The sequence below is a fragment of the Arthrobacter sp. yr096 genome (genome assembly GCF_900108925.1).
In the GTDB taxonomy this organism is placed as follows: Bacteria; Actinomycetota; Actinomycetes; order Actinomycetales; family Micrococcaceae; genus Arthrobacter.
Window position 1 is genome coordinate 114385 of record NZ_FNYI01000005.1, and the last position, 55413, is coordinate 169797.

Annotated in this window: 56 protein-coding genes (2 of these 56 cut by a window edge); 17 read left to right on the forward strand and 39 right to left on the reverse strand. The window is 64.0% G+C overall.

Annotation, left to right across the window (positions count from 1 at the left end; genetic code table 11):
• Nucleotides 1-1008, reverse strand: partial view of an aminodeoxychorismate synthase component I gene (pabB, locus tag BMY91_RS13825; protein ID WP_090822866.1) — the beginning only. 1050 nt of this gene lie to the left of the window's left edge; the window shows 1008 of its 2058 coding nt (coding positions 1-1008); the start codon lies at nt 1006-1008; its stop codon lies off the left edge, out of view.
• Entirely contained in the window at nt 1005-1565 is a 561-nt protein-coding gene (locus BMY91_RS13830) for a low molecular weight protein-tyrosine-phosphatase (RefSeq protein WP_090822868.1), read from the reverse strand. Before BMY91_RS13830 ends, pabB begins: the two co-directional genes overlap by 4 nt.
• A gap of 242 nt (nt 1566-1807) precedes the next feature.
• On the opposite strand from BMY91_RS13830, the gene BMY91_RS13835 reads away from it, so the two are divergent.
• Nucleotides 1808-3304 carry a M60 family metallopeptidase gene (locus BMY91_RS13835; RefSeq protein WP_090822870.1) on the forward strand — a complete coding sequence of 499 codons (1497 nt, stop codon included), beginning with the start codon at nt 1808-1810 and terminating at the stop codon, nt 3302-3304.
• A 4-nt stretch (nt 3305-3308) separates the two neighbouring features.
• On the opposite strand, the gene BMY91_RS13840 is transcribed toward BMY91_RS13835, so the two are convergent.
• Nucleotides 3309-3917, reverse strand: a complete 609-nt coding sequence (locus BMY91_RS13840) for a TetR/AcrR family transcriptional regulator (RefSeq protein WP_090822872.1) — start codon at nt 3915-3917, stop codon at nt 3309-3311.
• 99 nt (nt 3918-4016) lie between these two features.
• Between BMY91_RS13840 and BMY91_RS13845 the strand changes: the two genes are divergently transcribed.
• Nucleotides 4017-4331, forward strand: a complete 315-nt coding sequence (locus BMY91_RS13845) for a putative antibiotic biosynthesis monooxygenase (protein WP_090822874.1) — start codon at nt 4017-4019, stop codon at nt 4329-4331.
• A 79-nt stretch (nt 4332-4410) separates the two neighbouring features.
• Here the strand turns inward: BMY91_RS13845 and BMY91_RS13850 are convergent, their stop codons facing one another.
• From BMY91_RS13850 to BMY91_RS13860, 3 genes are read right to left on the reverse strand one after another with little or no spacing between them, the layout of a single operon-like run.
• Nucleotides 4411-5367: a ribokinase gene (locus BMY91_RS13850; protein ID WP_090822876.1), complete on the reverse strand. Its 957-nt coding sequence runs from the start codon at nt 5365-5367 to the stop codon at nt 4411-4413.
• The gene (locus BMY91_RS13855) at nt 5364-6806 is read right to left on the reverse strand and encodes a uridine transporter UriT (protein ID WP_090822878.1); all 1443 of its coding nucleotides are present in this window, start codon (nt 6804-6806) and stop codon (nt 5364-5366) included. Before BMY91_RS13855 ends, BMY91_RS13850 begins: the two co-directional genes overlap by 4 nt.
• On the reverse strand, nt 6806-7843 hold the full coding sequence (locus BMY91_RS13860) for a uridine-preferring nucleoside hydrolase UriH (RefSeq protein ID WP_090823472.1): 1038 nt from the start codon (nt 7841-7843) through the stop codon (nt 6806-6808). The genes BMY91_RS13855 and BMY91_RS13860 overlap by 1 nt, the downstream gene beginning before the upstream one ends.
• A gap of 200 nt (nt 7844-8043) precedes the next feature.
• Here BMY91_RS13860 and BMY91_RS13865 point away from each other — a divergent pair, with 200 nt between their 5' ends.
• Complete coding sequence (locus tag BMY91_RS13865) at nt 8044-9081, forward strand: LacI family DNA-binding transcriptional regulator (RefSeq protein WP_090822879.1); 1038 nt, start codon at nt 8044-8046, stop codon at nt 9079-9081.
• A gap of 10 nt (nt 9082-9091) precedes the next feature.
• Here BMY91_RS13865 and BMY91_RS13870 read toward each other — a convergent pair whose 3' ends face one another.
• Together BMY91_RS13870 and BMY91_RS13875 are read right to left on the reverse strand one after the other, a co-directional pair.
• On the reverse strand, nt 9092-9445 hold the full coding sequence (locus BMY91_RS13870; protein WP_090822881.1) for a hypothetical protein: 354 nt from the start codon (nt 9443-9445) through the stop codon (nt 9092-9094).
• A gap of 43 nt (nt 9446-9488) precedes the next feature.
• Nucleotides 9489-10112, reverse strand: a complete 624-nt coding sequence (locus BMY91_RS13875) for a LysE family transporter (RefSeq protein WP_024818313.1) — start codon at nt 10110-10112, stop codon at nt 9489-9491.
• 188 nt (nt 10113-10300) lie between these two features.
• Between BMY91_RS13875 and BMY91_RS13880 the strand changes: the two genes are divergently transcribed.
• Nucleotides 10301-11356 (forward strand): DNA polymerase IV, encoded by a 1056-nt coding sequence (locus BMY91_RS13880; protein WP_090823474.1) that lies wholly within the window; start codon nt 10301-10303, stop codon nt 11354-11356.
• 39 nt (nt 11357-11395) lie between these two features.
• On the opposite strand, the gene BMY91_RS13885 is transcribed toward BMY91_RS13880, so the two are convergent.
• The 5 genes from BMY91_RS13885 to BMY91_RS13905 form a co-directional block, all read right to left on the reverse strand.
• The gene (locus BMY91_RS13885; protein ID WP_090822883.1) at nt 11396-12379 is read right to left on the reverse strand and encodes an aldo/keto reductase; all 984 of its coding nucleotides are present in this window, start codon (nt 12377-12379) and stop codon (nt 11396-11398) included.
• Nucleotides 12380-12397: 18 nt separating this feature from the next.
• Nucleotides 12398-13615 (reverse strand): RNA polymerase sigma factor, encoded by a 1218-nt coding sequence (locus tag BMY91_RS13890; RefSeq protein WP_177179930.1) that lies wholly within the window; start codon nt 13613-13615, stop codon nt 12398-12400.
• Nucleotides 13616-13975: a YciI family protein gene (locus tag BMY91_RS13895; protein ID WP_026543372.1), complete on the reverse strand. Its 360-nt coding sequence runs from the start codon at nt 13973-13975 to the stop codon at nt 13616-13618. It lies immediately after the preceding gene.
• A 123-nt stretch (nt 13976-14098) separates the two neighbouring features.
• A complete protein-coding gene (locus BMY91_RS13900) occupies nt 14099-14914 on the reverse strand; it encodes a methyltransferase domain-containing protein (RefSeq protein WP_090822886.1) in 816 nt (271 codons plus the stop codon).
• A gap of 44 nt (nt 14915-14958) precedes the next feature.
• Nucleotides 14959-15498 carry a MarR family winged helix-turn-helix transcriptional regulator gene (locus BMY91_RS13905; protein ID WP_090822887.1) on the reverse strand — a complete coding sequence of 180 codons (540 nt, stop codon included), beginning with the start codon at nt 15496-15498 and terminating at the stop codon, nt 14959-14961.
• Between the two features lie 165 nt (nt 15499-15663).
• On the opposite strand from BMY91_RS13905, the gene BMY91_RS13910 reads away from it, so the two are divergent.
• Complete coding sequence (locus BMY91_RS13910; RefSeq protein WP_090822888.1) at nt 15664-17838, forward strand: MMPL family transporter; 2175 nt, start codon at nt 15664-15666, stop codon at nt 17836-17838.
• 3 nt (nt 17839-17841) lie between these two features.
• Here BMY91_RS13910 and BMY91_RS13915 read toward each other — a convergent pair whose 3' ends face one another.
• The 3 genes from BMY91_RS13915 to BMY91_RS13925 are packed head-to-tail and all read right to left on the reverse strand — an operon-like array spanning nt 17842 to nt 20302.
• Nucleotides 17842-19392 (reverse strand): PEP-utilizing enzyme, encoded by a 1551-nt coding sequence (locus tag BMY91_RS13915; protein WP_090822890.1) that lies wholly within the window; start codon nt 19390-19392, stop codon nt 17842-17844.
• Nucleotides 19393-19400: 8 nt separating this feature from the next.
• The gene (locus tag BMY91_RS13920; protein WP_090823476.1) at nt 19401-19886 is read right to left on the reverse strand and encodes a GNAT family N-acetyltransferase; all 486 of its coding nucleotides are present in this window, start codon (nt 19884-19886) and stop codon (nt 19401-19403) included.
• 59 nt (nt 19887-19945) lie between these two features.
• Nucleotides 19946-20302 (reverse strand): ArsR/SmtB family transcription factor, encoded by a 357-nt coding sequence (locus BMY91_RS13925; protein ID WP_090822892.1) that lies wholly within the window; start codon nt 20300-20302, stop codon nt 19946-19948.
• Between the two features lie 108 nt (nt 20303-20410).
• Between BMY91_RS13925 and arsB the strand changes: the two genes are divergently transcribed.
• The 5 genes from arsB to BMY91_RS13950 all read left to right on the forward strand — a co-directional run bounded on the left by arsB (nt 20411) and on the right by BMY91_RS13950 (nt 25720).
• Nucleotides 20411-21511: an ACR3 family arsenite efflux transporter gene (arsB, locus tag BMY91_RS13930; RefSeq protein ID WP_371261051.1), complete on the forward strand. Its 1101-nt coding sequence runs from the start codon at nt 20411-20413 to the stop codon at nt 21509-21511.
• A gap of 15 nt (nt 21512-21526) precedes the next feature.
• Complete coding sequence (locus BMY91_RS13935; protein ID WP_090822897.1) at nt 21527-21949, forward strand: arsenate reductase ArsC; 423 nt, start codon at nt 21527-21529, stop codon at nt 21947-21949.
• Nucleotides 21950-21972: 23 nt separating this feature from the next.
• Nucleotides 21973-22950: a thioredoxin-disulfide reductase gene (gene trxB, locus BMY91_RS13940; RefSeq protein WP_090822899.1), complete on the forward strand. Its 978-nt coding sequence runs from the start codon at nt 21973-21975 to the stop codon at nt 22948-22950.
• Nucleotides 22951-22999: 49 nt separating this feature from the next.
• A complete protein-coding gene (locus BMY91_RS13945; protein WP_090822901.1) occupies nt 23000-24355 on the forward strand; it encodes an FAD-dependent oxidoreductase in 1356 nt (451 codons plus the stop codon).
• A gap of 114 nt (nt 24356-24469) precedes the next feature.
• The gene (locus tag BMY91_RS13950; RefSeq protein WP_090823478.1) at nt 24470-25720 is read left to right on the forward strand and encodes an Nramp family divalent metal transporter; all 1251 of its coding nucleotides are present in this window, start codon (nt 24470-24472) and stop codon (nt 25718-25720) included.
• A gap of 21 nt (nt 25721-25741) precedes the next feature.
• Here the strand turns inward: BMY91_RS13950 and BMY91_RS13955 are convergent, their stop codons facing one another.
• From BMY91_RS13955 to BMY91_RS13970, 4 genes are all read right to left on the reverse strand, one after another.
• A complete protein-coding gene (locus BMY91_RS13955; protein WP_090822903.1) occupies nt 25742-26431 on the reverse strand; it encodes a DsbA family protein in 690 nt (229 codons plus the stop codon).
• Nucleotides 26432-26492: 61 nt separating this feature from the next.
• Entirely contained in the window at nt 26493-27173 is a 681-nt protein-coding gene (locus tag BMY91_RS13960; protein WP_090822905.1) for a cation diffusion facilitator family transporter, read from the reverse strand.
• Nucleotides 27170-27496: an ArsR/SmtB family transcription factor gene (locus tag BMY91_RS13965; protein ID WP_090822907.1), complete on the reverse strand. Its 327-nt coding sequence runs from the start codon at nt 27494-27496 to the stop codon at nt 27170-27172. The genes BMY91_RS13960 and BMY91_RS13965 overlap by 4 nt, the downstream gene beginning before the upstream one ends.
• A gap of 79 nt (nt 27497-27575) precedes the next feature.
• Complete coding sequence (locus BMY91_RS13970; RefSeq protein ID WP_090822909.1) at nt 27576-28433, reverse strand: prephenate dehydratase; 858 nt, start codon at nt 28431-28433, stop codon at nt 27576-27578.
• Nucleotides 28434-28543: 110 nt separating this feature from the next.
• Between BMY91_RS13970 and BMY91_RS13975 the strand changes: the two genes are divergently transcribed.
• Nucleotides 28544-29056 carry a hypothetical protein gene (locus tag BMY91_RS13975; RefSeq protein WP_143054074.1) on the forward strand — a complete coding sequence of 171 codons (513 nt, stop codon included), beginning with the start codon at nt 28544-28546 and terminating at the stop codon, nt 29054-29056.
• A 63-nt stretch (nt 29057-29119) separates the two neighbouring features.
• Here the strand turns inward: BMY91_RS13975 and BMY91_RS13980 are convergent, their stop codons facing one another.
• Nucleotides 29120-30532 (reverse strand): aldehyde dehydrogenase family protein, encoded by a 1413-nt coding sequence (locus BMY91_RS13980; RefSeq protein ID WP_090822913.1) that lies wholly within the window; start codon nt 30530-30532, stop codon nt 29120-29122.
• 161 nt (nt 30533-30693) lie between these two features.
• On the opposite strand from BMY91_RS13980, the gene BMY91_RS13985 reads away from it, so the two are divergent.
• Complete coding sequence (locus tag BMY91_RS13985; protein ID WP_090823480.1) at nt 30694-31335, forward strand: LysE family translocator; 642 nt, start codon at nt 30694-30696, stop codon at nt 31333-31335.
• Here the strand turns inward: BMY91_RS13985 and BMY91_RS13990 are convergent, their stop codons facing one another.
• On the reverse strand, nt 31336-31926 hold the full coding sequence (locus BMY91_RS13990; protein WP_090822915.1) for a TetR/AcrR family transcriptional regulator: 591 nt from the start codon (nt 31924-31926) through the stop codon (nt 31336-31338).
• A gap of 123 nt (nt 31927-32049) precedes the next feature.
• Between BMY91_RS13990 and BMY91_RS13995 the strand changes: the two genes are divergently transcribed.
• From BMY91_RS13995 to BMY91_RS14005, 3 genes are all read left to right on the forward strand, one after another.
• Nucleotides 32050-34062, forward strand: coding sequence for a primary-amine oxidase (locus tag BMY91_RS13995; RefSeq protein ID WP_090822917.1), 2013 nt, complete (start codon nt 32050-32052; stop codon nt 34060-34062).
• 19 nt (nt 34063-34081) lie between these two features.
• Entirely contained in the window at nt 34082-34519 is a 438-nt protein-coding gene (locus BMY91_RS14000) for a hypothetical protein (protein WP_090822919.1), read from the forward strand.
• A gap of 141 nt (nt 34520-34660) precedes the next feature.
• Entirely contained in the window at nt 34661-35473 is an 813-nt protein-coding gene (locus BMY91_RS14005; protein WP_090822921.1) for a hypothetical protein, read from the forward strand.
• Nucleotides 35474-35566: 93 nt separating this feature from the next.
• Here BMY91_RS14005 and BMY91_RS14010 read toward each other — a convergent pair whose 3' ends face one another.
• The 15 genes from BMY91_RS14010 to BMY91_RS14085 all read right to left on the reverse strand — a co-directional run bounded on the left by BMY91_RS14010 (nt 35567) and on the right by BMY91_RS14085 (nt 50693).
• On the reverse strand, nt 35567-36457 hold the full coding sequence (locus BMY91_RS14010; protein ID WP_090822923.1) for a sigma-70 family RNA polymerase sigma factor: 891 nt from the start codon (nt 36455-36457) through the stop codon (nt 35567-35569).
• A 17-nt stretch (nt 36458-36474) separates the two neighbouring features.
• Nucleotides 36475-36933 carry a carboxymuconolactone decarboxylase family protein gene (locus BMY91_RS14015; protein WP_090822926.1) on the reverse strand — a complete coding sequence of 153 codons (459 nt, stop codon included), beginning with the start codon at nt 36931-36933 and terminating at the stop codon, nt 36475-36477.
• Nucleotides 36934-37000: 67 nt separating this feature from the next.
• Nucleotides 37001-38233 (reverse strand): pyridoxal phosphate-dependent aminotransferase, encoded by a 1233-nt coding sequence (locus BMY91_RS14020; RefSeq protein WP_090822927.1) that lies wholly within the window; start codon nt 38231-38233, stop codon nt 37001-37003.
• Nucleotides 38234-38276: 43 nt separating this feature from the next.
• Nucleotides 38277-39212, reverse strand: a complete 936-nt coding sequence (locus BMY91_RS14025) for a PASTA domain-containing protein (RefSeq protein ID WP_090822929.1) — start codon at nt 39210-39212, stop codon at nt 38277-38279.
• Between the two features lie 111 nt (nt 39213-39323).
• Nucleotides 39324-39800, reverse strand: a complete 477-nt coding sequence (locus tag BMY91_RS14030) for a hypothetical protein (RefSeq protein WP_090822931.1) — start codon at nt 39798-39800, stop codon at nt 39324-39326.
• Nucleotides 39801-39811: 11 nt separating this feature from the next.
• On the reverse strand, nt 39812-40348 hold the full coding sequence (locus tag BMY91_RS14035) for a phage tail protein (protein ID WP_090822933.1): 537 nt from the start codon (nt 40346-40348) through the stop codon (nt 39812-39814).
• Nucleotides 40341-42968, reverse strand: a complete 2628-nt coding sequence (locus BMY91_RS14040) for a baseplate J/gp47 family protein (RefSeq protein WP_090822936.1) — start codon at nt 42966-42968, stop codon at nt 40341-40343. The genes BMY91_RS14035 and BMY91_RS14040 overlap by 8 nt, the downstream gene beginning before the upstream one ends.
• Nucleotides 42965-43399: a GPW/gp25 family protein gene (locus tag BMY91_RS14045; RefSeq protein ID WP_090822938.1), complete on the reverse strand. Its 435-nt coding sequence runs from the start codon at nt 43397-43399 to the stop codon at nt 42965-42967. Before BMY91_RS14045 ends, BMY91_RS14040 begins: the two co-directional genes overlap by 4 nt.
• A 13-nt stretch (nt 43400-43412) precedes the next feature.
• Nucleotides 43413-43751, reverse strand: a complete 339-nt coding sequence (locus BMY91_RS14050) for a hypothetical protein (RefSeq protein WP_090822940.1) — start codon at nt 43749-43751, stop codon at nt 43413-43415.
• 2 nt (nt 43752-43753) lie between these two features.
• Entirely contained in the window at nt 43754-45274 is a 1521-nt protein-coding gene (locus BMY91_RS14055; protein WP_090822942.1) for a phage baseplate assembly protein V, read from the reverse strand.
• Between the two features lie 10 nt (nt 45275-45284).
• Entirely contained in the window at nt 45285-46043 is a 759-nt protein-coding gene (locus BMY91_RS14060) for a CIS tube protein (RefSeq protein WP_090822944.1), read from the reverse strand.
• A gap of 1193 nt (nt 46044-47236) precedes the next feature.
• Nucleotides 47237-47716 carry a phage tail protein gene (locus tag BMY91_RS14070; protein ID WP_090822948.1) on the reverse strand — a complete coding sequence of 160 codons (480 nt, stop codon included), beginning with the start codon at nt 47714-47716 and terminating at the stop codon, nt 47237-47239.
• A 1-nt stretch (nt 47717) separates the two neighbouring features.
• On the reverse strand, nt 47718-48908 hold the full coding sequence (locus BMY91_RS14075) for a phage tail sheath family protein (RefSeq protein WP_090822950.1): 1191 nt from the start codon (nt 48906-48908) through the stop codon (nt 47718-47720).
• Nucleotides 48909-48943: 35 nt separating this feature from the next.
• Nucleotides 48944-49606 carry a hypothetical protein gene (locus BMY91_RS14080; RefSeq protein WP_090822952.1) on the reverse strand — a complete coding sequence of 221 codons (663 nt, stop codon included), beginning with the start codon at nt 49604-49606 and terminating at the stop codon, nt 48944-48946.
• Nucleotides 49607-49709: 103 nt separating this feature from the next.
• A complete protein-coding gene (locus tag BMY91_RS14085) occupies nt 49710-50693 on the reverse strand; it encodes an AraC-like ligand-binding domain-containing protein (protein ID WP_218143851.1) in 984 nt (327 codons plus the stop codon).
• Between the two features lie 202 nt (nt 50694-50895).
• On the opposite strand from BMY91_RS14085, the gene BMY91_RS14090 reads away from it, so the two are divergent.
• Nucleotides 50896-52422, forward strand: coding sequence for a GMC family oxidoreductase (locus BMY91_RS14090; RefSeq protein WP_090822954.1), 1527 nt, complete (start codon nt 50896-50898; stop codon nt 52420-52422).
• A gap of 58 nt (nt 52423-52480) precedes the next feature.
• On the opposite strand, the gene BMY91_RS14095 is transcribed toward BMY91_RS14090, so the two are convergent.
• A complete protein-coding gene (locus tag BMY91_RS14095) occupies nt 52481-54076 on the reverse strand; it encodes an alkaline phosphatase D family protein (protein ID WP_090822956.1) in 1596 nt (531 codons plus the stop codon).
• 133 nt (nt 54077-54209) lie between these two features.
• Between BMY91_RS14095 and BMY91_RS14100 the strand changes: the two genes are divergently transcribed.
• Complete coding sequence (locus BMY91_RS14100) at nt 54210-54620, forward strand: hypothetical protein (RefSeq protein WP_256212744.1); 411 nt, start codon at nt 54210-54212, stop codon at nt 54618-54620.
• On the opposite strand, the gene BMY91_RS14105 is transcribed toward BMY91_RS14100, so the two are convergent.
• On the reverse strand, nt 54602-55413 hold the final stretch of the coding sequence (locus BMY91_RS14105; RefSeq protein WP_090822958.1) for an HAD-IC family P-type ATPase. 1621 nt of this gene lie beyond the right edge of the window; only the last 812 of its 2433 coding nucleotides appear in the window; its start codon lies off the right edge, out of view; it ends in the stop codon at nt 54602-54604. The two genes, BMY91_RS14100 and BMY91_RS14105, sit on opposite strands and share 19 nt — an antisense overlap.

Genomic DNA, 55413 nt, shown 5'->3' on the forward strand with positions numbered 1-55413 from the left:
ATCCGGGGTGTCGGAGCGGACGTCATTGCCGCCGGTCTCCCGTTTGAGTTCGTACCCCAGGTATCCGAGCCAGCCGAGCGTGAACTGGCAATCGTAGCCTCGGGGCGCGCGGACCGCCCGCCGGCCCCAGACGGAGTCAAGCCAGCGGAAAAACGGTCCGGACGTGCTCACGGTGGCGGATCCGGCCGTGACCTGAGTAGCCCCGGACCGGTGGAAGGCGGACTGCCCGTACGTGCCGCCGTCGTCCGCCAGGATGCTGAAGCGGCTGCGGGCGGCAGCTTGGGATCTGCCGGCCACGGCCGAGGCGTTGGAGGAATCGAGCCACACGGCGTTCGACGAGCGGCCGTACAGGGCATCAAAAAGGTGGGCAGCGTCCGGCGCCGCGTCCAGGCGCTCGGCACGCAATTGGAGGCCACGCCGCGCGCTGAGCTCCGGTGACAGGATCGCCGCGAGCGAGGGCAGATACATGAGGGCCTGCAGGACGTGGTCCGGGGCGCTGCCGTCTGCACGGTTCTGCACACGGACGTCTGCGGCGCTGATCACCGAATCCGCCTCAAGCCACTGGTCCTCTTGGGCAGCCCAGCTGTCCCAGTACGGTTCGTAGGTGCTCCCGTCACGAGTGAGAGCACGACGACGGCGATCGTCGCCGGGGGATTCGACCCACACCACGGCGTCCAGCATGGGACGGGCGGCCTCCGCCGCAGCGCCTACACCTTCAACAATGACGATTTCGGCCGGCAACGTGACGTTCAGGCCGCCGTCGTAGTGCTTCTCCCAATCCCAACTGATCCACTCGGCGGCTTGGCCGGTGCTGAGCGGAGCCAGGACGGTAGCGACGTAGCGCTCAATCCCCGGCATGAGGCCGTTCCAGCCAGGGTAGATGTCTTCCAGATGGAACAGCGAAACCTTGTGGTGCTGCCGCAACCGGGCTGCCAGTTCAACAGCCAGGGTGGTCTTGCCTGCGCCGGACCTGCCGTCAACAGCGATGATCACGGGTGCAGGGGTCATGACATAGAGGTTACCTGCTGGGGCTCGTGGGCTTGGGCGTTCTCAGCCGCGGTGATCGCTGCCTTGGCGTGCGTCACGATGCCCGGGATGGCTGCCTTGATGAGGGCCCACGTGTTGTCGAAGTCAGTGTGGCCGCCGTACCAAGGATCTTCAATGCCCAGGTCCAGGGAGCTCCGGCCGGTCATGTGCGGATCGAAGCTGCGCAGCATCCGCACCTTTTCCAGCGAAGCGGGGTCCGGCGCGCCCTCCTGCAGCCAGCCGAAATGATCTACGTCCAAGGCCAGGATCAGGTCCCGTTCGGCGAACCATTCGCGCCGCCATTTGCGTGCGATGTGGTTTTCCGACGCAATGTGCTGGGCCGTCAGGACGCGGGCGGCGCGGGGGTCTATGGGGTGCCCCACCTCGTACCCCGTGGTGCCCGCGGAGTCCACCACTACGAGGCGGCCGAGCCCTTCCGCGTCGAAGGCTTCGGTGAGCATGAGCGCTGCCATAGGGGAGCGGCAGATGTTTCCCGTGCAGACCGTAATGATGCGGTATGGGCTCGTCGTTGAGTACATGAAGCAAGCATGGTTGATGGCACCCCTCCTTGGCTAGGGGAGGGCTCGACAGGAAAGTCATTTTCGGTGTCGAATCTGTCACATAGTGTGGAGTGTGCGTAGTAAACGCTTTCTATTTGGTTTCTGATGGCTGGAAATTTGGCTTTTAAAGCAGCAAACTATTGCTTAATACGATAGTAAGCGCTTTCATTTTAACCCGTGAGGCCGGTCACAGTGGCTGGCCCGGACAATAAGGATGTTCCATGAGTGAAAGCCATAGTCATGTCCCTGATTCCCGTAAAACCAGAAACACCGGGTCGGCTCCCCTGGGGGCGCATGCCATCAGTAGGCGCGGCGCCTTGGGGGCCATGGCGGTTGTTGCCGGCGGGATGATGGTGCCGTGGGCTGCGGCGCCCGCCATGGCGGACACCCGGCCCAGCCAATCGCGCAGCCAAATCGTCACTGCGATGCCGGATTCCCACGTCGCCGAGGAAGACAGGCTCCAGATCTCGCTGTGCACCACCAACCTCCAATCCACCGGCTTCTACCTGCCCGCTGGCACGCCCCTGACGGTGACGGTGAAGGCGTTGACGGCACCGGAAGCCGTGCTCGTGGTTGGCGCCCCTGACGCAGATGGCCGCCCGGAGTTCAAGAAGCCCCGGGAGTATCCCCTGAAGAAGGGGAAGAACGTCATCACCGACGCCGGAGGTGGCGTGATCTACTACAAAGTGCCCGGAGCCGGCGGCTATGCCAGCGCAACACTGGATGCCGCCGCGCAGCCGATGCCCTACTTCGTCTACGGCCGCACCAGTGAACTGGAATTCCAGCGGCAACTCGATGAGCGTCCAACTCCGTTCGTGGAGTTGGTCAGTGCACATGCCACCGTCACCGTGGAGCGTGCATCGGCGCTGCGGTATCGATCCGAGAGCCACTCTGAGCTGATGTCCACCTTCGAGGATCTGATCTCCATTGAGGATGTGACCAGTGGCTACGACGGTTCCAGCCCCCTTCATGCACGTCAGGCCCATTCGTATCACCTGGTGGGGTATCCGTCGGCGATCGCCAACGTTGGGGCTTACGCCACACACGGCCATACCTCGTTCCCGCCTCCCATCCAGGATCGGCTCTTGACGGTGGAGGGGCTCCGGATGCGGGGCTGGGGCATCTATCACGAGCTAGGGCACCAGCATCAACAGGTGACCTACAAGCCCACCTCGCTCACTGAGGTCACGGTGAACGTCTACTCCCTTGCCGTAAACGCCAGCTTCGCGAAGAAGTACGGCCAACAACCCCGGCTCCACGTACCGGATGGAACCACCGGCCTGACGCCGTGGGAATCAGCCGTGCCCATGATTGGCAGCGACGGGGTGGTGTACGGGACCACGTTCGACGGCATGGAGCGACTGGTGATGTTCGAGCAGCTCCGCCTGGGCTTCAAGAATTTCTGGCCAACATTGCACAAGATCATCCGGGAGCAGCGCCCGCCGAAGGGTGACTACTGGGATGAGGTCTACAGGCTGCGTAACTTTGTGGTCTGGGCGAGCAAAGCCGCGAAAGTCGATCTGAGTGACTTCTTCCTCAAATGGGGCTTTGCCGTGGATGACGATGCGCGTGCCCAGATCGCAGCGGAAGGTCTGGTGCCGCCGTCGAGCGATCCCACCTTGATCCGTGATGAAGCGCAGCTCATGCTGGCCAAGCAGATCCAGGCGCAGAAATCCCTGGCCGCGCGCTCGGAGTTCGACCAGGCCGGCGCCCAGTAGGAAGTTATGCGGTGGCCGCCGGGGCTTTGGCTTCGGCGGCCAGTGCCGCGGCGGCCAGGTAAACGGTACGTACGACGGCGGCGCGTCGCCTTTCGGCGCGATCCGGACCGCCGCCTGCCATGAGTCCGTCGAGGGCGGGCAGCACGGGAGCAGCGTCGCAGAGGCTCACGATGGTGATGAGCAGGTCTCCGGCGTCTTCCCTGGAGATGCCGGGCAGGGCTGCGATGGTGCTGTTGACCTTCGATGCGCAGTTGGCCATCCGCTTGGGCAGGCCCACAACATCGGTGCCCCGTTCCAGCCCTTCCCAGAACAGGAGGCGTGGTGCCGTGGCGTCCGTTTGGTGATGGTCGAAGAGCCTGCCGGCGTAGTCCGCCATGGCTTCGGGACCGTTGCCCTCAATGGGAACCTCGTCCATGAGGGTGCTGAGTGCTGCAACGATCACGGCGTCAAAGAGCGCGTTCTTATTGCCGAAATATTGGTAGATCCGCTCTTTGTTGACTCCTGCCTCAGCGGCAATGCGATCAATGCGGGCGCCGGCCAGTCCACGCGCGCAAAACTCGGAGGTGGCCGCCTCAAGCAGCAGCCCCTTGGTTCGCTCTGTGTCCCACGCCATAGGGTCATGTTAGCAGTTTCCAACTAAGTAGTTGTAATTGTTTGCGGCCGCGGTTATGGTGAATCCAAGCCAATTGCAACTATCTGGTTGGAGAATGCCATGACTACCCAAGCCACTTCTGAAATCACCGCCGAGCCCACCACTGCGGCGCCTGCCCGTCCCAAGGCGCCCTCCGTTCATATGAGGGCCCTGATCACCTGGCTCGCCATCTTCCCGCTCGTGTCCCTCGGCATGATGCTTCTTGGCCCGATCATGGAGCCGTGGCACCCCGTCCTTCGCGCGCTTGTCCTGACGGCGTTCGTGGTTCCCACAGCTGTGTACTTCGTTGTTCCCCGCCTGTTCGCCGGCCACGGCGCCCTGAGCCGCAAGGCCGTGGAGCGCGCCGCCCAACGCGCAGCCCGCAAGTCCGCTTAACCCAAGCAGGCCGCAGATCAGGCCGTTCTCAACGCTCCGAACGGCCTGATCTGCGACCCCGTTGGGTGCAGCGCTGGGACTAAGCGTCCCGCAGCTTCCCGACGTCTGCGATGGTTGGGTACGCGGCCTGCGTGCCCTTCTTTGTGGCAGCCAATGCGGCGGCTACCGAGGCAAACGCGGCGGCGTCGGCAAGGGATTCGCCGGCGGCAAGCCGCGCAGCCACAGCACCAGTGAAAGCATCGCCGGCTCCCGTGGTGTCAACGGCTGAAACCCGGGTTGGGGCAATGCGCGTGATCTGATCCTCGGCGCCGCGCGCCAAGGAATCGAGCACCACGGAACCTTGCGCGCCGAGGGTCACCAATACACGCTGCAAACCCCGGTCCGCGAACTGGCTCCGGACAGGTTCCCATGCCTCGGCCTCTGCGTCGGCATCTGGCACGTCTGCTTCCGAGCCCAGGAACAGCGAGGCCTCGTGCGCGTTCACCAGCAACACATCGCTCAGGCCAGCCAAAAGCTCCGGCACCTCAGCGTAAGGGGAGAGGTTCAGCAGAACGGTCGCACCGGCGTCGTGCCCTGCTTGGGCGGCAGCAATTACGGTATCGGTCTCCACCTCCAGGCAGAGGCAGACCACGGCCGCATGCTGGAAGGCGTCGGGCGTAACGTCCGCAGGCCTGAGCGTGCCGTTGGCGCCGGCCGAGATGATGATGCTGTTCTCACCACTGGCGTCCACCGAAATGACTGCGACGCCGGTGGCTGCATCGGAGCGTCGGACGCGGGAAACGTCCACACCCGCACTGGCCGTCGAGTCCAGGAGCATGGTGCCGTTGGGGTCATCGCCCACGGCGCCGATCAGGCTGACCTGACCGCCAAGCTTGCTCGCAGCCACCGCCTGATTGGCGCTCTTGCCGCCCGGATTCACGGCGAACCCGTTGCCGTGGACCGTCTCGCCGGGTTGGGGGAGGCGGTCGCAGTAGATGGTGAGGTCTGCGTTCAGGGAGCCGACGACGACGATTCCCGCCTTGGGTGCGCTGGTCATGCGGTCACCTTTTCGTTGTCGGTCACCTCGGCGTCGACCGGCTTCGGAATCAGGAGCGAGGCCGCGAACGCCGCGAACGTGATGGCCAGGCCCACCACCACTACGGTCAGGTAGGAGGCCTTGGCGTCATTCAGCGAAGCGGTGGCCACCAGCACGGCAGGCAGAACCAGGAAGCTCAGCCCCGCGCCAAGGTTGAAGGCGCCCGCGTTCATGCCCGGGAGGAAGCCCGGGTTTCCCTGCGGCGAGAGAACTACGCCGAGTCCGTTCAGCATGATGTTGACGGTACCGGCGTACATGATGCCCAGCAAGGCCGTTCCCACAATCATCATGGGCAGGTTGCTGAGGCCGAAGAACGCAATGATGGCCAAGGCCACGAGGCTGCCCACCAGACCGATGCGCAGGACTTTCGTGTAGCCGAGCACCGGTGCAAGGCGGCCGCTGATGGGGCCGAAAAGCCAGCCGAGGAGGGCATACGGGGTGAGGATGATGAGGGACATTTCCGTGGGGCCAACGCCGAAGCCCGGATCGGCGGCCTGAACGTAGGCCGGGACGATGCCGTTGATGACCGCGAAGATGCCGGTCATGGTGAGGGTGGTGGTCAGCAGCGGTGCCCAGGTGGAGCGCTGGCGCAGGTGCACGGTTTCCACCATGGGCTGCTTTGCGCGCTTCTCTACAGTCCAGAACGCAAAGAACGCGACGGCGGCAACCACCGTGAGTGCTATCGCGAGGGTCAACGTACCGGCGTCGAAGGCAGTGGCCAGCTTGGAGCCCTCGTTCAGGGCCGTCAGCAGTGCGCCCACGGCGATCACGATGAAGAACACGCCCAACCAGTCCATGGTGGTGCCGGCAGCAGGTTTGCTCTCGCCGGCCAGGACAGCGATCAGCACAGTTGCTACGAGGGCCAGTGCCACCATGAGCCAGAAGATGCTGCGGAAGCCGAAGTTCTCAGCGAAGTAACCGCCAACAAAGGAGTCGACGCCGGCAACGCCGCCGTTGACGGCCGTGATGAGGCCCATGAGGGTGCCGTATTTACGCGGGTTGCTGACCGCGGAGCGGAGCATGATCAGGCAGAGCGGCACCGTGGGGCCGCTGACGCCCTGGATGATGCGGCCTACAAACAGCCACGTGACATCAGGGGCCATGGCTGCGATGACGGAGCCGACAGCCATGAGGAGCATCATGCCGACGAGGATCTTCTTGCGGCCGATGATGTCGCTCAGGCGGGGCAGGAAGAGGGAGAACAGGGCCGCCGCCGTGAAGAACCAGGTTTGGGACAGGCCGATGGTGGCTTGGTCCGTGTTGAGTTCGTTACCCATGGTGACCAGGGCGGGGCTGAGCATGGAGGCGTTGAGCTGGAAGGCCACGCAGGCTGCCAGCAGGGCCACCATGAGTGCGGTGACGTTGCCGCGGGAGGACTTGGTTTCTGCGGGGGCTGACATTACTTGGCCTCTCCTGCCAGGATGGCTTCTGCTGTGGCACTGACTTCGGCCTCAGCAACAGCGGTGGCGGCAGCGCCGTCGTCGTGCGTTGGTTCGCCGATCCTGACGATCGCATCGGTGACAAGATCCCAGAACTTCTTGTGGTCCAAATCCACAGCTACGGAGGTGTGGCAGTCGTCCGGAGCGGGCGCGCGGAAGTCAGCCACGGTCATGCCGAGGGTGAGTTTGCCCTGCAGCTCAATGTCCACGGGGACTTTGCGGGTGGTCATGACAGTGGGGTCGATGACGTAGGCGACCGCGCAAGGATCGTGGACCGGCGGGAAGTCGAAGCCCTGGGCGTCCTTGTAGGTCTTCTTGAAGAACTCCATCAGCTCCAGGACGAACTTGGCCGGCTTGGTGCCGATTTTGGCTATTTTCCGGACGACTTCATCAGTGGCCAGTGCCTGGTGCGTGAGGTCCAGTCCCACCATCACCACGGGCCACTTTTCGTTGAAGACGATGTGCGCAGCTTCGGGGTCGATGATGATGTTGAACTCCGCCACGGCACTCCAGTTGCCCACGTGGTAACCACCGCCCATGAGGACAACTTCCTTGACGCGCTCCACAATGCGGGGCTCTTTGCGGGCAGCCATGGCGATGTTGGTGAGGCCGGCAGTGGGGACCAGGGTGACCGTGCCCGGCTCATGAGCCATGACGGTGTCAATGATGAGGTCGACGGCGTGGCGCGGGTCCAGCTCGATGGCGGACTCGGGCTGCTCCGGGCCGTCCATGCCGGAATCACCGTGGATGCTGGGGGCCGTTTCGATGGTGCGGACCAAAGGGCGATCGCAGCCTGCCGCGAAGGGGACGCCCGTGATGCCCGCAATGGTGGCGACGGAGAGGGCATTGCGGGTGACTTTTTCCAGGGTCTGGTTGCCCACCACGGTGGTCACTGCGAGCAGCTCGATGTCCGGGTTGCCGTGAGCAAGCAGCAATGCCACTGCGTCGTCATGGCCAGGGTCGCAGTCAAGAATGATCTTCTTGCGTGCCGGTGTCATGGTGTTGGGATCCACGTTTCTCTCCACGTCATTGGGGCCTGCCAGGTACTTGCCCGGGGCAGGGCGCTAAGCATTCAGGGGAATTCTGGCACTGCTTTGCAGGTTACGTCAAACGCTTAACGTTGCGCTTCCGATGAATACGTCAAGCGCTTGATGCCTTCCCGCAGGTCAGCACGGTGCAACAACGCTACGATCGATGCATGGAATCCCTGGATCGGCGCCATGCCCGCGCGCCCCGCTCTCCACGCGTGACCGCCGCGATGGTGGCCGCACGTGCCGGCGTTTCCACAGCGACGGTGTCCTTGGTGGCCAACGGCAAAACGCAAGGGCGTGTCTCCGAGGACAACATCTCCCGGGTCCGCACAGCCATTTCCGAGCTGGGCTATGTGGTGGACAGCATCGGCAGTTCACTGGCCCGCGGGGTCAGCTCCATCGTCATTCTGGTGACGCCGGATGTTTCCAACCCGTTCTTCGCCAACGTGATCGCAGGAGTGCGGGAGTCCTTGGGTGCTGAGTATCAGCTGTTGCTCTCGGTGACCGACGCCGGTGAGTCACCGCAGGCGGACGACGTCCGCAAACTTCTGGCCCTCCGGCCCGCAGGCCTGCTGGTCGGTGCCCCCAGTGCGGAGTTCCTGGAAGATCTCTCAGCGGCCGGACCCCTGGTCCTGCTGGACGCGCCAGGCCTCGAGTCCTTTGCGCCCTCCGTGAATCTGGATGTCGCCCAGGGTGCCCGCGAGCTGGCCCGACACCTTGCAGCTTCCGGGCACACGCATGCCGCATATGTGGACGGCGTAACCGGGACCGCCACGTTCCAGCTGCGCCGGGAAGCCTTCCTGGAGGAGGCCTCCCGCTGCGGACTCTCTGTCGCCGACGGGCACATCATCAGCACATCCATCGACGTCGGTGCTGCCGCCGCCGCGTTCGCCGACGCCTGGCCGGGCTGGCAGCGCGAGGGCGTGACCGCCGTCGTCTGCGGCACCGATACACACGCTTACGGCGTGCTGCAGGAAGCGCGCGTTGAAGGAGTTCGGATCCCTGAAGAGCTTGCCGTGGCCGGCTTCGACGACCTGCCCTACTCGGCCACGAGCAATCCCAGCCTCACATCGGTGCACCTTCCCGCCACCCCGCTGGGACGCAAAGCGGGGGAGCAGTTGCGGGGACTCATGGAAGGCCTGCCGCTGGACGAACCACATGTGACGCTGGAAAGCTCACTGGTGGTGCGGGGATCTACGGCGTAGCAACGCTGATTTAGCGGGATAGTGGGCGGAGCTGCGCTTCCGAGACGGGGTTCGGCACCGTGAAGTAGATCTGGGGCGCGGTCATGTCGCCCCAGTCTTCCTTCTTCACCCGCACCACCGTTGGCGTTACTTCCGCAATCCGCACCCGCAGCCACGCGCCGTCGTCGAGCAGTAATTCGTGGGGGTCGGCGAGGTACCTCAGGCCGAGTCCATCCAGAGTCTCTTCGGCGCTCAACCAGTCCACAACATCGGTGCGTGGGCGTCCGAGCATGTCAATGGCGACGAATCCGTCATCTACGGGCTGCATCCAACCCACGTGCTCACCGTCGTCCGCGCGTCGGTGCTCTATCCAATCCGCTTGCATGACTCGACGGTAGCAGCCGCGTCTTGCCGCTGCGCTGCTGGGGCTAGTGAATGACTGCGAGCAGGATGCCCACGAGGACGAACAGGCAGCCAAAGATGCGGTTCAGGATGGTTTGGCCGCGCTGGTCGTGGGTAAACCGTTGGAAAGACCGGGCAGCCAAGGCGAAGAAGAACCACATCACCATGATGTCGATGAACAGCACGGTGGCCGTCAGTACCGCATATTGCTGGAGCAGCGGCTGGTCCGGCCTGATGAACTGGGGCATGAACGCGAGGAAGAAGACGATTGCCTTGGGGTTCAGCAGGTTCACCCAGATACCGCGTTGGAACATGGACAGGGCGGACTCGTTCTTTTTGTCCGCAACCTCTTCTTTGTCCAAGTCCGGCTTGTGCAGGAACTGCCGGATGCCCAGGTAGACCAAATACGCGGCACCCGCATAGCGGATCACGTTGAAGATCACCGGCGAGTTGGACACCAGCACGCCAACGCCCAGGGCAACGATCACGATATGGATGACCAGGGCCACCTGTTGGCCGAGGATGCCCCAGATAGAGCGCCGGAATCCGGAATTGAGCGAGTTGCTCATGGTGAAGATGGCGCCGGCGCCGGGAGTGAAACTGATCAGGGTGCCGGCACCAACCAGGGCCAGCCAAAGTGAAAACTGCACACCTCAGCTTATGTCGGTCAGACGGATGCTCAGGACGCGTTCCTCCACCACCCTCTTTGGCGGCGAGAAAACCGGAATGCACCCGGAACTGGTTGTTTTTGGCGGCAGCCCGGATCAAAGAAGGTGGGGAAGGTACAGCCAAGTCCAACGCCGTAAGGCAAACTGGTGCCGTGAGCGGAATCCCGTGGGTGCTGCACGTTGATCTGGACCAGTTCATTGCCGCTGTCGAGGTACTTCGGCGGCCTGAGCTTGCAGGTAAGCCGATCATTGTGGGTGGCAGGGGAGATCCCACCGAGCGTGCCGTGGTGTCCACCGCCTCCTATGAAGCAAGGGCTTTCGGGGTTGGTTCGGGCATGCCCTTGAGGATCGCTGCCCGGAAAGTTCCCGACGCCATCATCCTGCCCGTCGATCAGGAGGCCTACCTTGCGGCCTCGGACGTCGTGATGGCCACCCTTCGCGCGCAGCCCGGGGCCACGGTGCAGGTCCTCGGCTGGGATGAAGCTTTTGTGGGTGTGGAGACTGAGGACCCGGAAGCCTACGCCCGGCAGATCCAAGCTGCTGTCCTGGAGCAGGCCCAGTTGCATTGCAGCGTAGGCATCGGCGACACGCTGGTCCGCGCCAAGAACGCGACGGATTTCGGCAAACCTGCAGGCACCTTTCGGCTGACCAAAGCGAACTGGCTGGAGGTTATGGGTGACAAGCCCACCAAGGAATTGTGGGGCGTGGGACCAAAAGTGTCGCAGCGTTTGGCGAAGCACCACATCACCACGGTGGCGGAGCTTGCAGCAATCGACCCGCAGGAACTGGTGCCGGAGTTTGGGCCCAAGATGGGGCCTTGGTACGCACAGTTGGGACGCGGGGAAGGTTCCAGCGAGGTGGATGACACTCCGTGGGTGGCCCGGGCACATGGCCGCGAAACAACCTTTCAGCAGGACCTGACAGAACCCGCCCAGATCAGCGACGCCATCAAGGAGTTGACCGCCCGCGTCCTCGAGGACGTGGCGGCCGAGGGCCGGCCGGTGATTGGGCTGACGCTCAAGGTCCGTTACAAGCCGTTCTTCACCAAAACCTACGCAAGGAAGATCCCCGAGTCATTCGACCGCGAGGAAGTCCTGGCGCAGGCTTTGGATCTTACAGCGAAGATCGAACCGGACCGTCCCATCAGGCTCCTCGGCCTGCGTGCAGAGATGTCCATGACCGAGGAAGCCCGCAAGGGACACACGCCGACCCGCAGCGGCTGGTAACGCCCGCAACAAACAGAACGCTCGACGGCGGCCCGCAGGCTACCAGCGAGGGTGAATCGCTTCGCGGAAGTAGCGGTCGTAGATGTCCCGAACTCCATCAGCCAAACCAGCCCCTACCACCTGCAGATCTCCGGCTTCGGCGTTGGCCCGTGCCTGCTCGGCCGAACGGGCGCCGGGGATGACCGCTGTGACGCCGTCTTGAGCGATGACCCAGGCGAGGGCCGCCTGAACGGTGGTGACGCCGTCGGGGACTAATCCGCTGAACTCCTGGGCGGCCTTGACGCCGGTGGCGAAGTCGACGCCGGAGAAGGTTTCGCCGACATCGAAGGAGGCGCCGTCGCGGTTGTAATTCCGGTGGTCGTCGGCGGGAAATTCTGTGTCTGCCGTGTACTTGCCGGACAGCAACCCGGAGGCCAGTGGCACGCGGGCAATGATGCCCACGCCGGCTTCCTTGGCGGCTGGCAGCACCTCGTCGAGGGGCTTGAGGCGGAAAGCGTTGAGGATGATCTGCACGGAGGCGGTGTTTCCGCGTTTGATGGCTTCCAGTGCCTCGTCCGTGCGCTCGACGCTGACGCCATAGTTGCGGATGGCCCCTTCGCTGACCAAGGTATCCAAGGCATCGTAGACCTCGGAGTTGCTGTAAACGGCAGTGGGTGGGCAGTGCAGTTGCACCAGGTCCAGGGTGTCCTGCTGCAGGTTTCGCCGCGAACGGTCTGTCCAGGCGCGGAAGTTCCGGAGGGCGTAATTTTCGGGAATCTGGTCCACGCGGCGCCCCATTTTGGTGGCTACTGTGACGTCCAGATCCGGGTTGGCGCGGAGGAAGCGGCCGATGATTTCCTCACTGCGTCCATCACCGTAAACATCGGCGGTATCGAAGAAATTCACGCCCGCCTGGACCGAGGCTTCCAGCACGGCAACGGCGTCCTCTTCGGTGACGTCACCCCAGTCCGCTCCGAGTTGCCAGGTGCCCAGCCCCACGGTGGAGACGGATCGGCCGGTCTTGCCAAGTATGCGCTGTTCCATGGGTTCGACTATATGGGGTCAGCGCTCGTCGAGCCCCGCCACTTTACCCATCAAGTACCGCCGCTCCTGCAAGCTTCCCGTCTTTTTGGCGGCGGCGAGGTAGGCGGCGCGCGCCTCCACCAAGGAGCCCGCCATTTCATGAAGGTGCCCACGCACAGCGTCCAGACGATGCGATTTCCCGAGTGCAGAATCAAGCCCGGCCAACAACTCAAGCCCCGCAGCGGGCCCGTGCACCATGGCCACGGCAACCGCGCGATTCAGCGTGACCACAGGACTGGGAGCCACGGCCTCAAGGACCGTGTAGAGGGCCAGGATCTGCGGCCAGTCGGTCTGGGCAGCAGACGGCGCTTCCGCATGCACGGCAGCGATGGCCGCCTGAAGTTGATACGGCCCGGCGGTACCCCGCCCGAGGACGGAGGACAGCAGCCCGATACCCTCCGAGATCTGCTCCCTGTTCCACAAACTCCGGTCCTGATCCGCCAGCGGCACCGGCATTCCGTCCGCCAGCGCCCGGGCGGAACGGCGGGAATCCGTGAGCAGCATCAACGACAGCAGCCCGGTGGCCTCCAGCTCGCGTGGCGCAGCGGCCACCAACAGGCGCGCCAGCCGGATGGCTTCGGTGGTGAGCTCCTCACGCTGCAGCGACGGCCCCGAGCTCGCGGCATAGCCTTCGTTGAAGATCAGGTACAGGACGTGAAGTACGACGCCGAGCCTCGCCTTCCGCTCGGAAGCCGGCGGCATGCTGAACGTGGCTCCTGCTTTCTGGATCCCTTGTTTGGCGCGGCTGATGCGCTGTCCCATGGTGGCTTCGGGGACCAGGAAGGCGGAGGCAATTTCCGCCGTCGTGAGTCCTCCAACTGCCCGGAGCGTTAATGCGAGTTGTGACGGCGCGGAGAGCGCAGGATGGCAGCACAGGAACATCAGGGTGAGGGTGTCGTCCGCTTCTGAAACGGAGCTGTACTGAAAGTCTGTTGACGCAACACGTTCCTCCCGTGCTCGTCGTGCGCTTTCGCTTCGATAAAAATCCACCAAGCGGCGGTTGGCGACGGCCAGCAGCCATGCTCGTGGGTTGTCCGGCAACGCGGTTGGCCACCGTTGGGAAGCTTCGAGGAGGGCTTCCTGGACGGCATCCTCGCACGCATCGAATTGGCCGTGATTGCGCGCCAGCACGCCGAGGACCTGCGGCGCCAAGGTGCGCAGCAGGTCCTCTAAACGTGCGGTAGGCGACGAATCCAGTTAAACCTCCGGTGGAGCTTCCTGGACGGCGCGGAGCTCAACCACCTGCGCGTACTTCACGATGCTTGAACAAATCTCCACGGCGCGTTCCTCACTGGCCACGTCCACCACCCAGTAACCCACCAGGGACTCCTTGGATTCGGCGAAGGGGCCGTCAGTGGTGATGACGCCGTCCGGGGTCTGCTTGACCAGCTTGGCGGTGCTGCCGTCGGCCAGGCCCGCATTGAACACCATCTCTCCGGACTCAGTGAGGTCCTTGTCGATTTGGATCATGAACCCAATCATTTCCTGGATCCATGCGGGGTCTGCGGTCTCCATCATGCCCTCGGCCGATCCGAACATCATGATCATGTATTTCATCTCAAACTCCTTGTGAGGAGCGCCCTTTGTGGGTGCTTTCACTCATGGGTCGGAACTGCGGCGGGCATTTCTACATGGTGGGGCAAACTTTCTTTGAAAAGTTCAGGCCCCTCTTTGAAGACCTCAGGCCCGGGCGATCACCTCGCCGTTGGGAATGAGGAAGAAGCCGTCATCGGTGGCTCCCCAACGGTGCCAGCCGGCGGCTATCCGGGCGAGGTCGGCCTCGTTGGCGAAGCCGTACTCCAACGCCTGCTCGGCGAAGGCGGAGTGCAACACCCGCTCGCTCCACACCCTGGACTGCCACGCACGTTGCTGGGCGGTGGCGTAGAGCCAGTTGCTGCTGGTGGGAGCCACCTGGGTAAATCCTGCCTGCTGGGCCCAGGAGACCAAGCGGCGGCCAGCGTCGGGTTCTGCTCCGTTGCGGCGCGCGATCTTCTGGTAGAGCTGCATCCAGTCATCGAGTTCCGGGACCTCGGGGTACCAGCTCATGCCGTGGAAATCTGCGTCACGCACAGCCACGATGGCACCGGGCTTGGCCACGCGGCGCATCTCACGCAGTGCAGCCACGGGGTCGGTGAGGTGTTGCAGGACCTGGTGGGCGTGAACAAGGTCGAAGGACTCGTCTTCGAAGTCAAGATCGTAGATATTGCCGGTTTGGAAGGACACATTGTCCACGCCACGCTCGGTGGCCAGCTCCGTGGCCTGCGCAACGATGTCCGGCGAGCGGTCCAAGCCGATCACATGCCCGGGCGCAACCATCCCCGCGAAGTCGCACGTGATACTGCCTGGTCCGCAGCCGACGTCGAGGACTGATATTCCGGGGGTGAGATGAGGTATGACAAACGCGGCCGAATTCTCGGCCGTCCGTGAGGCGTGGGCCCGGACAACCGACTCGTGGTGTCCGTGCGTGTAGACATCTTCAGGCTGCTGCGCGTTCATAGGGAAACGCTACAACTTGGAACGTGGATTTAGGCGGAGCGCCGTCAGTCGCTCTTGTGTGAGGCTTCTTCACGCGCGGCGAGGGTGGCTTCCACCATGTCGGTCATGAACCGTGTGACAAGCTCCAGTTCCTCGGCGCTGTAAGCGGCCATGGCCTGGCCCATGCGGATGGCGAGCGGCATGAACATGGCACTTCCGTCGCGGTATGCCTTGGGTGTCATCTGCAGCTGGACCTGCCGACGGTCCGTGCCCAGGCGTTCGCGGACCACGTGCCCGGAGGCATGCAGCCGGTCAACCAAGGCTGTGGTGGCGGGGGAGCTCAACCGGAGTTCGGTGCGCAGGACGCCCGGCGTGACCACCCTGCCAGCAGCGGAATGGCGCATGATCACCGCGAGGGCATTGAGGTCCGTGCGGTGCATGTCGTTCCGGCCGCCGGCTGCGTCCACGTAGTGGTTGGCTTCGAGCGTGAAGTCCTGGAGGAGCCGCACCAGCTCCTGGGGAGCGGCAGTCTGGGGGCGGCCGGATCCGGGCTGGCTGGATGGAGGGCCGCTGATGTCAGGTCGCGGGGCTGTTGGGTCCGACATGTCCGCCCTCCTGCCAGCGTGGTCTTGTGTTTACTGCCTTCCGGATATTACTCCCAGCAACCGGGGAATCCGGCATCAGTATCCACTCACTCTTGGAATAGTTCCATGATAGAGATAATCTATGGTGGAATAAAGACCTCACGCTTCCCCACTGAAGAAGGACTCATGAACCCGCAGAAAGTACCGTTCTGGCTGCGCTGGCTGGTGCCCGTGGTGCTGGTCATCACCTGGCTGGGCATCGCAGGAATTGGTGGCCCAACGTTCGGGCGCCTGGACGAAGTCTCCTCCAACGACCAAGCGTCCTTCCTTCCCGCCGGTGCCGAAGCAACGGAAGCCGGTGACTGGCAGGCCAAGTTCCGGGATTCCGACGAGATTCCGGCCGTGGTGATTGTGGAGAACGATGCCGCCTTCACCCCGGCACAACTGGGCGAAGCAGCCCAGCTGAAAGCCGACATTGAGGCACTCAAGCTGGGGAGCGCCGTCGTCGGGCCTATCCCATCCGAAGACGGCAAGGCCGTCCAGTTCATCGTTCCCATGGCGTCCTCCGATGAGTTGCGGGCGAAAGTCCAGGAACTGCGCGACGTCGTCCAGCCAGGCGCTCCGGACGGCATGAACGCCTTCGTGACGGGCCCTGCAGGCCTGACCGCGGACCTGGTCAATGCGTTCGGCGGAATTGACGGCATCCTGTTGCTTGTTGCCTTGGGCGCAGTGTTCCTGATCCTGTTGCTGGTCTACCGCTCCGTGGTGCTGCCATTGGCGGTGCTGTTCACCTCCGTCTTCGCCCTGTGTGCGGCCATTCTGCTGGTGTTCGGGATGGCGAAATTGGGGTGGATCCAGCTGAACGGCCAAAGCCAGGGCATCCTGTCCATTCTGGTGATTGGCGCGGCCACCGACTATGCGCTGCTGTACGTGGCGCGGTTCCGTGAGGCCCTCACTCACACCACCAACCGCACACAGGCCGCCATGACAGCGTGGAAGGCCTCATTCGAGCCGATCCTCGCCTCGGGCGCGACGGTCATCATCGCCCTGCTCTGCCTGCTGTTCTCCGACCTGAACTCCAACAAGGCGCTGGGCCCTGTGGCTGCGGCCGGTATCCTCTGCTCCCTCTTCGCCGCCCTCACGCTCTTGCCCGCGCTCATGGCGCTGCTGGGCCGTGCAGCCTTCTGGCCATTCCGGCCCAAGCTCCTGCCCGACGACGAACGCGAACCCGAGCTTGTCACCGGACTTGAAGGGCAAGAGGGTCTGTGGCGCGGCATCGGGACTCTGGTATCCAAGCGGCCGCGCGTCGTCTGGGTAGCGTCTGTCCTGCTGCTTCTGGTGGCATCCGCCGGAGTCCTGCAGTTGAAAGCCAACGGCGTCCCGCAAACGGACGTCATCCTCTCCCAATCCGACGCCGTGGACGGCCAGGACGCGTTGGCGCGCCACTTCGATGCCGGCAGCGGCAGCCCCGCCGTCGTGGTCGCCTCCCAAGGTGCCGCGCAGCAGGTTCTGGACAAGGTCAGAACTGCCGACGGCGTAGGGGACGCCTACCTGTTGGCTGAAGGCAATGTGCCCATCACGGGTGCTCCCGGAACTCCCGCTGAGCCGGCCGTACGCGATGGCAAGGTGCTCATCAATGCCACCCTGAACTCTGCGGCGGACTCGATTGAGGCCGAGGAAGCGGTGAAGTCCTTGCGGGTGGCTGTACGCGACGTGGATTCCGGGGCGTTGGTTGGTGGAGTGACGGCGACCGCGCTGGACACGAACACCACCGCACAACGCGACTTGGTGGTGATCATCCCCATTGTGCTGGTGGTGATTCTCTTCATCCTGATGCTCCTGCTGCGCTCAGTGGTGGCACCAGTGCTGCTGGTGCTGTCCGTGGTCCTGTCCTACGGGGCGGCGATGGGTGTCTCCGCATGGGTGTTCAACGGGGTCTTCGGATTCTCCGGCGCAGATGCCACTGTCCCCCTGTTCGGTTTCGTGTTCCTGGTGGCCCTGGGCGTGGACTACAACATCTTCCTGATGAGCCGGGTCCGTGAAGAGTCGCTGAAGCATGGAACGCGGCCAGGGATCCTGCGCGGATTGGCTGTCACCGGCGGCGTCATCACCTCCGCCGGCGTGGTTCTTGCCGCCACGTTCGCAGCCCTGGGCGTCATTCCCATCATGTTCCTGGTCCAGCTCGCGTTCATTGTGGCATTCGGTGTGCTTCTGGACACCGTGCTGGTGCGCTCGCTGCTGGTACCTGCGCTGGCGTATGACATCGGAAGCAAAATCTGGTGGCCGAGCAAGCTGGGGCGTGGGTCCTCTGCGGCCCCGGTGGCGCCGCGCGAGGAGGAAGAGGCCTCGGTGGGGCGGTAATCCTCAGCCCTGCGGGGTGCCTGTGTCGACGTAGCCCGCGCCACCATCCACGGTCACGTGTTGACCGGTATGCAGGCGTCGGGTTGCGTCGCGCGTCCCCACCACCGCGGGGATTCCATACTCGCGGGCAACGATGGAGGCATGTGCCGCGAGGGTTCCGCCGTCCGTGACCACAGCGGCTGCCCTGGCGAAGAGCGGAGTCCATGCCGGAGCGGTGGAGCGGGCAACCAGGATTTCGCCTGCTTGGAAGCTGCTTGCGTCCTCCAGCCTTTCCAGCACGCGCACCTTGCCGCTGGCGCGCCCGGTGCTGGCCGGATGGCCGATGATGGCGTTCTCTGGATACTCGAAAGAAGTTCTGGCCGCCTCCACAGCGTTTGCCACAGGGTCGCTTCCGATCCGTCCCGGTTCGCCTCCAAACCTCACCGGCTCACCAATGATCAGGGGTGCATTCAACCTCCGTTGGTCATGCCAGATGGTGCGGCGATGGTCAATCTGTGCGCGGTAGTCCCGTCCCTGGTGGTGGACCCCGCCCAACATCTCGTCCAGGGTGAGGAAGTGGATGTCCTGGGAATCTGCGATGGCACCGGTGGAGACGAGGTGCTCACCCAGCCTTTGGGCGCAACGGCGAAGGATCGGCCACCCCAGGCTCAGATGCAGGGCTTGTTCCTCCCGCACGGCAGCGTAATACCGGGTCATGGTGAGGAGGGAGTCGAAACGCGTCAGCATCCCCGGGGAGTCAAACAGCACACTGCGGGCTGCGGCTTCGGCCTGGGACCGTTGCTCATTCAGGGCTGAAGCCACGTCGGCCCCGGACTCCTCGGCCACTGTTAGACCGGCCCCTCCCACCTCACTGGCAATCGGGTGGTACCAGTCGAGGGAATAGACGGCATGTGGACACGGCTCTGCGGGGGTTCCAGTCAAGCCCCGGAGGAGCACTTGATGGCCGAGTCGACTTTCGGGGATCCCGCTGAGGGGTCCGGCCAGTTCCTTGCGCCAAAAGCCGGCCAGCGCAGATTCCATTTTCCAGGCAGACCCGCCCACAACGGCCAGGGACCATAGGTGCATCCCGGCCTGCCGACTGATGGCGTCCACCAATCCGACAAGCCTGGCGGGCGAAGCCGTCCCGACTTCCCGCTCTGCGTCGCTCACGATGTTCCGGTACGTGGGCAGTAACTGTTCCCGCCACTTCACCTCCAGCGCATGGAGAACCGTCCGGTGGGCAGCGGCCGGGTTGCTGGAGGTTCTGAGAATGACGTTGACCAGGAACCACGGCAGCCGACCCCGGCTGCGAAGTATCAGCGGCACCACGGTCCTCGGTTTGGGAATGGGCGGAGAATTGAAATACCAACCGTTTACTGAGCCGTATCTGAACGGCACCCGCACCCGCACATCTTCCTCCATGCCGTCGAGGAATCCGGTCTCAATCCGGGGGAGGAGCCAGTCCGCGAACAGCGGTGTCATCGGGTCCGGGAGCCACTCACCCAGCCGAAAATTCCTTGCCCACACGCCCTTGCCTGGTGCGGTCCAGCTGACGGGGCCTGGCAGGGTGGTCATTTCGGGACTCAGTCCACTGCGGGAGATCGGCGCTCAATCAGGACAGTATCCCTCCACTGTCCGGCGAGCGGCCCGTGCGGCATGCGGGCGATGCGGTTCCGGTGGCCTACGACGCTGAATCCTTCTGCCTCATGGAGCCGGAGGCTGGCCGCATTCTCCGGAAAAACGCTGGCTTGGATAGTCCAAATACCCGCATTCTCGGTGGAGGCGATGAGTGACCGGAGAAGGCTCTTGCCGACACCGAGACCCTGGGCTTCCCCCGCGACGTAGATGGAATGCTCCACGACGCCCGAGTAGGCGGCACGCGAGGACACCGGCGATACTGCGGTCCAGCCCAGCACCCTGCCCTCCTTTTCAGCTACCAACCGGTGCTCTTTGAGGCGGGTGGAGTCGAAGTGCTCCCAGTCCGGTGCGGCCGCTTCGAAAGTAGCGTGTCCGGTTTCGATCCCAGCGGTGAAGATCTCCCTGACGGTGGGCCAGTCCTGCGTCGTCATGGGCCGGATCCGGACACCTTTGGCGTCACTGGGGCGTGAACTGGTTGCGGCCTGGCTGGTCACAAGCTCGCCAAAAGGCCGGTGGTTCGCTCTATGGCGCCAGGGACCAAGGAGTAGTACGCCCACGTGCCGCGCTTCTCACGGTGGAGGAGTCCGGCGTCGACCAGGATTCTCAGGTGATGCGATACCGTCGGCTGCCCGAGGTTCAGGGGCTGGGTGAGATCACACACACATGCCTCGCCCCCTTCGGATCCCTTGACGATGGACAACAGGCGCAGGCGGTTGGGATCTGCCAAGGCTTTGAACACCGATGCCCTGAGCTGTGCCTCGTAGTCATCTAGTGATGGTTGCACCGACGGCTCGCAGCACACTTCCGCGTCCACTGCTGTCGGCTCAAGTGTTTCCGCGGAGTTCATGGATCAATTATGCACACACATTGACAATCATCGATATAGCTGGACATACTCATATCGAAGTTCATCAATGTATGGGCTTTTCAACACCACAACACAGTCTGGAGTTCAGTGAGCACCCCAACGCAAACCCCGACTCGGCGGAGTGCCGTCAGCCATGACGCCGCTGGGAAACTCCCGGCCATGGACCGGTTCCTGCCGGTGTGGATCATCGCGGCAATGGCGCTGGGTCTGCTGCTGGGCAGCTTGATTCCCGGCCTGAATACCGCGCTGGAGGCCTTGAAGATCGGCGAAGTCTCCTTGCCTATCGCCATTGGCCTTCTGGTGATGATGTATCCGGTCCTGGCCAAGGTGCGGTACGACCAAGCGAACCGTGTGCTGGCTGATCGAAAGCTGCTGGTTACGTCCTTGGTCATCAATTGGGTGCTGGCTCCGGCTTTCATGTTCGCCCTTGCCTGGGTGTTCATCCCTGACCTGCCGGAGTACAGGACCGGACTGATTATTGTGGGCTTGGCCCGCTGCATCGCCATGGTCATGATCTGGAACGACCTCGCCTGTGGGGACCGTGAGTCTGCCGCCGTTCTGGTGTTCATTAATTCCGTCTTCCAAGTGATCGCCTTCGGGGCTTTGGGCTGGTTCTACCTCCAGTGGCTCCCATCCCTCCTGGGACTTCCCACCACGGCCGCTGACTTCTCCTTCCGGGCCATAACGCTCTCGGTGCTGATCTTCCTGGGCATTCCGCTGCTCGCTGGCCTGCTCACCCGCGTCATCGGTGAGAAAGCCAATGGTCGCCAATGGTACGAGAAGAACTTCCTGCCAAGGATTGGTCCCTTGGCGCTCTACGGACTCCTTTTCACCATCACGCTCCTGTTTGCGCTCCAAGGCGGGACCATCATGTCCAAGCCGATGGACGTCCTTCGCATCGCTTTGCCGTTGTTGGTCTACTTCGTTGTGGTCTTCAGTGCCGGAATGTTCGTTGGCCGCTTGCTGAATCTGGGGTACGCCAAGACCACGACTTTGGCGTTTACCGCTGCGGGCAACAACTTCGAGCTTGCCATCGCTGTAGCGATCGGAACCTTCGGTGTCACGTCAGGTCAGGCCTTGGCTGGTGTTGTTGGACCCTTGATTGAAGTACCCGTCCTTGTTGCACTTGTGTATGTAGCCCTCTGGGCACGCAAGCGCTATTTCACCCGCACCCATATAGCTGCCTGACCTTCGAGGAAATTCATGACCACCGATTCCGTAAAGAAGCCTTCCGTCCTTTTCGTCTGTGTCCACAACGCAGGGCGCTCGCAGATGGCCGCTGCGTTCCTTACCACTCTCTCCCAAGGTGCCATCGAGGTTCGGTCTGCTGGCTCCCAGCCCGCGGACAAGGTCAATCCCGCTGCTGTCGAAGCCATGGCTGAAGTGGGTATCGATATGTCGGCCGAGATCCCCAAAGTCCTCACTACAGAGGCTGTCAAGGAATCGGACGTGGTCATCACCATGGGCTGCGGTGACGAATGCCCCTACTTCCCCGGCAAGCGCTACGAGGACTGGGTCCTTGAAGATCCCGCCGGACAGGGAGTTGACGCTGTCAGGCCCATTCGCGACGACATCAAAATACGCATCGAGAACCTGATCGCATCGTTGACCCCTGCTGCCAAATAATTCGACCACCAGGAGCGAGTCCCATGAGCAACGAACAACTCATCATCATCGGGTCCGGCCCTGCCGGCTACACAGCGGCCATCTATGCAGCCCGCGCGGGGTTGAACCCGTTGGTTCTGGCCGGCTCAGTTACTGCCGGCGGCGCCCTCATGAACACCACGGAAGTGGAGAACTTTCCCGGGTTCCCTGGCGGGATACAGGGCCCTGAGCTGATGGACGGGCTCCAGGAGCAAGCTGAGAAGTTCGGTGCCCGCATAGTGTTCGACGACGTCACAGAGGTTGATCTGAAAGGTCACCTCAAGCGCGTGGTCACCGGAGCAGGCGAGACTCACGAGGCTCCTGCAGTTATTCTCGCCACGGGCTCCGCCTATAAGGAGCTCGGGCTGCCGGAAGAGAAGAAACTTAGCGGGCATGGCGTGTCTTGGTGTGCCACCTGCGACGGCTTCTTCTTCCGCGAGCAGGACATCATTGTGGTGGGCGGCGGAGACTCCGCAATGGAGGAAGCGACATTCCTGACGCGATTCGGAAAGTCCGTCACCGTGGTGGTGCGTAAGGGCGAGCTCCGCGCTTCCCGCATCATGGCCCAGCGTGCCAAGGACAATCCCAAGATCACGTTCGCTTGGAATTCTGCCATCACGGCCATCCACGGAGACACCAAGGTCACCGGTGTGACGCTCAAGGACACCCGGACCGGCGAAGCGCGGGAGCAGGCAGCAACCGGAATCTTCGTGGCAATCGGTCATGTGCCTCGAACGGAACTGGTTGAAGGCCAGATTGACCTCGATGCCGAGGGCTATATCAAGGTGGCCTCGCCAACCACTATGACCAACCTCTCCGGTGTCTTCGCGTGCGGCGACGCCGTGGATCACCGCTACCGCCAGGCCATTACAGCGGCGGGCACAGGATGCTCGGCTGCCCTGGACGCCGAGCGGTATCTGGCTGCCTTGGACGATGCAGACAGCATTGCAACCGCATTGGTCGAAGAGCCCACCCACTTCTGAGAATTGCCCACTTACTTCCAGGAATTTCCCAGCGGAGGAACGATTAACCATGAATGACAACCTTCCCGTGGCCATCATCGGCGCGGGCCCTATCGGATTAGCCGCAGCAGCCCACCTGCTCGAACGCGGACTGGAGCCGGCGATCTTCGAAGCCGGCCCCACCGCGGGTGCCGCCATGGAGCAGTGGCGCCACATCCGGTTGTTCTCTCCGTGGCGCTTCAACCTCGACGCCGCAGCAGTCCGATTGCTCACGCCGACAGGCTGGGAGTCGCCTCGGCTGACGGCTTTGCCTTACGGCGGGGAAATCATCGATCACTATCTGGCTCCCTTGGCAGCAACACCGGAGCTCGCTTCCCGGCTCCACACGAACGCCCGGGTCCTGGCCGTCACCCGTCAGGGCATGGATAAGACCCATGTGCGCCACAGGGATACAACACCCTTTATTGTTCGCGTTGAGCAATCTACCGGGGAATTGCGCGATTACACGGTGTCAGCAGTCATCGACGCCTCCGGCACGTGGTCCACCCGAAATCCCCTGGGAACGTCCGGTCTGCCGGCAATAGGAGAAGAACAGGCAGCGCGCAGGATCTCCTCACCGTTGCCGGACGTTGCCGGGCGGGACCGCGCTACCTTCGCTGGCCGGCGCGTCTTGGTGGTCGGAGCAGGGCACTCTGCGGCCAACACATTGATCAGTCTTTCGGAGCTTGCGAAACAGGAACCGGATACGCGCATCCTGTGGGCTGTGCGGGGAGATTCTCCGGACAAGGTCTACGGCGGCGGTGATGCGGATGGTCTGCCTGCACGCGGACAGCTCGGATCCAGGCTTCGCCGGCTAGTGGACGCAGGCCGGATAGAACTGCACACGGGTTTCGGTATCAGCAAGCTGACAGACTCAGAGCGAGGCGTCACCGTAACTTCCGGCGACGCGCGCACCTTGGTGACGGACGTCGTCGTGCCTTGTACGGGCTTCCGCTCTGATCTCACCATGTTCAGCGAGCTCCGCCTTGATCTGGACCCCGCCGTCGAAGCTCCGGCAGAACTCGGTCCGCTCATTGACCCCGAGTTCCACTCTTGCGGCACCGTCCCACCCCATGGTGCCAAAGTGCTCGCCCATCCGGAAAAGGACTTCTACATCGTTGGCATGAAGTCGTACGGGCGTGCACCTACCTTTTTGCTGGCAACGGGCTATGAACAGGTCCGGTCAGTCACTGCGGCACTCGCGAGGGACTACGCGGCGGCAGACGCCGTTCACCTTGAGCTCCCCGAAACAGGTGTGTGCTCAGTCGACGCCGTTTCCAGCTGTGAAGTACCTGGGCTGGTGGAGGCGGCGGAGGGGTGCTGCGCAACTCCCGAGCCGGTGCTGATCGGTATTCCCACGGGATTGACACATGGCCGTTCAGGCTAAGGCCTGCGCGCGCCCGAACCTATCTTGAACGGTCGGGGCACCTAAAGAGTAGTTTTCGGCATGCCTAACTTTCCGCTATCCTCATAGCAGAATGCCCCGATGATGAGGATGACCATGGCTGCGCCAACACTCGAAACCCGTCGTGCGCCCCGCAGGGCGTGGTCGCGGCTCCTTCTGCTGGGCCCGGCATTCGTAGCCGCCATTGCCTATGTAGATCCGGGCAACGTAGCGGCGAACCTCACTGCCGGTGCCAATTACGGGTATCTGCTGGTCTGGGTGCTGGTGGTGGCCAATGCCATGGCTGTTCTTGTGCAGTATCAATCGGCCAAATTGGGCCTGGCCACGGGAATGAGCCTCCCGGAAATCCTGGGGAAGCGGCTGGGCACTAAGCGGCGGCGCCTCTACTGGGCGCAGGCTGAGATCGTTGCGGGCGCCACGGACATGGCCGAGGTCATTGGTGGTGCTGTGGCACTGAACCTGCTTTTCGGGCTTCCGCTGCTTGCCGGGGGAGTCATCATTGGCGTGGCGTCCATGTTGCTCCTGGCCCTGCAGTCACAACGCGGGCAGCGGTCCTTCGAGTACGCGATCCTTGTGCTCCTGGGCGTCATTGCCATCGGATTTGTGTCGGGGTTGTTCGTTAACCCGCCGGATGCTGGAAGTGCCTTGGCAGGTTTGGTGCCCCGCTTCGAGGGTACGGACACTGTCCTGCTGGCTGCGAGCATGCTTGGGGCTACCGTGATGCCCCATGCGATATACCTCCATTCCGCCTTGGCCCGTGATCGTCACGGTTTTTCGGAGGACCCTGCCGTTCGGACCCGGCTGATCCGAGCAACACGCTTCGACGTTGTGGGTGCACTGCTGTTGGCGGGTGTGGTGAACATTTCGATGCTGCTGCTCGCAGCGTCCAGCCTGCGTGGCATCGAGGGGACAGACACCATAGCCGGCGCACACGCCGCAGTCACGTCGGCTCTGGGCCCGGCCATCGGCGTCATCTTCGCCATCGGGCTGCTTGCCTCGGGCCTCGCCTCGACCTCAGTAGGCTGCTATGCCGGTGCCACGATCATGGGCGGCCTTTTGAAGGTCCGTATCCCGCTGCTGATGCGCCGGGTAATCACGCTCATTCCGGCCTTGATCATCCTGGGTGCGGGCATCGAACCGACCCTGGCTTTGGTCCTGAGCCAGGTGCTTCTGAGCTTCGGCATCCCCTTCGCCTTGATCCCGCTAATCCGTCTTACTGGCAAGCGCGACGTGATGGGTATACACACGGATTCCACGGCTTTGAAAGTCGCTGGCTGGACCAGCGCCACGTTGATCGTCGGACTGAACATCGTGCTTATTACCCTGACGCTATCCGGCCAGTCCTGATCCACCAGCCCGTAGAAGCCCCTATTTGGCGGCTTCGTCCAGCAGCTGGCGGAATTGTTCCTCGGTGTCCAAGGTGAGTTTCTTGCCATCGAGGAAGAACGTCGGGGTGCCTGTGACGCCAAGTGCGTTGCCGTCAGTGGCGTCTTTCCGGATTCGTGCCTGGGTTTTTTCGTCCGCGACGCTTGCATCATATTGCGCCATGTCCAGGCCGAGTTCCTGTGCGTAAATTCGGAAGGTCGCTGCCTGGGAGTCTGACTTTTCGCCCCACTGAGGCTGTGTTTCAAACAACTTGGCCACCATCGCCTCGTATTTGCCCTGTTGGGTCGCGGCTTCAACGGCCAGCGCGGCAGTTCCGGAGTTTCTGTGTCCGGGGAGGGGGAAGTAGCGCTGGACAAACGTGATCCGGTCCCCATATTCCTTCTTCAGCTCCTCCACCAACGGGTAAGCGGCGCGGCAGGACTCGCATTCGAAGTCGAGGAACTCCACCAGCTGCGCCTTCTCCGTGGTGGGGGTGGTGATCCGGTGACTGTCTTCGCGGACCAACTGTGCTCCGCCCGCCGGCGCAGCGGAGCTGGGAGCTGGTTTTGTAGCCGTGAAAATCGCGAACCAGATGGCCCCCGCTGCAACAACCGCCGCGATCAGGATCCACACGATGGTGCGTACTTTCTTTGCGGTGTCGACGGGCTGGGGGCGTGGTGGTGCTTGTGTCATCGGGGCTGATTACTTTCCTGGTAGCGGTGGGTGGCTGCGTCGAATCGACGGGGTGTTTGTTTTAGTGCTGGCAGCAGTCATCTGCCGCAACTGCATGGTGCGGGGTACCCGCGCTGGGCGCTGTGCAGCAAACGTCGCCTCGCCAGGCGTTCACGCCTTCACGGACGGCGATGGCGGCGATCACCAGTGCAGCGCCGGCATCGGCCCACCACCACCCCAGAGTGCTGTTCAGTATCAGGCCGAGCAACAGCACGCCGGAGAGGTACGTGCAGAGCAGTGTCTGCTTGGAGTCCGCCACTGCGGTTTTGGAGCCAAGTTCCCTGCCCGCCCGGCGTTGGAAGTAGGACAGGGCCGGCATGATCGCAAGGCTCAAAGCCGCTATCACAATGCCGGGAGTGGAATGTTGGGCCTCGCCGCCACCAGTGAGCGATCGGACTGCATCCACAGTGACGAACGCTGCCAGTGCGAAGAACGAGATCGCGATGATGCGCAGTGTCAGGTGTTCGCGACGTTCGGGATCCTTGGCGGAGAACTGCCAGGACAAGGCCACCGCGGAAGCGACTTCCACAACAGAGTCCAGCCCAAAACCAATCAGTGCTGAAGAGTCCGCAACGCCACCAGCCCAGAGTGCTGCGACCGCTTCGACGACGTTGTAGGTGATGGTCGCGGCGGCGAACAGCCGGATGCGACGCATGAGGACGAGCCGGCGATCCGCTGTCAGTAAGAGCAAGGGGGTGTTCATGCCAGGCAGGTCCCGTCCGGCGCGCAGCAGGCAGGATCCACGGCCAACACCACACCCAGCAGGTCTTTGATCGCGTGGCCCAATCGGGCGTCGGCCAATTCATAACGCGTCCGCCGACCGTCAGGAATGGCAACCACCAAACCACAACCGCGCAGGCAGGTCAGATGATTGGACATGCTTTGACGCGACACCCCAACAGAGTCTGCCAAGTCAGACGGGTACGACGGCGACTCAGCGAGGGCAAGCAGAACTTGCGCGCGGGTGGGGTCTGAGACGGCGTAGCCAAAGCGGGCCAACACTGGCGCATGGGTGAGTGTCTCCATATGACCAAAGTACAGATTAGGATGTATTCACGCAATCCTGTACTCAGAGACGCACCGCAGGTGGCGGGAGACTGAAACGTCAGGCGCTGACCGTGTTCCGTTCGCGATACCCATCTGCGGCGTAAACGCCGAGGACCCGCACCTCGGTGGTGAAGAACTCCAGCTCCTCCAGTGCTCGGCGGAGTCGTGCGTCCTCAGGATGGCCTTCGACGTCAGAGAGGAACATCGTGGCGGCAAACTCGTCGCCCACCATGTAGCTCTCCAACCTGGTCATGTTGAGTCCGTTGGTCGCAAAACCCCCGAGGGCCTTGTAGAGGGCGGACGGGACGTTGCGGACCCGGAAGACGAAACTGGTGATCGCGGGACCCGGAAGTTCTTCCTTCGTGGGAAGCTCACGTTCACGGGCCAGGACAACGAAGCGCGTGGTGTTGGTGGGGTCATCTTCGACGCCGGAGGCCAGGACCTCCAGTCCGTACAGTTGGGCGGCAAGCGGCGGGGCGAGGGATAGCTTCCGGGGATCGTTCCAGTCCCTGACTTCACGGGCAGAGCCTGCGGTATCACCGGCGATGACAGGCTTGAGGCCGGCTTCTCGGATGATCCGGCGGCACTGACCCAGCGCGTGGATGTGGCTGTGGACCTCTGTGGCGCCCTCGATGGTGCTGCCCGGGATTCCCAGGAGGTCGAAGCGGATCGGCAGGAAGTATTCTCCGACGATCTGCAATTTGGATTGGGGAAGCAGGACGTGGATGTCGGCCACTCGTCCGGCGATGGAGTTCTCGATGGGAATCATAGCCAGATCGACCTCGCCGGTGGAGACGAGTTCAAACGCGTCCTCAAAGCTCGCGCAGGGAACGCTTTCGAGATCGGGGAACATTTCCTTGCACGCGAGATCCGAATTGGCTCCCGGCTCACCTTGGTACGCAATCTTCTGGGACATGGTGCTCATGCTTACACGCGCAGCCCCCAGTGACCCAACCGCGTCCATCCTGTGACTGGACAAGCGGGAGCCGCCTTCTCTAGGTTCAGGACAAGGATGGGGGACCGACGATGACCACTGTTAACGTGCACCGAGAGCACGCGACGGCTTTCAATGAGCACAGAATTTCAAGGTTTGCAAGCACAGTGATGGTGCTGGCAACCTTTGCCTGGGCAGTCCTGCTTTCAGGCGCAATGGGAGACCTCGGGCAAGTGCCGTTGCCCTGGCAGATTGCGGTGCATGGGTTGAGCCTGCTGTCGGCCCTGACTGTCTACGTCTATTCCCGGCAATTGGCGCACAGGACCAGCGCTGCCGGACTCATGTGCTTTGTAGCCGTGGGGTTCTTCTTCGCTGACCTGGCTCTGGGTTTCAACTACAGCCCGTACTTCGGCATCGCGGTCATCGCGTGGGCGGCCAGCGCGCGGCGACCCCTCCTGGCCGGGACGGGAGTCCTGGCCGTCGGCGCCGCCATCGTAGCCAGGTTCCACACCTCCCTTGACTACCTTGCCGTCGCCGGAGCTGGCCTGATCATCCTCGCGATAGCGCTCGCCACACGCCCGAAGAACCCAACTGACTGTCATTAGTGGTTGGAATGAGGAGTCATAGCAACCACTAATGCCAGTCAGTTGGTAAGGCGCAACAGGGGTTTAGCCGTTGATGATCTGCGGGACGCCCAACGCCTTGAGGCCTTCGGCGCCGAACTCGAGGCCGTAGCCTGATTGCTTGGCGCCGCCGAACGGGATGCGTGGATCCACGGCTCCGTGCTTGTTGATCCATACTGTTCCGGCCTGGATGCGGGAGGCGACCTCGCGCGCGGCACTGAGGTCGGAGGACCAGACTGAGGCGCCCAGTCCGACGTCGAGCGCGTTTGCCTTGGCCACTGCCTCGTCAACGGTGCTGTATTTGATGATCGGCAGGGCCGGACCGAACTGTTCCTCGGCCACCAATGGGTTGTCGTTGTCGATGTCGGCCACCAGTGTGGTGGGGTAGAAGTTGCCGGGCTGCTCGGCGTCGGGGTTCCCGCCGATCAGGATGCGCGCACCGGAGTCGCGGGCGGCTTCAACCAGCCGGGCCACGATGTCGTACTGCTGGCGGTTCTGCAGCGGGCCGAGCACGTTGTTCTCGTCCAGGCCGTTGCCCATGGGCATGGCTGCAGCGACGGCAGTCAGTTCCGAGATCACGGCCTCGTACTGGGACTCGTGGACGTACAGGCGCTTGAGGGCGGCGCAGGTCTGGCCGGTATTGATGAACGCGCCCCAGAACAGGCCCTCGGCAATCGCCTTGGGGTCGGAGTCGGGCAGGACAATGCCGGCGTCGTTGCCACCGAGTTCAAGGGTGAGCCTCTTGACGGTGTCGGCCGAGGAGCGAATGATCGCCTTGCCCGTGGCGGTGGAACCGGTGAACATGACCTTGCCGATCGCGTCGTGGGAGGCCAGTGCCTCGCCGACGTCGCGGCCACCGGAGACTACGGACAGCAGGCCTTCGGGCAACTCTTCATTGATGATCGCAGCCAGTGCCAGGACGGACAGCGGGGTGTATTCGGAGGGCTTGACCACCACGGCGTTGCCCATGCGCAATGCCGGCGCGATCTGCCAGACGGTGATCATCATGGGCCAGTTCCAGGGACCGATGGCACCCACGACGCCGATGGGCCGGTAGTGCAGTTCGGCTCGCGTTTCGCCGTCGTCCACCACGGTTTCAGGATCCAGCGGTGTGGCGGCGGTGGCGCGGAGCCAAGCGGCGCAGGCGCCCACTTCGAAGCGGGCGTTGGGGCCGTTCAGCGGCTTGCCCTGCTCGCGGGAGAGGAGTTGGGCGAGTTCTTCCGCGGAACGTTCGACGGCGTCGGCGGCCTTCATCAGCGCGGCGGACCTGGCGTCGTGGCCCAAGGCAGCCCACGCTGGCTGGGCGGCAGTGGCAGCTGCGATGGCGGCTTCGAGTTCCTCGACGGTGTGAACGGGTGCTTGGCCCACAGCCTCGCCCGTGGCGGGATCGAGGATGGTGCGGCTGTTCTGGCCGTTGGCTGGTGTGATCGAGGCCAGCAGGGCGTCGTAAGTCTCCATTGGTACTCCGCTCGGGTAGTAAGTCTTGGCGGCCAGTGAGGCACGCGGCGATGTTTCCAGTGTGGTCGGGGTCACCCCTGACGGCCTTGTCGTTGAACGAACAGCCCTTGACGGGAAGCGAACGCTTTCGGTTCCGGGCGTCCTGCCTGATAATCGACCTTGTGACTCTTGCTTCCCTCGCTGCCTTCGCAGGCCTGTGCCTGGTCCTGTCCGTAACGCCCGGTCCGGACACCTTCCTGGTTTTGCGCATCGCCCTGAATCGGCCGAGCGCCGGAATCGCTGCTGCGGCAGGTTCCGCGGCGGGCGCGATTATGTGGGCGGCGCTGGTGGGCGTTGGTTTGGCCGCGATCCTGGAGCAGTCTGCGGAGCTGTTCCGATGGGTCAAGATCGCCGGTGGCCTGTACCTGCTGTACTTGGGAGTTTCCTCCTTCATCAAGTCCCGGAAGGCGGCCAAAGCTGGCGTGGACGGCTCTGCCGCGGAGGCGCCTCTCCCGTACAGTCGGCTCTCTGCGTTGGGTGCGGGCGCGCTGTCAACGCTGCTCAACCCCAAGGTGGGACTCTTTTACCTGGCCGTGGTTCCGCAGTTCATCCCACACGGTGGGGACACCATGGGCACGTCCTTGATTCTGGGCGTGGTCGTGGCTGTCATTGCTTTCGCGTATCTCTCGATGATCGCCGTCGTCGCGTTCAAAGCGATGCGGTGGCTCAAGCGTCCCAAGGTGAGCACCGCCGTCGAGCGTGTCAGCAGCGGCGTGATCGCCGGGTTGGGCGTGGGCGTGGTGGCGTCGGGCGCCACGAGTTAGCTAGCCAGCCAGCAGTGCGAGGTAGTTATCCAGCTGCCCCGCGAGGTCCTGCGAGAAATGCTCGGCGGGGGACAACGCCACAACGATCTGCGCACCGAGCATCATGTTTAGCAGGTGATCGGCTACGGCGGCGTCCCCGATGGGGGTGGCGATCTCACCGGCCGCCCGCGCTGCTGCGCAATGAGCTGTGATGGTGGTGTGCCACTGGCTCATGGACTCGCTGTGGAGGGCGGCCATGTCAGCGTCGTTGAGTGCCTTCTGCCAGAACGGGATCACGATCCGGGCCTCGTTGACACGTTCCTCATCCAGCGGCAGGACTTCGGCGCAGAACGCGCGGAGGGCCGCGACACCGGAAAGGCCCTCCGTCATGGTGGCGATGCGCTGGTTGGTGCGGTTGAACACGTGCCCGAACGCAGACGTGAGCAGCAGGTCCTTGGTGGGGAAGTAGGGCTTGAGGGCGCCGTTGGCGAAGCCGGCTTCCTCGGCAATTTCCCGCATGGTGGCACCCTCCATGCCAAGCTTCGCGATGATCCGCCAGGTTGCGTCCACCAGTTCGAGGCGTCGTTGATCGTGGTCCACAATCTTTGGCACTGGATGGGCTCCCGAAAAAATAAATGGCGGACAGGTCTTGTGACCCATCTTACGTTTTGGTTATTCTCTACACCTATAGAAAATAAATCCTGACCCATCATAGGTCCCGGACAAGAGGCAGCCATGACGCCCACAGCAACTGAGACAGCAACCGACGCCACCGCCATTGAGGAAGCACAGTACGCCCTGGCAACGGGCGCCGAAATCTCCCAGGTGCAGGGAATCCTGCAGGCCGCCGGCCACCTTGGTGCCGAGAAACGCATCGCCTATTTGGGGCTGGTAGACCCGGCCCGTGGCCAGTCAAAGCCGGACCGCCGTTTCCGCGTCTTCCTCCACGACATCTCCGGCGGCGCACCCACCGATGTCCTTGTCTCGGTGACAAGCGGCGAAATCCTCTCCGCAACAGAACTGGACACCAAAGTGTCCGGTGAACTCCCCGTGCTGGAGGAAGAATTCGAGGTTGTGGAGACGCTCCTCGCCACCGATGAGCGTTGGCTCGCCGCGCTCGAGGTACGGGACCTGGACGTAGAGAAGGTCCGCGTTGCTCCACTGTCCGCCGGCGTCTTCGAGTATGAAGACGAAAAGGGCCGGCGCATCCTCCGTGGCCTCGCGTTTGTGCAGGACTTCCCCGAAGACAGCGCCTGGGCCCACCCCGTGGACGGACTCGTAGCCTATGTGGATGTGGTCAACAAGGAAGTCACCCAGGTCATCGATCTGGGCGTGATGCCCATCCCGGCAGAGCACGGAAACTACACGGACCCTGAACTGACCGGCCCGCTCCGCACCACCCAGAAGCCCATCAGCATCACACAGCCTGAAGGCCCCAGCTTCACCGTCACGGGTGGCAACCACGTCGAATGGGAAAAGTGGAGTGTGGATGTAGGGTTCGACGTCCGCGAAGGAGTTGTCCTCCACAACTTGGCCTTCCAGGACGGCGACCGGCTCAGGCCCATCATCAACCGCGCCTCCATCGCCGAAATGGTGGTGCCGTACGGTGACCCTTCGCCCATCAGGTCCTGGCAGAACTACTTCGACACCGGCGAATACCTCGTAGGCCAATACGCCAACTCACTTGAACTGGGCTGCGACTGCCTGGGCGACATCACCTACCTCAGTCCTGTCATCAGCGACGCCTTCGGCAACCCCCGCGAAATCCGCAACGGCATCTGCATGCACGAGGAAGACTGGGGAATCCTGTCCAAGCACTCCGACCTCTGGACCGGCATCAATTACACCCGCCGTAACCGCCGCCTGGTGATCTCCTTCTTCACCACCATCGGCAACTACGACTACGGCTTCTACTGGTACCTCTACCTGGACGGCACCATTGAATTCGAAGCCAAGGCCACAGGAGTGGTCTTCACCAGCGCGTTCCCGGAAGGCGGCTCGGACAACATTTCCCAGCTCGCCCCGGGGCTCGGCGCGCCCTTCCACCAGCACCTGTTCAGCGCCCGCCTGGACATGGCCATTGACGGCTTCACCAACCGCGTGGAGGAAGAAGACGTGGTCCGCCAGGCCATGGGCGAAGGCAACGAGCGCGGCAACGCGTTCTCCCGCAAGCGCACACTCCTGGCGAAAGAGTCTGAGGCCGTGCGGGAAGCCAACGCGCGCGCTGGCCGCACCTGGATCATCTCCAACCCGGAGTCGAAGAACCGCCTGGGCGAGCCCGTGGGCTACAAACTCCACTCCGAGAACCAGCCCACGTTGCTGGCCGATCCCGGCTCATCCATTGCCAAGCGTGCGGCTTTCGCCACGAAGGACGTGTGGGTCACCCGCTACTCGGAGGAGGAACGCTACCCCACGGGCGACTTCGTGAACCAGCACTCCGGCGGAGCCGGCCTGCCGGCCTACGTTGCCCAGGATCGCGAGATCGACGGCCAGGACATCGTCCTCTGGCACACCTTCGGCCTGACACACTTCCCGCGTGTGGAGGACTGGCCGATCATGCCCGTGGACACCGTTGGCTTCAAGCTCCGTCCTGAAGGCTTCTTCGACCGCAGCCCCGTACTGGATGTGCCGGCCAATGCCTCGGGTTCGAGCTGCCACAGCGCCGCTGCCGGTGAACACAGCGCCGCTGCCGGTGAACACGGCGCCGCTGCCGGTGAACACAGTGAACCCGCCGGGCACTGCCACTAGAACCGCTCCGGGACACGTAATGACCACGACGGCGGGACGGGTCCGGTCAGCCGGGCCTGTCCTCCATCCCCGGATCTGCGCAGCGCTCACTGCCGTCTCATGCCTGGTGCACCTCTGGCTCGCGGCCTCGGGGCACCACAGCGCCTGGCTGGGGATCCTCATGATCGGCTTGGCGGCCGTCTGCGTCCCCTGCACAGTTCACATCTGGCGCCACAGCCGGGTAGGGGCGCTCCACCAAGTGACCCTCTCCGCCCTTGCCATGGTGGCCCTGCATGCTGTCCTGCTGTTCGGAGCGGGTGGTGCCGGCCACGCCCACGGCGGCAGGCCGGCGTCGAACGCTGTTGATACTTCCGGCGCCGCTGGGCTGTTGCTGGTGATCGGCTTGGAGATCACGACGGCGTTGCTCGCCGCCACGCTGGTGGCGCGGCTCCGGCGTCGGGGTGCTGTGGCGTCCTGACCTAAACCTTCCGCAGCAATGGCCCATCTTTGCCGCGGTCACGCCCAACAACTGCTGGCAGGCCGCGTTGAGCGGAGCCAATGATGGGCTGGAAGCGACCAGACATCTTGTGCTCTGTGATCCCGGTGCCACAATTGAGCCATGGCCGCAGCGTGGTCCATTCGTGAGGGGTTCCGCAGCGGGCCTGACCCGGATGCACTACGCCGTCCCTTGTTCTACGCGGCACTCGTGGTCTTCGCCGTAGTAGTCCTGGCCGAGGTGGGCATGTCCCTCCTGCTGGGCCAGACCGCCGTCGACCCCGTTTCGGCGGCCGAGGCGGACAAACTGGGTGTGCCGTTGGACGTGTTCCTCAAGACCCAGCGGGCGGATGCCGATCCGCCCGGTGCCGGGATCGGATTCCTGGCGTTCCTGGACGGGTTGCTGCTGTTCACCGTGGTGATGCTGGGTCTCAGCCTCATCATGGACCTGCGAACGTACGGGCGGATCCAAGGGCTCGCGACGCTGATCGTGACACTGCTCTGGGTCATTGCAGCGTTCCTCACGGCGATGCTGGCGCTCGCCAAGCTGTTCCTGATGATCGGCCTGTTCGTGGCTGCGCCGTTTGGGACCATCGCTTACCTGGCCCTGTGGGGGAGCTTTCCCAAGGGACAGGCTGCGGCGATCCTAGGCCTGCTGCTGGTGCTCAAGATCGTTTTCGCCGTGCTGCTGATCCTGAGCCAGCCGAAGTTCTTCAAAGTCACTGGCCTGGTGGTCCTGCTGGTGGTGTCCGTGCTCCTCCAAGTGATCCTGGGGCTGATACACGGCTTCTTGCCCGGGCCGCTGGTGTCCATTGGGGACCAGTTTTGGGCGCTGATCACCGTGGTGGTGGCACTGGTGTGGGCGCTGATCATGCTCATTGCGTCCATCCCGGCGATCATCAACGCACTGCGGGTGAGCGGCTCGGCGGGGGACTAGATCACCCTCCAGCGCCGCGGGTTCGCGGGAAGCCTGCCAGTTCGTACGGAAGTTTCCGGCGAGTGGGCAGCTTTCCCGCTACTTCGTGGTGCCTCAAAGCGAAAGCCGCGTCAGCTTGTCCGGGTTGGACAGCTGACGAAGCTCCCGGATGCTCCCGTCCGGGCAGGTGTTGATCACCATAATGTCGGAGCGGCCGTGATGCCTGAGCACCAGGGCCGCTCCTCCGTTGACCTCAATGATGTGGGCACTGACTGGCTGCATCGGATCGAAAACGGCCGCCTTGCCGAGGATGCCCGTAAAGAAGCGCGCGATCCTCACGGCACCGAACAGCGGGTTCATGGCGCTCTTGACCGTTCCGCCGCCATCGGCCCACAGCACGGCATCGCGATCGAGCATGGCTACGACTGTCTGGATCTGGCCCTGTTCAATGGCGTTCACCAGTTTCTCCAACGCAGCGCGGTCCTTGGCGCGGGGAACAGGCGCTTCGGGATCGATCTCCAGGCGGCGTTCGGCTCGGGAAATCAGCTGGCGCACGGCGGCAGGCGTCTTTTCCAGGATGTCGCCGATTTCCGGGGCGGACATCCCGAAGGCACGGTGAAGCACCAACGCGGCCCTTGCCTCGGGAGCCAGTTGCTCGGCGAGGTGCAGCAACGTCAAGGACAAGAGCTCCCTGTTGGCCACCGTCTCCTCCGGAAGACTGGAAGTATCCACCGGTTCGGGCAGCCACGGGCCCGTGTACTCCTCCCGCACGGCTGCGAGCTGGCGCACGCGATCCACGGAACGGCGCACACACACGGTGGTCAGCCAAGCCGGCCACGAATCCACCGTGACCTCCGCCTGACGCTCCTGCCGCACGGCGTCGATCGCAACCTCGGAGACGACGTCCTCCGCATGGCCAAAGTCGCCCAGCATCCGGTACGCGATCCCCAGAAGCCGGTTGCGTTCGCTCTGCCACGCCACCGTGGCCGACACCCCAAGAGTCATGCCATCCACGCTACCTTTCAGACCACCGGGTTCTTTTCATCCACCGGTGGCTCCATCTGCGTGCTCACGGCAATCCGGTTCCAGACGTTGATGGTGGAGATGGCCAGGATCAGGCCACCCATCTGGCTGTCGTCGAAGTGCGTGGCCGCCGCATTCCAAATGTCGTCGGTGACTGTCTCCGGGCCCAGCTGCGTCACGGCGTCCGTCAGAGCCAGAACGGCCTGTTCGCGGGCATCGAAGAAGACCTTCGAATGCCGCCAGGCGGCCACGGCATGCAGTTTTCGGGCCGGAATCCCACGCTTTGCGCCGTCCGTTGCGTGCATATCCACGCAGAAACCACACCCGTTGAGGATGGATGCGCGAAGCTTGATGAGCTCGTACAAGTCCGGGTCCACGGACTTGCGGGCGTAGCCTTCCAGCCCGATGACGGCGGCGTAGCCGAGCTTGTTGCTGCGGCCGATGTTGATGCGGGGCATGATGTTTCCCTTCGGTGATGGAGCCTTACATCAGGGATGTCGGATCCGACGCCGAAAGTGTGACACCTTAGGGCGCATCTGCGGGACGGTTCCTGTACGCAGCAAGATAAGTGGAAATGCGGCGGACTGCCTCTTCGATGTCTCCCACGGCAGGCAGGATCACAAAGCGGAAGTGGTCCGGCGTGGGCCAGTTGAAGGCCGTTCCGTGGGACACCAGGATCTTCTGTTCCTGGAGTAGTTGCAGGACGAACTTCTCATCCGAGGCGATGGGATAGATTTCCGGGTCCAACCGGGGGAACAGGTACATGGCGCCCGCAGCGGGTACGCAGCTGACGCCCGGGATGGCCGTCAACAGTTTCCATGCCAGGTCCCGTTGCTCGCGCAACCGGCCGCCGGGCCGGATAAGGGCCTCGATGCTCTGGTATCCGCCGAGGCAGGTTTGGATGGCATGCTGGGCTGGAACATTGGCGCACAACCGCAGCGAGGCCAGCAATTCCAGGGACTCCCGGTAGGCGGCGGTTGCGGTCAGGGGGCCGGTGACAGCCACCCAACCAGCCCGGTATCCGGGCATGCGGTACGCCTTGGACAGGCCGCTGAATGTCAGAACACACACGTCCTCGGCCACTGCGGCGGTGTGGATGTGGGGTGCATCGACGTACCGGATCTTCTCGTAAATCTCATCTGAGAACAGCACCAGGTCATGCTTCCGGGCCAGGGAGGCGAACTGCTCCAGGATGTGCCGCGGGTACACGGCGCCGGTGGGGTTGTTCGGGTTGATGATCACGATGCCCTTGGTGCGGGGCGTGATCTTCGCTTCGACGTCGGCCATGTCCGGCCACCAATTCTGGTCCTCATCACACAGGTAGTGCACGGCTTGGCCACCTGTGAGGGTCACGGCGGCAGTCCAGAGCGGGTAGTCCGGAGCCGGGATGAGGATTTCGTCGCCGTTCTCCATGAAGGCCTGCAGGGTCATGGAAATGAGCTCGCTGACGCCGTTGCCGATGAAGACATCCTCGACGCCGATGGTCATCAGTCCGCGCGTTTGGTAGTACTGCGAGATGGCCGTGCGGGCGGAGAAGATGCCCTTTGAATCGCTGTATCCCTGCGCACCACGGAGGTGGTGGATCATGTCCACCACCACGGACTCCGGCGCTTCCAGCCCGAACGGCGCGGTGTCCCCGAGGTTCATCTTGAGGATCCGGTGCCCCTCGGCCTCCATGGCCTTGGCAGCCTGAAGGATGGGACCGCGGAGTTCATAGCGGACGTTCTGGAGTTTGCTGGAGTGCTGCATCGGACGCATGGTTGATCTTTTCACGTCACCGCCCACGGCGGGCAAACACGTCTCACCGTTGCAACCTCAGCACGCACGCCTGCGGGTTGGTCATGCAAATGTTTGGCAGGGGGTCGAAGATGGGGCTCAGCCGTGGCTCAGTCCGCACCAGGACCAGCGCATTCTCGTTGACCTTGCTGCCGACGTCAGGATTCACGCCCACCACAATGCAGGGGCGGAAGAGGGGTTCAAACGCTGAGGAGAAGCACTGGGAACCCTGCGTGAAGTCCAGTTGCAGTTTGGCCGCCTGGAACGCCGCCCGTGCGTCCTCGATTCGTTGGCCCAGCACGTTCGGGACGGTAGGCCGCACCGGTACGGCTATTTCCAGGTTCACGGTACTTCCGCGGCCCACTTTGTCGCCGCCTGCGGGGTTCTGGTTCACCACGGTTCCTGCTGTGGAGGTGCTTTCCGTCTCTGTGGTTGCGGCCTTGAATCCGGCGTCTTCAATGATCTTGACGGCTTCCGCCTGCGGTTTGGTCTTCACATCCGGCACGTTGGCGTCTTTGAAAATGAAGAACAGAATCAACCCGACCACGGCCAGCAGCACCACCCCGCCGATGATCACCCACAGCCACGGAAAAGGCGTCGGCGGTTTAGGTGCCTCCGCGGCTGGCACCGTCAGCATCACCACGTGGGCTTGGTCCGCGTAGTCCTCCGGTGCGTCATCGGCGGAGTAGGCGATCAGCTTCACCGGGTAGCTGCCTGCCGACGCACCAGCGGTATCGAAGGTGACGACGTATTGTTCGGTGGCCCCGGCAGCGATGGTCCGCAGCGGGTTGGGGATGGTGGTGTAAGTTTTCGACGGCGGAGTGGTCACCTGCCCGGGAAACGCGCCGAGCACCACGCGTTCTGGATCCGTGGAGCCGTTGGTAACGGACGCGGTGAGTGAGCCCTTGCCGTCTTTGAGGACAACGTCGGGGGAGCTCAAGGTCATGGTGATGGTGGTCATGGCGCAACTCCTGGGATGGCGGTGGGATGGGCCGTTGTGGAACCGCTGACGCGTAGATGGCCTACGACGCAGAAGTGGGGTACACGCGTATCCGGGGTGGTTCGATGCATCTCAGCCTCCGGCTTCCTGGAGCTGGAGCACGCAGGGTCCAATGACCCGGCACGTGATGCCCAGCTGTCCGCCCGAGGTCCCGAAGGTGACGTCCACCGTTTTCCCGGGGCCGGAGTCCTGTTCCGCCCGGGTTCCCTGGATGAACAGGGACACGGTGACGGGCTGCTGCGGAGCGAGCCGGGCGCGTTTGGTGGGCGGGCCGAAGGAGAACAGCCCGCCGCCGAATTCCTTGACGTCCACAACGCACGCCCCCGTCACCACCAGCTGGGTGTCCGAGGCAGAACAGGAACCGTCCGATATTGAGAGATCCGCGGCGGTCAGCCTGGCGCCCTTGCCGGCGTCGGCGAACCCGCCCTGCCAGTCCGCAGCGGCGTCGTTGTTCCCACCGCCGCAACTGACCCCAGACACCAGCACCAGGAGCGCGATCACCCCACAGGCGATCACCACCAGGATGGGTGTCCGGTTCTCCTTATTCATGGGCGCGCACCTTATTCATCGGCGCGCACCAGGACCTGGTCCGTTACGTGCGCGGGCTTCACGCCTTTGACGATCCGCCGCACCAGCTCCACCTGCCCGGCCGCTTCCGCCGGGACCGTGACTTTGATGTGGAACGCGCCCGGCACGGACTCGACGTCGAAACCCGGAACTCCCGTGGCCAGGTGCAGGAAACGCGTGAGCCCGTCTACCGTTCCCCGCCGCGCCGAGAGCTGGGCAGCAGCGGCAATCAGGTCCCGCTGGCGGGCGACCGGCAGAGTGCCGGAACCTCCGGCCGCACCTTCCGCGCCCGGCAGGGTCAGCCAATCCAGATCCACCCAGCGGCTCAGGAAAGGAACCAACGACGACGGTGCCCGCCCAGGGTCCGGGACGGTATGGAGACGGTCCAAGACCCGCCGGACGGGCTGATGCATGTCCTCAGCCACGGCAAGCAGTGCCTGCATGGGGGCGCTGGTGTCCGCCGCCACCTGGAATACTTCGGGCAGGACCTTGAGCAGCATGGACTCCGGCGGGCGTGTTGGCTCAACCATTGCCGTGGACCACCTCGATCCTGTGGTCACCCGAGCAGAACAGCCAGGTATCAGGAAGCGTCACAACATCGTCCACCATCCGTCGCGTGCAGCTTTCCCACGTCAGGGCATCGTCCCTGCTGCGATAGATCCCCCGGGGACCTGCCGCGAGGACCACAGCTCCTCCATCAGGAAGGACGGCCCCTGATACCCCGCGGACGGGCTCAAACCGCGTCCTGTCCCGCAACGGCAGATTGCAGTTCACATCCGGTATGCTCCAGTGCGCCGATGCCTGGCCCAGCTGCAAACGGAGGACCCCTCCGCTTTGTGTGGCCGCATACGCGGCGCTGCCCATGACGTGCACACCCCAACAACTGCCACCGGTCCAGCCCGCGCTGAACTGCTCCCAGGCATTCATGAAGGACTCATCGAAATCCGTGCGTCCCAGTTCGTCGATCTTGAGCCGCAGGCATCCCGTACCGGTGCCCTCCGGGACGGCCCGGCCCAGCCACACGTAGCTCGCGCCGCCGTCGTACTGCACTGTCATGCAGCGGATGTCCTCGCCGGCCGCCTTGACCTGTTTGAAGCTGCCGGCGGTCCCCGCGTCGGGGGAGAGCCAGACGCCGGCCGAAGCCTCCGCGGCCACCACCACGCCGGTCCTCCCACGGACATCCACCAAGGCATCCACGGCGTAGAAGCCGCGATCCGGCTGGGAAGTGTCCACCACATTTTGCACAGGGATGGCACCCCGGCTGACCGGAAGTTCGTAGAGCCCGCGCTCGCCGGCAAGCAGCAGCAGCGGCTCGCCTTGACGGTCCACCCAGCACAAATCCGCCACCACGAAGCCCAGCTCAGCTGCCTTGCGCCAGGATTCCCCCAGGTCCTCGCTGATGTAGATCCGCGATCCGTTTCCGGCGACAGTGCTGACCGCCACCATGCCAGGGTGCCGTTCGGGGCCCGCCCGGCCCGGTGCCGGCGAAAGGAACGGTGCGATTGCGCGGACGGTTTCCTCGTCCGTGCCGCCCTCTGACGTGTCCCCGAATTCTGCACACGCCTCCCACCCGTCGGCGGCGTTGGTGGTGCGGAACAGCATGCCGTCCTGCGCCACGAACCAGGTGCTGTCCTGGCCCTCCGCCTGCACCAAGGACATGGCGTCGGTGTCCGGAACCTTGTCCACTTCCAACCGGACGCGATCCACGTACTGCACGCCGGGCTCGGCTTCCTCCATGGCACGGTACAGATTGGACACGCGGAGGGGCTTGCCGAAACCCGATCCGTAGCTCGATGAATCCGGGCTCAGCGGACTGATCCCTTCGGACAACCGGCCCACGATCCTGGCCTTCACGGCCTCGGCATCCTCATCGGGACGGACAACGATCCTGGCGTCCACCACCACTTGTTTGTAGAGACCCCAGCGCACCACGGGATCGGCGCCCACCGTGGACCGCCTGCGCAGGTATTTTTCCACCTCCAACCGCACTTCGTCCCTTGACTGGGCGGCAAGTTCCGCTGCCCGGAGGGGCTGATGGGCGGCTGTGCGGGTTCCGGGGACGAACGGCACCAGCACAATCTCCACTTCCCCCGGCTTCGCGAACGCCCACAGATCCTTGCGGGTGAACGCCCGCGCGCGGCCCACCCCGCCGTGGCGGCGGGCCAGGACCTCGTAGTCGCGGACGGTCACGGCGCGGTCGCGGGCTTGGAAGTCCTGAGGAGCACGCCGGAGGGCGTTCTCCAGTGACTCTCCGTCACGTCCCCCGGTAGCGGGCTCCGGATTCGTGACCTTGGCCCCCGGGACAGGCGAGCGCAGCACCGTCAGCTGTCCCGCCCCGACATTGCCGCCGGCACCGCCGCCACTGCGGAACCACGCGCGGACCTCAGCGCCAGGGGCCGGCACCTGGCTTTGGTCCGTCCGCCCTGTGGACTCTTCGTCCCACCAAGCGAACATTGCGACGCCGGCAGTCCGGTCGATCCGAACCGGCACCTCGCCGGGCCTCGCGTCGGCAAACGCCTCCACCTCCTGGCAATACCGGAACCGCTTCCCGTCCACCAACACAGCCTCACCGCTGCTGAGCCGCGTCCCTGCCGGAACCTCGACGGCGACTGCCAGGCCTGCGCCGGAAACGATCGGTGCGTTGGGGATCACCAGGCTCTGGCCGGGGCGGCCGGTACCAGTACCGATCAGTACGGCGTCGTACAAGGTGACATCAGCTGCCGGGACCAGCACGCTGGTCCTGCCGGACTCCAACGTGGCTGCCGCCGTCGTCGTGAATACGGGCTGGGGCTGACCCGGAACGCCGGGCGGGCAACTGACCTGGGTGCCGCGGGGGATACGGATTTCCTGGGCTGTTGTTGTGCCTGCTGCCGAGGCTCGACTGAATTCCAGCATGGTTTCGGCCGTGCTGGGCGGGCAGAGGGACGTGCCCAGCAGGTTCAGATAGACGGCATAGAGCTTGTCCGGCACACGGTTAAGCCGGTACATGAGGGTGTCGGTGAGGTAGGCGAAGGCCTCAATGATGGTGACGCCGGGATCGTGCACTGAGAGGTCGGTCCACTCCGGAGCGAGCTGTTGGATACGTTCACGGGCGCCTGCCACCAGGTCCGCGAAGCTGCGGTCGTCCAGGTTGGGCACGGGAAGGCTCATGCTGCACCTCCGGATTCCACGGGCAGGGCTATGGCGATCTCATCTTCAAGCTGCGTGGTGCGGACGCGGTACCGCAGCCGGACCTCCAGGACTTCAGGATCCTCGGGGGAACGGGCCGCGTCCAAGGACAAGACAGTAATGCGGCGCTCCCACTGCTCCACGGCCCTCGCCACGTAGTGGATGGCGAGGCCGGCGGTGGTGTCGTCGGCAGGAGCGAACGCCAAGCGGAACAAGTGGCAGCCATACGTGGGGCGGTTCACGCGCTCGCCGGGCCTGGTGCTGAGCAGGAGGAGCAAGGCCTGGCGCACCGAGGCTGCGTCCGTCACCGTTGCGAGTCTGCCCGCCGGCGTGATCCTCAGCCCCGGAACCCCGGCGCTGGAGTCGAAGTCCGGGTGGATGAACGCCACCGACTTATATCGCGGAGTACTCATGGCTGTGCCTTGATCATGCCGTTGACCCCACCATTGTTTGGCCGGGACGGCGGACGGTGTACTTCACGGCACCCGGGGGAGTGCCGTCAGTGAAGCCCTCCACCGTGTCCAGGCATACGGCCTTGCCGCCGATGGTGATGAACGTTGAGTAGCCCTTGGTCACCGGCATGGTCTTGTTGCACGGCGTGATGTTGATGCCGATGTGGGGGCACATGCTGATGTCCCGGCCTTGGGGATCAGTGGCCACCAGGATGGGTGATTCCTTGATGTGGACCCATTGCTGTGAGGCTACGTTTTCCACTTTGCCGTCGTGTCCGCATCGCAGGATTGCTTCCTGGACCAGGATCTTCATGGCTATGCCTCCTCGAAGTCCACTGATTTGGCCCGGATCTTCATGGCCTTGCCCGGGGCCTCCAGGACCAGATCCGTGGCCGAGGTGATGCGGAGCTTGTCCGGTCCGAGCTCCACGGACGAGCCGTGTCCGTCCGTGAAGCTGACGGTGCGGGCGCCGCCGTCGAGCATGATCTGTTGACCGTCAGCACTGCGGAAGGTGTAGCGGCTCCCGCGAGGGGTGTTGACGCCGTTGTCCGGAGGTTGTTCGCTGCCGTACAGGCCGCCCAGGATGATGGCTTGAGCGGGATCTGTTGCCGGGAGGAGGACCAGCACGTTGTCCCCGGGAGCCGGTGGAACCACCAATCCCTTGGCTGTGCCTGCGCCCATTGTCAGGACCGGTGCCCAGTTGGTTGTCAGATCGGGGTACGCCGGGAGCCTCACCTGGGCGCGGCCCCGGCCTTGGGGGTCGTCCACATCGGTGATGGTCCCCAGGGTGATGACGTCCGGGCGGCGCTCCGGGGCGGAGCTGGGTGGCCGCGTGGTGACGGTGGTTTCGTAGCCGGTCCCGTCCAGTCGATGGGCGGCACTGGCGATCAGATAGGTTCCCTCGATGCTGGGCGCCACTCCCTTGATCCTGACCCTGCCGCCTGCCCGCAGGCGCGGAGTGCCTTCCGCGACGAAGACCCCAGTGACCTGGCCTGCAGTTCTCGTGTCCAGCTCAGCCTTGGCCAGGGCGTCGGCGAGCGCGGTGGATTCGAGGATTTCGTTGTCCCTCCTCAGGTCGCCGCCCGCACCGACGCTGGCCAGGGACGGATCCGCTGTGACCTGGGCTTTGGCATTGCTGTTGGTGGTCCCGGCGTGATGGATGGACGCGTCCTCGCTGCGCCAGCCATTGGTTTGGGCGCCCGCATACGCGGGTTCCTGGCTGAGTTCGATTTCCGCGGAATGAAGGGATGCCCCCAGTGTGAGCTCCAAGGGTTCGCCTTCGCCGTCGAGCCCTGTCAGCCTCAGGGTGCCGTCGTGCACCACCGGGTAGGCGCCAACGCGAGCGCTCTGCTCCACCAAGAGACTCAGGTCCGTGCGGGCGCACTGGTACACCTGGCCCAGCCGATCGCCGCCGCCCACCACATCCAACCCCGTGCCTTCACAGAGTTTCCGTGCCAGCCCGGACAGGTCCACGTCGTCGTGGAGCCGGGTGAATTGGCGTTTCCGGAGGCGGTGCAGGGCATCGTAGGCCCGGACCCGGATTTCCTGGCCCAGGTCCGAGCCGTAGCTGTACTCCACCACGGTCACTTCGCCCACGAACAGGGGCGTCCGGTGGCCGCCGAGCTCCACGCGGAGGGCGTCCCCTGGGGCCGGATCCACTCCGCCCCTGGCTGCGGCTGTACGTCCGGGGCCAGGCCGCCAGCTGATCAAGCACTGCGCCGGGCGTGCCAATGAGCTGAGCACATTGACGGAGACGATTGCCGCGGTTTCCGCTGTGCTCAGTCTTCTCCTGCCGAGGGTGACTATGAGTTCGGGGAGGCCCTGGAGTTGCCTCATGGTGTTTGCCTCATGGTGTTTCGCCCATGGGCGGGACGGCCAGCGGTCCGTTGAAGCGGGCGGGATCGTCGATGTTGTTGTACTCCAGGAGCAGCTTCCACAGCAACGGTGTGCCGAACGCTTCCACGGACAATCGCCCCAACTCAGCCGGGGGGACCTCTGGAAGGAAGTCGCCGCCGTCGGACATCAAGGCGTCCCTGTCCGTGCTGCCGTCACCTGCCACCGGAAGTGTGTCAACAGGAGGTGCCGTCAGGTCCACGGCAGGGAGTCTTTGCGCGAGTTCGTAGTTTTCGCCGCCTTCCTGGTCCGCGGCCTGGCCGACCCTCACAAAGACCATGCGCATCCACGATCTGAGCGGTGAGCCGTCCGGTGCGAAACGGTCGAAGCGCTCCGCCACCTCCGTCACGATCCCCGGCACATTCCAGGCCCGGCCCCACACGAACCTGACCGACGGCGGCCGGCGCTGACGCTCCACCTCGGCACTGTTTTCAGCCAGGGCCCAGATGGGCCGCGTCATCTGGCGAACATCCTGAACATGGAGCGACGCCGGCGCGAGGTCGACGTCGAACAACAGATCCAGCCGCAACTCTGTGTGGCCGCCACCGGTGAAGAGCAACGGATCGTCCGCCAGCCCGCTGCCGCTCAGCTTGCCGCCCGCGGATCTCCGCGGCTCAACACCGGCCGAGCGTTGCATCACCACGGTTTCCGGGTTGAGGAGGCAGCCGAGGTGTTCCCCGGTGTCCTCGATCAGGAAGGCGACGCGTTCCATGTCAGACCGCCGCCTGTTCCTGGTAGAGCCGGGCTTGGCGGTTTACGGCGTTGGTGAGCGCGGTGGCTGTTGCTTGCGGGCTCTGTGTGGGTGTGGGCCGCGGGGTGAGCTCTGGCCACTTCCCGGCGAGCGGCGGAGCGAGCGTGTGGACCCCGACTGTGCTGGGAGTGCTGGGAGTGCTAGGAGTGCTGGGGTGTCCTTGGGGCCCGGGTTCGTGGCGGTGGGGTTCATTGCGTTGGGGTTCATTGCGTTGGGGGGTGTGTTGTGGGGCCCGCTCTGCGCCCTCCGAGGGTCCGGAAGCACGCAGAGTGGGCCCCTCAAGGGGTGGTGCTTCGCGAGGACCGCGTTGCGGGGCCAGCTCTGCGCCCCTCGTGGGCCCGGGAACACGCAGAGTGGGCCCAGCAACGAAGGACGGTGCCTGGGGAAGGGAACTTGGCGGAGCCGGACGAAGCTTCAGCACAGGATCTCGTTGCGGGGCCTTCTCTGCGCCCCAAGCACGGGCCAAAGGGCGCTCACTGGGCCTCACAACGGGTATGGGGGTGTGTTGCGGGGCCTGTTCTGCGCCCCTGGAGCGTGTCCAGAGGCGTAGAGCGGGCCCCACAACTGGACCTGCTTCAGGTTCCTGGGAGCCGGAGGATTGCCGGTTCCCGGAAGAGGGGTGCGGGTCGGAAGGCTGAGCTGGATCTGGCGAGGAGGATTCGGGCGAGCTCGGGATATGTAGGAATGGGCCGGGCTGAGATACCTGGACGCGTTGGGCACCTTGTGGGGCCTGCTTTGCGCCGCTCAAGCGCTCCCAAGCACGCAGAGCGGGCCCCACAACGGGAAGGGCTCGGCCTGCGGGAAGGGCTCGGCCTGCGGGGGCAGGTTTGGGGGAGGGGCCAGAGGACGGGGTGGCCGGGGAAGGGCCAGAGGTGGCCGGCGTGGCCGGCGTGTGTTGTGGGGCCCGCTGTGCGCGCCTAAGACGGGGCCAAGGGCGTAGAGCGGGCCCAGCAACGGGTGGGGCCAGCCCGGCGTCGCGGAGTAACCGGACCCAATGCTCGGGTGCGTCGTCGGTGTCGAAGGCGCGCACCGGCGTCGTGCCTTCCGGGGAATCGGGCCCCACAGACTCGAAAGTCCCACGCGGCCCACGATCCAACCAGGCAGCCGCGTCCCGCAGTCGGCGTGCAGCGGCCTGCCTCCAGGAAAACCCGGGGTCAGGCGACGGGAGCGCGGGCATCGTCGAGCTCCAGGCGGTCGTACGCAATGCTGAGGGATTCGATGGCGAGGTCCTTGCCCATGGCGTCCAAGGGTGCGCCGAACCAATCGCAAGGCCAGGCCCCCAAGAGGTTCCAGCGCCGTACTTCCACGGATCCGGCGTCGTTGAGCATTGCGATGGACACGTTGCGTCGCTCCACTGTGCCGTCCACGGCTTTGAACAACCACTGGAGCATTTCGGTGGAATCGGTGAGCCCGTACTTCAAAGTGACGGGCGAATATTCCACTTGGCCGGGGATCACGCGCACTGTGCTGTTTTCGCCGCCGGAGCGGTAGAGGATGCGGCCGATTTTCAGGCCGAGGCCCTCCACCTTGGTGAAGTGGCCCTGGACCACGCCTTGGATGACGAGCTTGAAGTTGTACGCCCGGTACGGGTCAACCACATTGCCCGGCTGGGCGGCAGGCGTTGGGGTTGTCATGTCAGGCTCCTGCGCTCTCTGTCTCGCTGGTGTTGTCCGCAGACTGCATGAGTTTGAAGATCACGAACTCGGCGGGTTTCACTGGCGCTATCCCGATCAGGGTGACCACTTGCCCGGCGTCGCGGACCTCGGGAGGGTTGGTTTCCTCATCGCATTTGACGAAGAACGCCTGTTGAGGAGTAGTCCCCAGCAGTGCGCCGTCCCGCCAGACGTTGGTGAGGAAAGCGCCGATGTCGCGGCGGATCGACTTCCACAGCGTGTGGTCATTGGGCTCGAACACCACCCAGCGCGTCCCGTCGGCCACCGATTCCTTGATCATGTTGGTCAGCCGCCGCACGTTCACGTAGCGGTATTCGCTGGCCTCGGGTGCCTTGGTCCGGGCACCCCAAATCCGGATACCCTCGCCCGGGAAATAGCGGATGCAGTTAACACCTGCCGGGTTCAAGACCTCCTGCTCGCCACGGCTCACGCGCCGAACCAGATCAATCGCACCCTGGATGGGCTCGTTTGCCGGCGCCTTGTGGACGCCGCGGGTCGCGTCAACGCGCGCCCACACTCCTGCAATATGGCCCGACGGCGGTTGCGTCACCTTTTTGCCGGACACGGGATCGATCATCACGATCCACGGATAGTACAGGGCTGTGTATCCACCGGGGGATTGAGGGGCGCCGAGGTCCTCCTGTTCGTCGTCGTCTCCTTCCGACGTCGCCGCCCGGGTAAGTGCCCCGACGTCGTCCACTTTCTCAACCGTGTCCATGATCGCCATACGGTCCTGGCGCAGCGGATGTTCCACGTGGGCCTGGAGCGCAGCGTAGGCTTCGGCGGTGGCGAAACCGGGTGCAGCCACCATGGAGAGGTCGTCCACGGCCTCGAACAACGTGAGTCCCGTGGGCTTGGACGCCGTCCCGGTGAGGGTGCCGTTCGGGCCGATGTTCACCACATAGCAACGACTCCCTCCGTTGGAGAAGAAGCCGTACACAGCGTTGGAGAGCGGTGTTCCCGCTGTCGCGTTCCCGACGTATTGGTCCACGAACTGGGTCCAGTTGTCCAGCACCCGCAACTCATCCACCAGCGCGTCCTGGTCCGGGGCCACGCCCACGAAGCCGGCAATGCTGGTGTTGACCTGCCCGATCGCGCGGGCGCCGCTGGGCACTTCCTGAACGTAAACGCCCGGCGCCTGATAGTTCGCCATGTTGCGCTCTCTTTCCTGCCCGCGTCAGCGGGTGCTTAGGTCCACCGAATGATGACCGGGAGGCTGCTGGTACTGGCAGAAACTTCCCGTTCAGTGCCGCGTACAGCCACGGCAAAATGCTGGAGTTCGTCCGCCGAGGCCAGGACCTCAAAGTGGCCGGTCGCATCGCTGACAACGGCTGTGGCGGAGGAGTGGGCGTGGATATAGGCGTCGGGGATGCCTTTGTTGTGGGCATCCACCAAGCGTCCGTGGATGCGGCGGGCAACGCCGGTCTTGGCAATGAGTGGTTCAAGGACGGGAGGTCCGGAAGGCTCTTCGAAGCGAAGGGCCACCGGAATGCGGACCAGGAACCCCAGCCCTTGCCGGATGGCGCCGGAGTATTCCTCGGGGCGGAATTCGCCGGTGGACACCACGGAGTACTGGCTGTGGCGCTCCACGGCCAGCAATAGGTGCTCCATATTGTCGAGTTGTTCGGGCCCGTGGCATTCCACGGCAACCCTGAGTTCGAGGTCCAGGACGGGGCCGTCACGCCGGGACCTTCCCACACGGTTGAGCGTGACGGAGTGGACGGTGACCGGAGCGTCGGGTGGCGGAACCCCGGCGGTGGGCGAGCCGTCGTCGAACCTTACGCGCTGGGGAGCGACGGCGTCGGAAAGTACCCCAAGAAGGTCATACAGCGACGAACGCACATAGCCCACGGCAATCCCCAGCTGGACAGATCCATAAATGCAACTGGGAATAGGTTACCCCCGCAGTTGCCCGTAGTCACTGGGGTTTCAGGGGTATCTCCATTCGATTGAGTCAGTGCTGGGGCGGGCGATAGGAGTAGCGGTACTCCGACGGCGAATATCCAAAGGCGGTCTTGAAGGCCCGGGAGAAACTCGACGCGTCGGTGAAGCCCCAGTGCATCCCGACGGCGGACACTGGTCGCGTCTGCAGCCGTGGGTCCACCAGGTCCGTGCGGCACTTCTCCAGCCGCTGCCGGCGCAACCATGCACTCACGGTGTCCTGGCGTTCTTCGAACAGCTTTTGGAGGTAGCGAACCGAGACGTTGTGCGCAGCCGCGATGTCGCTGACCGTCAGCTCAGGGTCGCCGAGGCGGCCCGCGACGAACGCTTCGATCCGCTCCATGAGCGCGAGCCGTTCGTGCGACAGGGGCGACGACGGCGGCACCCGCTCGGCGAAGACGGCGGAGATCAGGTTCATGAGGGCATCCGAAACGGTGGCGGCGTCGGCCACGGCCCCTTCGTGGAGTTGCTTGGCAACTGCTCCGAGGAGGGCGGAGGTCAGCGAGCCCAGGCCCTGGCGGCCTGAAACCCTGGACGCCGTGAGAGTGGCGATGCTTTTCCGGTTCAGATGCAGGGCCTCCGGCGGGAACATGACCACCATCATCTTGAAGGCGTCGTCGAAGTAGAGGTCGTAGGGTCGGGTGGTGTCGTAGATGGCGAAGTCCCCTGGTGTCAGCGCAGCTTCGCGTCCGTCCTGGGCTACCACGGAGTAGCCCCTCAGCTGGAGGCCCAGTTTCACCAGCCCTGGGTCATTTGCCGCGATCTGGCGGTGGTCCCTGCTGACATGGCTCGCTGTTCCGGACACGGCGCTGAGGAAGACCGGTCCGACTGTCTGGTTGATGAGTCCGCCGTCGAAATCTCCTGGGTCCCTGGCCACCACGGACAGCGGGACGAAAGCGTTGTTGACGGCCTGGTTCCACGCGTCAAAACGATCGGTCCTGGCGAGGGCCGTGGTGTTGAACTCTTCGCGCGGCTGTTTGGCGATGACACCGGTCACGTCGGCTCTCCTTTGAAATGACGCTGCGGGACTTGGGTGGCGGCTCCTCCAGTCTCCCATGACTGGCGGCGTTGCCGTGATCCGCATCACAAGCGTGCGGATGGTGCGCAGTGCTGTGCGCACCGGGTCAAGAATCCCGACGGCGGTGGGCGGCAGACTGCTGGGGAAGGCACACTTTCATGCCCGTTCAAGGAGGAACCCCATGGCTGAAAACCCCATCCACCGTTCGGATTATGTAGTGGTCGGTGCAGGCTCGGCAGGCAGCGTTGTTGTGCGTCGCCTGCTGGATGCGGGGCACACGGTCCACGTCATCGAAGCCGGATCCGTGGACACCGATCCCAATATCCACAGCCCCCAGGGTTGGCCGCTCCTGCTGACGGGCGCCAACGACTGGGCGGTGATGACTACGCCCCAGAAGCATGCCCACAACCGGAGCCTCTATTGGCCGCGCGGCAGGGTGCTGGGCGGCAGCAGCTCACTCAACGGCATGATCTACATTCGCGGGCATAAAAACGATTACGACTCCTGGGCCGCCAATGGAGCAGAGGGCTGGTCCTGGAATGAGGTCCTGCCGTTGTTCAAAAAGTCCGAAGACCATGAGGACGGTGCCAACGACTTCCATGGCAAGGGCGGGCCACTCCACGTGGAACGGATTGCCCGGCGGCACCCTGCTGCCCAGGCTTTCGTGGACGCCGCCAAGGCGCTTGGCCATACGGAAACGGAGGACTTCAACGGAATCCAGATGACCGGCGTCGGGTTCAACCACACCACCACCAAGGACGGGAAACGGGCCAGTGCCTGGCAGAGCTTCGTGGCGCCGGTACTGAACCACCCGAACCTGACGGTCAACACGGACGCGCTGGTCAGCCGGATAGTCGTCGACGGCGGGCGGGCCACCGGCGTCGAATACCACCGTGACGGTGAGGTGCTCCGCGCGGATGCCGGCGCGGAGGTGATCATCAGTGCCGGTGCAATTGGCTCCCCGAAGATCCTGCTCCTCTCCGGCATCGGTCCGGCCGCGCAGCTGCGGTCCGTAGGGATCGACTCGGTGGTGGACCTGCCTGGCGTGGGCGAGAACCTCCACGATCACTTGCTGGCGGGAAATATCTACGAGGCACAGGAGCCACTGGTGGCCGGCCGGCACAACCTCTTGGAAAGCCAGCTCTACGCCCACAGCAACCAGACGGATGAAGAAGCGCCGGACCTGCAGCCACTCTTCCTCCACCTCCCGTACCCAACAGATGGCGGGGCTGCACCCGAACACGGCTACACCATTGCGCCCGGGATCGTTCGGCCCCGGTCGCGCGGCACGCTGCGGCTGTCCTCGGCTGATCCGGCCGCTGCGCCGTTGGTGGATCCGAACATCCTGGCCGACGAGTACGACGTTGAGGCGCTGGTGGACGCCATTGTTCTGTGCCGCGAGATCGGCCAGCAGGAGGCCTTCGCCCCGTTCCGGAAGTCCGAGTTCACGCCTGGTCCCGGCGTCCAGTCCCGCGATCAGCTCCGCGAGTTCGCGCGGCAGGTAGCCGGGACCTATCACCACCAAGTCGGCACCTGCAAGATGGGCGTTGATGACCTCTCCGTGGTGGATCCGCAGCTCCGTGTCCGGGGAATCGAAGGTCTGCGGGTGGCGGATGCCTCGATCATTCCGTCCGTGCCAAGCGGGAACACCAACGCCCCGTCCATCATGATCGGCGAGAAAGCGGCGGAGCTCATTCTCGGCGCATAATCCCACGACGGCCAACCCAAGCAGGTGCCAGCACTTGCTGTCACCTGCTTGGCTGACATCAGGCGAGGCCCGGAACGCGATCGGTGATGGTGAAGGACTTCTTGGTGCTGACTGCGGCGCCCGGAGTGGTGACGTAGTCCAGCACCCGGAAGTCTGCGGTCATGGCGTCCTTGGTGATGCGCGTGTTCACGTAGCCGCGGTTGTCGTTGTAGAACTTCAGGTGCGGGTTCCACGCCATGGTGGGGTCAGTAGTGGAACCATTACCGTCGCCGGTGGAAGTAATGGAGGAGCACACCAGTTCAGAGCCCACCACGGCTGCCGCCGGGTCCTTGTAGTCCACCTTGAGGTCGGTGGCCCAGTGGCGGTGAACGTCGCCGGTGAGTACGACGGCGTTGCGCACCTTGGCGTCCACCCAACCTTGGGTGATGCGGCGGCGGGAGGAAGCGTAACCGTCCCAGCCGTCCATGGAGACGTCGTCGATGTCCGGCGCCTTGTCCCGGTCCCGCTCGGCGAAGAAGACCTGCTGGCCCAGGATGTCCCAGCGCTGCGTGGAGTTCTTGAAGCCGTCCAGCAGCCACTTCTCCTGCTCGGCACCGGTGATGCTGCGGTTCTCGGCCAAGCGCTCGGCCACATTCTTCCGCCAGCCGTCACCTGCGAGCTGATCGTCCCGGTACTGCCGGGTGTCCATCATGTGGAAATTGGCCAGCTGGCCCCACTGGATGGTCCGGTAGATCTTCATGTCGAACCCGGCGGGAACGGATGACCGGCGTAGCGGCATGTTCTCGTAGTACGCCTGGAAGGCCGCCGAACGGCGCTGCCGGAAATGCTCCGTCGTGTCGTTGAGCTGAGCGGGATCGTTGTTCTCGGGGATCTCGTCCGCCCAGTTGTTGTCCACCTCGTGGTCATCCCACACCACCAGCCATGGTGCGATCGCGTGCGCTGCCTGCAGATCGGCATCGGCCTTGTATTGGGCGTGCCGTTGACGGTAGCCCGCGAGGCTGACGGTTTCCGGTCCCTCGTGGTCGCGGGGGTTGCCCCCGCCGATCACGTAGCTGTCCTTTTTGTATTCGTAGAGGTAGTCGCCCAGGTGCAGCACCAGGTCCGGGTGGTCCTCGGCCAGTCGCTTGTACGCAGTGAAGTAGCCGTGCTCGTACTGGGCGCAGCTGGCGAATGCCATGGCCAAGGCAGCGGGAGTCTCACCAGGGGCCGGGCTTGTCAGCGTGCGGCCAACCTCGCTCACGTGCCGTCCGGCACGGAAACGGTAGAAGTATTCACGGCCAGGCCGGAGCCCTCTCAGTTCGACGTGCACTGAGTGGGCGGTTTCGATCCTGGCCTGTTCGACGCCGCGGGCTACTACCCGGCGCATCGCGGCGTCTTCCGCCACTTCCCAGGCGACGGCGACGTTGCGGGAGGGCATGCTGCCCAAGCCGTCTTCGGCCACGGGGTTCACCGCCAGTCTGGTCCAGATGACAAAGCCGTCCGGCCATGGTTCGCCCGACGCGATGCCCAGCGTGAACGGATCGGTGCGGAGGCCGGCGTCGTCCGCTGTTGAAACCGCGACGGCGGGACTGGCGACGGCGGCGCCAGGCAAGGCGGCGACGAGCCCGGCGCCGAGGCCGGCTGAGATGAGGGACCTGCGTGAGATGTTTTCCATTCACCCGACGCTAGAAAGCCTGGGTTGATCAGGACCAAGAGCGGTATGAATCTGCGGTTAACTGTGTGACAAAAGTTGTTATCCCGGGCTGAACCGGTCCCGGCCGGGAGGGCGGCTCGTCTATGCTCAGTTCATGACGACGGGGGAGAGCCCTAAACGGCCTGGTGCGGTGACGTTCTCGGTGGTGCTGATGTACATCGGCGGCATCGCCCAAATCATTCTGGGGATCCTGACGATTTTCCTGCGTTACACCCCTGAAGCGCAGTCCGGTGGCATCGCTTTGCCCATCACTTTGCTGGGTGCAGGAATGATCCTGTTTGGCCTGCTGGTGATCGGGCTGGCATCAGGGGTGGCACGGGGAAGCGAGGCCGCCCGTCGCGGCGCAACAGCGGTCATGCTGCTGGGCCTGGCCTTCGCCGTGCTGGACCTGATCATTGCCGCTGATGGAGACTGGTCCGCCGTGATCTCACAATCCATCGCCACGGTGGCTGTGGTGGTGCCGTTGTGGGTCGGGCGGGGACGCCGCTACTTCGAGACCCGGTGATGTAGCGCTTCCTGGGCATCCCGGTAGGCAACGCGGCGGTGAACGAAGCGCACGATCTCGATCAGCGCGATGCAGGCTACCGACGTTCCCAGGACCAGCAGTGCCGTGGGGAGCGTCGGATCCGTGAACTGCAGGAAGTCGCGGGCGATCGGCACGGAATAGACCAGCACCAGACCCACCATCATGGCCCCGATGACCAGCCCTTTGAAACGGGTGACCGGGCGCGAGAGAACCACCAGGATCCAGATGCCGATGATCGCCAGAATCAGTGTGGACCCGGTCCTGATCTCGGCTTCCGGTATCTGCAGGTTCGCGGCGAGCCGGGCGTACGCGGCGAGCCCCAGCGTCACGGAAACACCCGCAGGTACGGCGAACGTGAGTGAGCGCCGGAGGAAACCCGGGATATAACGCTGGGCATTGGGCAGCAAGGCAAGGAAGAACGCGGGAATGCCGATGGTGAGCCCGTCGGTCACGCTCAGTTGCCGCGGAAGGAAGGGGAACGGCAGCAGGAGGATGCCGAAGGAAATGGCGAGGAATGTGGCGTAGGCGGTTTTGGTGAGGAACAGCATGGAGACGCGTTCTATGTTGGCAATGACTTGGCGACCCTCCGCCACCACGCTGGGCAGGTGGGAGAACTTGCCATCCAGAAGCACAAGCCGGGCTACCGCCTTGGTAGCGGCCGCCCCCGAATTCATGGCCACGCCGATGTCCGCTTCCTTGATGGCCAGGGCATCGTTCACGCCGTCTCCGGTCATGGCCACGGTGCGGCCGGCAGCCTTCAACGCCACCACAA

What these genes read in the sequence shown, in the direction of transcription:
- BMY91_RS14045 (WP_090822938.1), bottom strand. Translation starts at nt 43,399, where the DNA reads ATGAGTACTCCGCGATATAAGTCGGTGGCGTTCATCCACCCGGACTTC.
- BMY91_RS13965 (WP_090822907.1), bottom strand. Translation starts at nt 27,496, where the DNA reads ATGGAGACACTCACCCATGCGCCAGTGTTGGCCCGCTTTGGCTACGCC.
- BMY91_RS14050 (WP_090822940.1), bottom strand. Translation starts at nt 43,751, where the DNA reads ATGAAGATCCTGGTCCAGGAAGCAATCCTGCGATGCGGACACGACGGC.
- BMY91_RS13955 (WP_090822903.1), bottom strand. Translation starts at nt 26,431, where the DNA reads ATGACACAAGCACCACCACGCCCCCAGCCCGTCGACACCGCAAAGAAA.
- BMY91_RS14010 (WP_090822923.1), bottom strand. Translation starts at nt 36,457, where the DNA reads ATGACTCTTGGGGTGTCGGCCACGGTGGCGTGGCAGAGCGAACGCAAC.
- BMY91_RS14030 (WP_090822931.1), bottom strand. Translation starts at nt 39,800, where the DNA reads ATGAATAAGGAGAACCGGACACCCATCCTGGTGGTGATCGCCTGTGGG.
- BMY91_RS13845 (WP_090822874.1), top strand. Translation starts at nt 4,017, where the DNA reads ATGACTACCCAAGCCACTTCTGAAATCACCGCCGAGCCCACCACTGCG.
- BMY91_RS14055 (WP_090822942.1), bottom strand. Translation starts at nt 45,274, where the DNA reads ATGAGGCAACTCCAGGGCCTCCCCGAACTCATAGTCACCCTCGGCAGG.
- BMY91_RS13905 (WP_090822887.1), bottom strand. Translation starts at nt 15,498, where the DNA reads ATGTCGGACCCAACAGCCCCGCGACCTGACATCAGCGGCCCTCCATCC.
- BMY91_RS14100 (WP_256212744.1), top strand. Translation starts at nt 54,210, where the DNA reads ATGACGACGGGGGAGAGCCCTAAACGGCCTGGTGCGGTGACGTTCTCG.
- BMY91_RS14070 (WP_090822948.1), bottom strand. Translation starts at nt 47,716, where the DNA reads ATGACAACCCCAACGCCTGCCGCCCAGCCGGGCAATGTGGTTGACCCG.
- BMY91_RS13865 (WP_090822879.1), top strand. Translation starts at nt 8,044, where the DNA reads ATGGAATCCCTGGATCGGCGCCATGCCCGCGCGCCCCGCTCTCCACGC.
- BMY91_RS13975 (WP_143054074.1), top strand. Translation starts at nt 28,544, where the DNA reads ATGACCACTGTTAACGTGCACCGAGAGCACGCGACGGCTTTCAATGAG.
- BMY91_RS14000 (WP_090822919.1), top strand. Translation starts at nt 34,082, where the DNA reads ATGACCACGACGGCGGGACGGGTCCGGTCAGCCGGGCCTGTCCTCCAT.
- BMY91_RS14040 (WP_090822936.1), bottom strand. Translation starts at nt 42,968, where the DNA reads ATGAGCCTTCCCGTGCCCAACCTGGACGACCGCAGCTTCGCGGACCTG.
- BMY91_RS13840 (WP_090822872.1), bottom strand. Translation starts at nt 3,917, where the DNA reads ATGGCGTGGGACACAGAGCGAACCAAGGGGCTGCTGCTTGAGGCGGCC.
- BMY91_RS13900 (WP_090822886.1), bottom strand. Translation starts at nt 14,914, where the DNA reads ATGAACGCGCAGCAGCCTGAAGATGTCTACACGCACGGACACCACGAG.
- BMY91_RS13920 (WP_090823476.1), bottom strand. Translation starts at nt 19,886, where the DNA reads ATGACGACGCAGGACTGGCCCACCGTCAGGGAGATCTTCACCGCTGGG.
- BMY91_RS14060 (WP_090822944.1), bottom strand. Translation starts at nt 46,043, where the DNA reads ATGGAACGCGTCGCCTTCCTGATCGAGGACACCGGGGAACACCTCGGC.
- BMY91_RS13935 (WP_090822897.1), top strand. Translation starts at nt 21,527, where the DNA reads ATGACCACCGATTCCGTAAAGAAGCCTTCCGTCCTTTTCGTCTGTGTC.
- BMY91_RS13915 (WP_090822890.1), bottom strand. Translation starts at nt 19,392, where the DNA reads ATGACCACCCTGCCAGGCCCCGTCAGCTGGACCGCACCAGGCAAGGGC.
- BMY91_RS13980 (WP_090822913.1), bottom strand. Translation starts at nt 30,532, where the DNA reads ATGGAGACTTACGACGCCCTGCTGGCCTCGATCACACCAGCCAACGGC.
- BMY91_RS13970 (WP_090822909.1), bottom strand. Translation starts at nt 28,433, where the DNA reads ATGTCCCAGAAGATTGCGTACCAAGGTGAGCCGGGAGCCAATTCGGAT.
- BMY91_RS14015 (WP_090822926.1), bottom strand. Translation starts at nt 36,933, where the DNA reads ATGCCCCGCATCAACATCGGCCGCAGCAACAAGCTCGGCTACGCCGCC.
- BMY91_RS14075 (WP_090822950.1), bottom strand. Translation starts at nt 48,908, where the DNA reads ATGGCGAACTATCAGGCGCCGGGCGTTTACGTTCAGGAAGTGCCCAGC.
- BMY91_RS14090 (WP_090822954.1), top strand. Translation starts at nt 50,896, where the DNA reads ATGGCTGAAAACCCCATCCACCGTTCGGATTATGTAGTGGTCGGTGCA.
- BMY91_RS13950 (WP_090823478.1), top strand. Translation starts at nt 24,470, where the DNA reads ATGGCTGCGCCAACACTCGAAACCCGTCGTGCGCCCCGCAGGGCGTGG.
- trxB (WP_090822899.1), top strand. Translation starts at nt 21,973, where the DNA reads ATGAGCAACGAACAACTCATCATCATCGGGTCCGGCCCTGCCGGCTAC.
- BMY91_RS13925 (WP_090822892.1), bottom strand. Translation starts at nt 20,302, where the DNA reads ATGAACTCCGCGGAAACACTTGAGCCGACAGCAGTGGACGCGGAAGTG.
- BMY91_RS14035 (WP_090822933.1), bottom strand. Translation starts at nt 40,348, where the DNA reads ATGGTTGAGCCAACACGCCCGCCGGAGTCCATGCTGCTCAAGGTCCTG.
- BMY91_RS13850 (WP_090822876.1), bottom strand. Translation starts at nt 5,367, where the DNA reads ATGACCAGCGCACCCAAGGCGGGAATCGTCGTCGTCGGCTCCCTGAAC.
- BMY91_RS13895 (WP_026543372.1), bottom strand. Translation starts at nt 13,975, where the DNA reads ATGAAATACATGATCATGATGTTCGGATCGGCCGAGGGCATGATGGAG.
- BMY91_RS13830 (WP_090822868.1), bottom strand. Translation starts at nt 1,565, where the DNA reads ATGTACTCAACGACGAGCCCATACCGCATCATTACGGTCTGCACGGGA.
- BMY91_RS13945 (WP_090822901.1), top strand. Translation starts at nt 23,000, where the DNA reads ATGAATGACAACCTTCCCGTGGCCATCATCGGCGCGGGCCCTATCGGA.
- BMY91_RS13870 (WP_090822881.1), bottom strand. Translation starts at nt 9,445, where the DNA reads ATGCAAGCGGATTGGATAGAGCACCGACGCGCGGACGACGGTGAGCAC.
- BMY91_RS13860 (WP_090823472.1), bottom strand. Translation starts at nt 7,843, where the DNA reads ATGACACCGGCACGCAAGAAGATCATTCTTGACTGCGACCCTGGCCAT.
- BMY91_RS14020 (WP_090822927.1), bottom strand. Translation starts at nt 38,233, where the DNA reads ATGCGTCCGATGCAGCACTCCAGCAAACTCCAGAACGTCCGCTATGAA.
- BMY91_RS14025 (WP_090822929.1), bottom strand. Translation starts at nt 39,212, where the DNA reads ATGACCACCATCACCATGACCTTGAGCTCCCCCGACGTTGTCCTCAAA.
- BMY91_RS13910 (WP_090822888.1), top strand. Translation starts at nt 15,664, where the DNA reads ATGAACCCGCAGAAAGTACCGTTCTGGCTGCGCTGGCTGGTGCCCGTG.
- BMY91_RS14095 (WP_090822956.1), bottom strand. Translation starts at nt 54,076, where the DNA reads ATGGAAAACATCTCACGCAGGTCCCTCATCTCAGCCGGCCTCGGCGCC.
- BMY91_RS14005 (WP_090822921.1), top strand. Translation starts at nt 34,661, where the DNA reads ATGGCCGCAGCGTGGTCCATTCGTGAGGGGTTCCGCAGCGGGCCTGAC.
- BMY91_RS13960 (WP_090822905.1), bottom strand. Translation starts at nt 27,173, where the DNA reads ATGAACACCCCCTTGCTCTTACTGACAGCGGATCGCCGGCTCGTCCTC.
- BMY91_RS13855 (WP_090822878.1), bottom strand. Translation starts at nt 6,806, where the DNA reads ATGTCAGCCCCCGCAGAAACCAAGTCCTCCCGCGGCAACGTCACCGCA.
- BMY91_RS13835 (WP_090822870.1), top strand. Translation starts at nt 1,808, where the DNA reads ATGAGTGAAAGCCATAGTCATGTCCCTGATTCCCGTAAAACCAGAAAC.
- BMY91_RS13995 (WP_090822917.1), top strand. Translation starts at nt 32,050, where the DNA reads ATGACGCCCACAGCAACTGAGACAGCAACCGACGCCACCGCCATTGAG.
- BMY91_RS13885 (WP_090822883.1), bottom strand. Translation starts at nt 12,379, where the DNA reads ATGGAACAGCGCATACTTGGCAAGACCGGCCGATCCGTCTCCACCGTG.